50 protein-coding genes and 4 pseudogenes (1 of these 54 running past the window's edge) are annotated in these 57,671 nt (G+C 69.3%); 44 read left to right on the forward strand and 10 right to left on the reverse strand.

All coding sequences use genetic code 11. The annotated features are described in order from the left end of the window. The 7 genes and pseudogenes from ACF06X_RS33850 to ACF06X_RS33880 all read left to right on the forward strand — a co-directional run. On the forward strand, positions 1 to 424 hold a 424-nt coding region (locus tag ACF06X_RS33850), incomplete at its 5' end, for a helicase associated domain-containing protein (protein ID WP_392291166.1). A gap of 74 nt (positions 425 to 498) precedes the next feature. Continuing rightward, positions 499 to 1,305, forward strand: a complete 807-nt coding sequence (locus ACF06X_RS33855) for a hypothetical protein (RefSeq protein WP_392291167.1) — start codon at positions 499 to 501, stop codon at positions 1,303 to 1,305. A 422-nt stretch (positions 1,306 to 1,727) separates the two neighbouring features. After that, positions 1,728 to 3,125, forward strand: a complete 1,398-nt coding sequence (locus ACF06X_RS33860) for a DNA-binding protein (protein ID WP_392291168.1) — start codon at positions 1,728 to 1,730, stop codon at positions 3,123 to 3,125. Between the two features lie 201 nt (positions 3,126 to 3,326). Beyond that, a complete protein-coding gene (locus ACF06X_RS33865; RefSeq protein WP_392291243.1) occupies positions 3,327 to 4,136 on the forward strand; it encodes a TnsA-like heteromeric transposase endonuclease subunit in 810 nt (269 codons plus the stop codon). After that, positions 4,133 to 6,265 carry a Mu transposase C-terminal domain-containing protein gene (locus tag ACF06X_RS33870; RefSeq protein WP_392291169.1) on the forward strand — a complete coding sequence of 711 codons (2,133 nt, stop codon included), beginning with the start codon at positions 4,133 to 4,135 and terminating at the stop codon, positions 6,263 to 6,265. The genes ACF06X_RS33865 and ACF06X_RS33870 overlap by 4 nt, the downstream gene beginning before the upstream one ends. A 71-nt stretch (positions 6,266 to 6,336) precedes the next feature. Further along, positions 6,337 to 7,353, forward strand: a complete 1,017-nt coding sequence (locus ACF06X_RS33875; protein WP_392291170.1) for a TniB family NTP-binding protein — start codon at positions 6,337 to 6,339, stop codon at positions 7,351 to 7,353. Positions 7,354 to 7,859: 506 nt separating this feature from the next. Continuing rightward, a pseudogene (locus ACF06X_RS33880) lies at positions 7,860 to 8,353 on the forward strand (transposase). A 253-nt stretch (positions 8,354 to 8,606) separates the two neighbouring features. On the opposite strand, the gene ACF06X_RS33885 reads toward ACF06X_RS33880, so the two are convergent. Then, complete coding sequence (locus ACF06X_RS33885) at positions 8,607 to 9,515, reverse strand: ABC transporter permease (RefSeq protein ID WP_392291171.1); 909 nt, start codon at positions 9,513 to 9,515, stop codon at positions 8,607 to 8,609. Beyond that, a complete protein-coding gene (locus tag ACF06X_RS33890) occupies positions 9,512 to 10,120 on the reverse strand; it encodes an ABC transporter ATP-binding protein (RefSeq protein ID WP_392291172.1) in 609 nt (202 codons plus the stop codon). Before ACF06X_RS33890 ends, ACF06X_RS33885 begins: the two co-directional genes overlap by 4 nt. A 155-nt stretch (positions 10,121 to 10,275) precedes the next feature. Between ACF06X_RS33890 and ACF06X_RS33895 the strand changes: the two genes are divergently transcribed. Then, complete coding sequence (locus ACF06X_RS33895; protein WP_392291173.1) at positions 10,276 to 12,570, forward strand: polyprenyl synthetase family protein; 2,295 nt, start codon at positions 10,276 to 10,278, stop codon at positions 12,568 to 12,570. A 9-nt stretch (positions 12,571 to 12,579) separates the two neighbouring features. On the opposite strand, the pseudogene ACF06X_RS33900 reads toward ACF06X_RS33895, so the two are convergent. After that, a pseudogene (locus ACF06X_RS33900) lies at positions 12,580 to 13,157 on the reverse strand (IS5 family transposase); the annotation flags it as partial. 169 nt (positions 13,158 to 13,326) lie between these two features. Between ACF06X_RS33900 and ACF06X_RS33905 the strand changes: the two are divergent. From ACF06X_RS33905 to ACF06X_RS33915, 3 genes are all read left to right on the forward strand, one after another. Continuing rightward, positions 13,327 to 14,019: a hypothetical protein gene (locus ACF06X_RS33905; protein WP_392291174.1), complete on the forward strand. Its 693-nt coding sequence runs from the start codon at positions 13,327 to 13,329 to the stop codon at positions 14,017 to 14,019. Between the two features lie 567 nt (positions 14,020 to 14,586). Then, a complete protein-coding gene (locus ACF06X_RS33910) occupies positions 14,587 to 15,192 on the forward strand; it encodes a dihydrofolate reductase family protein (protein WP_392291175.1) in 606 nt (201 codons plus the stop codon). A 269-nt stretch (positions 15,193 to 15,461) separates the two neighbouring features. Next, positions 15,462 to 15,914, forward strand: a complete 453-nt coding sequence (locus ACF06X_RS33915; protein ID WP_392291246.1) for a hypothetical protein — start codon at positions 15,462 to 15,464, stop codon at positions 15,912 to 15,914. Here the strand turns inward: ACF06X_RS33915 and ACF06X_RS33920 are convergent. Next, positions 15,844 to 16,075, reverse strand: a pseudogene (locus ACF06X_RS33920) (ATP-binding protein); the annotation flags it as partial. The gene ACF06X_RS33915 and the pseudogene ACF06X_RS33920 sit on opposite strands and share 71 nt — an antisense overlap. Positions 16,076 to 16,302: 227 nt before the next feature. Here ACF06X_RS33920 and ACF06X_RS33925 point away from each other — a divergent pair. The 12 genes from ACF06X_RS33925 to ACF06X_RS33980 all read left to right on the forward strand — a co-directional run bounded on the left by ACF06X_RS33925 (position 16,303) and on the right by ACF06X_RS33980 (position 31,349). After that, positions 16,303 to 17,076 carry a restriction endonuclease gene (locus ACF06X_RS33925; RefSeq protein ID WP_392291244.1) on the forward strand — a complete coding sequence of 258 codons (774 nt, stop codon included), beginning with the start codon at positions 16,303 to 16,305 and terminating at the stop codon, positions 17,074 to 17,076. 9 nt (positions 17,077 to 17,085) lie between these two features. Then, positions 17,086 to 18,234 carry a ParA family protein gene (locus ACF06X_RS33930; protein WP_392291176.1) on the forward strand — a complete coding sequence of 383 codons (1,149 nt, stop codon included), beginning with the start codon at positions 17,086 to 17,088 and terminating at the stop codon, positions 18,232 to 18,234. Further along, the gene (locus ACF06X_RS33935; protein WP_392291177.1) at positions 18,231 to 19,559 is read left to right on the forward strand and encodes a ParB/RepB/Spo0J family partition protein; all 1,329 of its coding nucleotides are present in this window, start codon (positions 18,231 to 18,233) and stop codon (positions 19,557 to 19,559) included. The genes ACF06X_RS33930 and ACF06X_RS33935 overlap by 4 nt, the downstream gene beginning before the upstream one ends. A 322-nt stretch (positions 19,560 to 19,881) precedes the next feature. Then, positions 19,882 to 21,531, forward strand: coding sequence for a DUF2637 domain-containing protein (locus ACF06X_RS33940; protein WP_392291178.1), 1,650 nt, complete (start codon positions 19,882 to 19,884; stop codon positions 21,529 to 21,531). 514 nt (positions 21,532 to 22,045) lie between these two features. Next, the gene (locus ACF06X_RS33945; protein ID WP_392291179.1) at positions 22,046 to 22,939 is read left to right on the forward strand and encodes a hypothetical protein; all 894 of its coding nucleotides are present in this window, start codon (positions 22,046 to 22,048) and stop codon (positions 22,937 to 22,939) included. A 50-nt stretch (positions 22,940 to 22,989) separates the two neighbouring features. Then, complete coding sequence (locus ACF06X_RS33950) at positions 22,990 to 23,259, forward strand: hypothetical protein (protein WP_392291180.1); 270 nt, start codon at positions 22,990 to 22,992, stop codon at positions 23,257 to 23,259. Next, a complete protein-coding gene (locus ACF06X_RS33955; protein WP_392291181.1) occupies positions 23,256 to 24,356 on the forward strand; it encodes a conjugal transfer protein in 1,101 nt (366 codons plus the stop codon). Before ACF06X_RS33950 ends, ACF06X_RS33955 begins: the two co-directional genes overlap by 4 nt. A 13-nt stretch (positions 24,357 to 24,369) precedes the next feature. Further along, positions 24,370 to 24,654 carry a hypothetical protein gene (locus ACF06X_RS33960; protein WP_392291182.1) on the forward strand — a complete coding sequence of 95 codons (285 nt, stop codon included), beginning with the start codon at positions 24,370 to 24,372 and terminating at the stop codon, positions 24,652 to 24,654. Then, positions 24,651 to 25,277, forward strand: a complete 627-nt coding sequence (locus ACF06X_RS33965; protein WP_392291183.1) for a hypothetical protein — start codon at positions 24,651 to 24,653, stop codon at positions 25,275 to 25,277. The genes ACF06X_RS33960 and ACF06X_RS33965 overlap by 4 nt, the downstream gene beginning before the upstream one ends. Positions 25,278 to 25,291: 14 nt before the next feature. After that, on the forward strand, positions 25,292 to 27,835 hold the full coding sequence (locus ACF06X_RS33970) for an ATP-binding protein (RefSeq protein WP_392291184.1): 2,544 nt from the start codon (positions 25,292 to 25,294) through the stop codon (positions 27,833 to 27,835). After that, positions 27,832 to 30,192 carry a hypothetical protein gene (locus ACF06X_RS33975; protein ID WP_392291185.1) on the forward strand — a complete coding sequence of 787 codons (2,361 nt, stop codon included), beginning with the start codon at positions 27,832 to 27,834 and terminating at the stop codon, positions 30,190 to 30,192. The genes ACF06X_RS33970 and ACF06X_RS33975 overlap by 4 nt, the downstream gene beginning before the upstream one ends. Then, the gene (locus ACF06X_RS33980) at positions 30,189 to 31,349 is read left to right on the forward strand and encodes a C40 family peptidase (RefSeq protein ID WP_392291186.1); all 1,161 of its coding nucleotides are present in this window, start codon (positions 30,189 to 30,191) and stop codon (positions 31,347 to 31,349) included. The genes ACF06X_RS33975 and ACF06X_RS33980 overlap by 4 nt, the downstream gene beginning before the upstream one ends. A gap of 53 nt (positions 31,350 to 31,402) precedes the next feature. On the opposite strand, the gene ACF06X_RS33985 is transcribed toward ACF06X_RS33980, so the two are convergent. Then, positions 31,403 to 31,675, reverse strand: a complete 273-nt coding sequence (locus tag ACF06X_RS33985) for a hypothetical protein (RefSeq protein ID WP_392291187.1) — start codon at positions 31,673 to 31,675, stop codon at positions 31,403 to 31,405. Positions 31,676 to 31,914: 239 nt separating this feature from the next. On the opposite strand from ACF06X_RS33985, the gene ACF06X_RS33990 reads away from it, so the two are divergent. The 7 genes from ACF06X_RS33990 to ACF06X_RS34020 all read left to right on the forward strand — a co-directional run bounded on the left by ACF06X_RS33990 (position 31,915) and on the right by ACF06X_RS34020 (position 39,666). Next, the gene (locus ACF06X_RS33990) at positions 31,915 to 32,376 is read left to right on the forward strand and encodes a hypothetical protein (RefSeq protein ID WP_392291188.1); all 462 of its coding nucleotides are present in this window, start codon (positions 31,915 to 31,917) and stop codon (positions 32,374 to 32,376) included. Next, positions 32,373 to 34,547 (forward strand): ATP/GTP-binding protein, encoded by a 2,175-nt coding sequence (locus ACF06X_RS33995; RefSeq protein WP_392291189.1) that lies wholly within the window; start codon positions 32,373 to 32,375, stop codon positions 34,545 to 34,547. The genes ACF06X_RS33990 and ACF06X_RS33995 overlap by 4 nt, the downstream gene beginning before the upstream one ends. Before the next feature lie 17 nt (positions 34,548 to 34,564). Continuing rightward, a complete protein-coding gene (locus ACF06X_RS34000; protein ID WP_392291190.1) occupies positions 34,565 to 35,503 on the forward strand; it encodes a replication-relaxation family protein in 939 nt (312 codons plus the stop codon). A gap of 796 nt (positions 35,504 to 36,299) precedes the next feature. Continuing rightward, positions 36,300 to 37,409, forward strand: a complete 1,110-nt coding sequence (locus ACF06X_RS34005; protein WP_392291191.1) for a bifunctional DNA primase/polymerase — start codon at positions 36,300 to 36,302, stop codon at positions 37,407 to 37,409. Further along, entirely contained in the window at positions 37,406 to 38,929 is a 1,524-nt protein-coding gene (locus ACF06X_RS34010) for a phage/plasmid primase, P4 family (RefSeq protein ID WP_392291192.1), read from the forward strand. Before ACF06X_RS34005 ends, ACF06X_RS34010 begins: the two co-directional genes overlap by 4 nt. After that, on the forward strand, positions 38,926 to 39,327 hold the full coding sequence (locus tag ACF06X_RS34015; RefSeq protein ID WP_392291193.1) for a DUF6009 family protein: 402 nt from the start codon (positions 38,926 to 38,928) through the stop codon (positions 39,325 to 39,327). Before ACF06X_RS34010 ends, ACF06X_RS34015 begins: the two co-directional genes overlap by 4 nt. 132 nt (positions 39,328 to 39,459) lie before the next feature. Continuing rightward, positions 39,460 to 39,666 (forward strand): hypothetical protein, encoded by a 207-nt coding sequence (locus tag ACF06X_RS34020; RefSeq protein ID WP_392291194.1) that lies wholly within the window; start codon positions 39,460 to 39,462, stop codon positions 39,664 to 39,666. A gap of 152 nt (positions 39,667 to 39,818) precedes the next feature. On the opposite strand, the gene ACF06X_RS34025 is transcribed toward ACF06X_RS34020, so the two are convergent. Beyond that, the gene (locus tag ACF06X_RS34025; protein ID WP_392291195.1) at positions 39,819 to 40,451 is read right to left on the reverse strand and encodes a hypothetical protein; all 633 of its coding nucleotides are present in this window, start codon (positions 40,449 to 40,451) and stop codon (positions 39,819 to 39,821) included. 607 nt (positions 40,452 to 41,058) lie between these two features. After that, positions 41,059 to 41,295 carry a hypothetical protein gene (locus ACF06X_RS34030; RefSeq protein ID WP_392291196.1) on the reverse strand — a complete coding sequence of 79 codons (237 nt, stop codon included), beginning with the start codon at positions 41,293 to 41,295 and terminating at the stop codon, positions 41,059 to 41,061. A gap of 366 nt (positions 41,296 to 41,661) precedes the next feature. Here ACF06X_RS34030 and ACF06X_RS34035 point away from each other — a divergent pair, with 366 nt between their 5' ends. The 4 genes from ACF06X_RS34035 (at position 41,662) to ACF06X_RS34050 (ending at position 47,236) form a co-directional block, all read left to right on the forward strand. Beyond that, positions 41,662 to 43,122, forward strand: coding sequence for a hypothetical protein (locus tag ACF06X_RS34035; RefSeq protein WP_392291197.1), 1,461 nt, complete (start codon positions 41,662 to 41,664; stop codon positions 43,120 to 43,122). A 425-nt stretch (positions 43,123 to 43,547) separates the two neighbouring features. After that, positions 43,548 to 44,087, forward strand: coding sequence for a hypothetical protein (locus ACF06X_RS34040; RefSeq protein ID WP_392291198.1), 540 nt, complete (start codon positions 43,548 to 43,550; stop codon positions 44,085 to 44,087). Positions 44,088 to 44,251: 164 nt separating this feature from the next. Continuing rightward, entirely contained in the window at positions 44,252 to 46,411 is a 2,160-nt protein-coding gene (gene fxsT, locus ACF06X_RS34045; RefSeq protein ID WP_392291199.1) for an FxSxx-COOH system tetratricopeptide repeat protein, read from the forward strand. Between the two features lie 135 nt (positions 46,412 to 46,546). Next, positions 46,547 to 47,236, forward strand: a complete 690-nt coding sequence (locus tag ACF06X_RS34050; RefSeq protein ID WP_392291200.1) for a recombinase family protein — start codon at positions 46,547 to 46,549, stop codon at positions 47,234 to 47,236. Positions 47,237 to 47,416: 180 nt separating this feature from the next. On the opposite strand, the pseudogene ACF06X_RS34055 reads toward ACF06X_RS34050, so the two are convergent. The 3 genes and pseudogenes from ACF06X_RS34055 to ACF06X_RS34065 all read right to left on the reverse strand — a co-directional run bounded on the left by ACF06X_RS34055 (position 47,417) and on the right by ACF06X_RS34065 (position 49,212). Next, positions 47,417 to 47,957, reverse strand: a pseudogene (locus ACF06X_RS34055) (GNAT family N-acetyltransferase). Then, a complete protein-coding gene (locus ACF06X_RS34060; protein WP_392291201.1) occupies positions 47,942 to 48,550 on the reverse strand; it encodes a hypothetical protein in 609 nt (202 codons plus the stop codon). The pseudogene ACF06X_RS34055 and the gene ACF06X_RS34060 overlap by 16 nt, the downstream one beginning before the upstream one ends. Further along, positions 48,550 to 49,212: a hypothetical protein gene (locus ACF06X_RS34065; protein WP_392291202.1), complete on the reverse strand. Its 663-nt coding sequence runs from the start codon at positions 49,210 to 49,212 to the stop codon at positions 48,550 to 48,552. The genes ACF06X_RS34060 and ACF06X_RS34065 overlap by 1 nt, the downstream gene beginning before the upstream one ends. A gap of 161 nt (positions 49,213 to 49,373) precedes the next feature. Between ACF06X_RS34065 and ACF06X_RS34070 the strand changes: the two genes are divergently transcribed. The 10 genes from ACF06X_RS34070 to ACF06X_RS34115 all read left to right on the forward strand — a co-directional run. After that, on the forward strand, positions 49,374 to 49,772 hold the full coding sequence (locus ACF06X_RS34070) for a hypothetical protein (protein ID WP_392291203.1): 399 nt from the start codon (positions 49,374 to 49,376) through the stop codon (positions 49,770 to 49,772). Beyond that, positions 49,769 to 50,191 carry a DUF6415 family natural product biosynthesis protein gene (locus tag ACF06X_RS34075; RefSeq protein WP_392291204.1) on the forward strand — a complete coding sequence of 141 codons (423 nt, stop codon included), beginning with the start codon at positions 49,769 to 49,771 and terminating at the stop codon, positions 50,189 to 50,191. The genes ACF06X_RS34070 and ACF06X_RS34075 overlap by 4 nt, the downstream gene beginning before the upstream one ends. A gap of 429 nt (positions 50,192 to 50,620) precedes the next feature. Next, positions 50,621 to 50,863 carry a hypothetical protein gene (locus ACF06X_RS34080; protein WP_392291205.1) on the forward strand — a complete coding sequence of 81 codons (243 nt, stop codon included), beginning with the start codon at positions 50,621 to 50,623 and terminating at the stop codon, positions 50,861 to 50,863. A 149-nt stretch (positions 50,864 to 51,012) separates the two neighbouring features. Further along, entirely contained in the window at positions 51,013 to 51,549 is a 537-nt protein-coding gene (locus ACF06X_RS34085) for an SMI1/KNR4 family protein (protein WP_392291206.1), read from the forward strand. Positions 51,550 to 51,908: 359 nt separating this feature from the next. Next, the gene (locus ACF06X_RS34090; protein WP_392291207.1) at positions 51,909 to 52,589 is read left to right on the forward strand and encodes an HNH endonuclease family protein; all 681 of its coding nucleotides are present in this window, start codon (positions 51,909 to 51,911) and stop codon (positions 52,587 to 52,589) included. 1,187 nt (positions 52,590 to 53,776) lie between these two features. Continuing rightward, positions 53,777 to 54,373 (forward strand): hypothetical protein, encoded by a 597-nt coding sequence (locus tag ACF06X_RS34095; RefSeq protein ID WP_392291208.1) that lies wholly within the window; start codon positions 53,777 to 53,779, stop codon positions 54,371 to 54,373. A gap of 584 nt (positions 54,374 to 54,957) precedes the next feature. Continuing rightward, positions 54,958 to 55,215, forward strand: coding sequence for a hypothetical protein (locus ACF06X_RS34100; RefSeq protein WP_392291209.1), 258 nt, complete (start codon positions 54,958 to 54,960; stop codon positions 55,213 to 55,215). A gap of 35 nt (positions 55,216 to 55,250) precedes the next feature. Beyond that, a complete protein-coding gene (locus ACF06X_RS34105) occupies positions 55,251 to 55,943 on the forward strand; it encodes an SAF domain-containing protein (RefSeq protein ID WP_392291210.1) in 693 nt (230 codons plus the stop codon). Then, entirely contained in the window at positions 55,943 to 56,812 is an 870-nt protein-coding gene (locus ACF06X_RS34110) for a MinD/ParA family protein (RefSeq protein WP_392291211.1), read from the forward strand. Before ACF06X_RS34105 ends, ACF06X_RS34110 begins: the two co-directional genes overlap by 1 nt. Next, on the forward strand, positions 56,805 to 57,671 hold the 5' portion of the coding sequence (locus tag ACF06X_RS34115; RefSeq protein WP_392291212.1) for a CpaF family protein. The gene runs 705 nt beyond the window's last position; only the first 867 of its 1,572 coding nucleotides appear in the window; it begins with the start codon at positions 56,805 to 56,807; the stop codon falls past the right edge of the window. Before ACF06X_RS34110 ends, ACF06X_RS34115 begins: the two co-directional genes overlap by 8 nt.

Raw genomic sequence — 57,671 nt, forward strand, 5'->3', positions numbered from 1 at the left:
TGCCGGCCATCGAAGTGGGGTGCTGTTTGAGGGCGATGACATCGGACGATGGCTCCAGCAGCAGCGGAAACCGGGCACCTGGGCGCAGCTCTCCGCCGAACAGCAGGAACGGCTGACCAGACTGGGCGTGCAGCCCACTGAGGCCCCGTCTCCTGCCCCGGCGGCAACGCCAACGGCGAAGGGGCAGGGCAAAGCGCAGCAGGCGTTCCAACGCGGCCTGGCGGCCCTCACCCAGTGGGTAGAGCGGGAGGGTGCTCACCGGCCGGTGCCCCGTAGCCACGCTGAGGAGATCGCGGTTGACGGCGAGACGGAGCCGGTGGTCGTCAAGCTAGGCGTATGGGTATCGAACACCCGCGCGAGGCGGGACAAGCTCACCCCCGACCAGCGGGTCACGCTGAAGGAGCTGGGGGTGGAGTGGGCGTGACACCACCGGTCTCTAGACCACAGCTGACACTTGCTTGTACGGGCCGTTGTCAGTGGCGACGGGACAATAGGGTCATGAACAGACGACAGCGCGGACTTTTGGCCGAGATTGAGCAGGAGGCTCTCGACGAGTCGAAGCCGCTCTCCTCAGTCCTGCGCAAATGCGTGGTCCTCGGCGGTCACAGCAGCTCCGCAGAGCTGCGGGAGTGGGCGACACGTGAACTGCGTGGCTACGACGGCATTCCCACCGACGCTCTGCCTGGGTACAGAAGGATCCCAGCACCGATCCAGGTGAATGCGCTGCTTGGCCCCAACTCGGTGCGCGGCCAACGGATCAGCCCCTCGCAGTTGCCCGAATTCGCCCGGGCCGAGGTGAAGGAGGAAGTTGCCCTGCGCAATGGCATCAGTGAGGTGGAGGCCCTGGCGCAAAGATGCGAGGTCAGTGGGGAACACGCCCACCTGAGCATTCCCGGCGGCCTGGACCTGACCCGGCTCATGGACGCGGCGTCCGGGAACTCGTTCCAGCACATCACGGACATCTACTGGTCCGTGTCTCCCGCATCCTTGCGAGGCCTGGCGGACCAAGTGCGCACGACAGTGGTCGAACTGGTTGCGGAACTACGCGCAGCCATGCCCGACGACCAGCAGATACCCACGCCCGATCAAATGGAGCACGCCCTCCACGTCGTGGTACACGGAGACCGGGCCCGGGTGAACGTCACGGCTGCGCAGACATCGGGCAGCGGCAGTAGCAGTGTCGGCCAGCAGCCGGCGGACGAGGGCCCGTTTTGGACTCAAGGCAGGCGCATCGGCGCAGCCGTCGTGGGACTCGCCACGCTGGTAGGCACCGGAGCGGCCCTTTGGCCGTTGCTGGGAAAGTAGCTGCCCCGGCGAGGCTGACCGTCTGGGCGTGACGCCGTCGCTGGACGACGTTTCCGGCTCGACCCGCTGAGTGAGGGCCGCAAGTCCTCGTTGGAATGCCTGCTGGCCTTCGACGGGCCCGTGACCTTCGTCGCCGGACTAGCTGCCCTGCCGAAACGGGCTGCTGGCGCTTCCGCAGAACAGTTGGAAGCGCTGCGGAAGCTCGGCGTCGAATGGTGTAACAACGCAGCCGGCAGATTGTTGAAGCGGCCGGGCCCGAGGCGCTGTAGGGCCAGGAGCATTGCATGGGGTCCGTGCCGAGTGCGGTGGCGGGGATCTCCCTTACGACGTCGGTCAGCCCTCCTCGGCCCGGTGTGATTGATCCGCTGGGCATCCGTTGCGAAAGTGCCCGTGCGGGGCGGCGAACACGGCACTGTGGTGGAGTGATCCAACATCCCGGCCTATTACGCACCGCTCCCCTGCAGAGAGAAACGGCCTCGTCACTGATCTGCCGCATCGCGAGCCGCTACGGAATGGAAGCTGCGGCGTTGCGGTCGTGCTGGCACTGGCGAAACCACCAGCCTAAGCACGAAGGCGGCGCCTGCCGGGCTGACGCCGAAGTGCTGCTGAACGCAGCCGGACGGCAGCTCCTGGCGGGCCTGTGCGGCATCGAGGAAGACGTGCTGGCGCGGGCGTTGCCGTCCTGGGCGCGGCAGGACGCCAAGCTACCGGCCGAGGAGGACAGAGTGCCGACGGCGGTGTGGCGGATCGGCGGCGTGGTCGCCGGGCCGGTGGCATTCGGCTGCCGCCTGTGTACCGCCCGCCGTACCGGGACAGCGGTGCGGGCGGTGCGATACGCGCCTCGGTGGGATCGGGTGTGCGTGCGGCACGGGCGGTGGCTCCTGGACGCGGACCCCGACCAGCCTCTTGAGTACCTGGGCGTGCGGCATCTGCCGGAGGTGGCCGCGGCGCAGCGGCGGTGGGCGGGGGTGGTGCGGCGGGCCGTGCGGGCCGGGGCCGAGCCGGAGCGGGTGTTCGCGCTGGCGCAGGCGGTGGTCGCCCGGTGGTGGGAGCAGGCCTATGGCTGGGAGCGGGAGACGATCTGGCCGCGGCGCCTGCATCTGGTTGCGGGCGGTGACGCTGGGGGTGATCTGGAGTGGTGGCGGATCGTGGGGCGGGACGCGGTCGCCTTTCCCGAGGTGGTGGCGGTCGCCGAGGTACTGCTGGATCCGGGCATGGCCGAGCTGGTGTGGGTGGACAGTGGTGCGGGGCGGCCGCGGGCGCTGCCCGCCGACGGGATGTTCTGCCGCCGGCTCGGGGAGAGGGTCGGTCGACCGTGGCTGGGGCCACTGGCGGCGGCGGATCACGGCGGTCCGCTGATCGCCTGGATGGGCGGCGTCATCCGTCGGCGCCGCACTGCCGGGGGCTCACCGGGGTGGGGGGATGATCCGTGGTGGGTGCGCCGGGAGCATCAGCCGGTGACCATGGCCGGGCAGTTGCGGGTGCTGGGCAAGGAGAAACGGGCGCCGGGCTCGGGGACGATGTGGCGGGCTGCGGTGCCCGCTGAACAGCGCGCCCAGATCAGTAGCCTCGTCGACGGCGCTCAGGAGCAGCTCATCCAGCTGCGCGGGGCGCAGGCCGGTTCGAGTGCGGACGTGGCCCAGCATCTGCTGCGCATCCTCAGTCACAGCGCCGCCCTGATCGACAAGGCCCTGCAGCACACTGTTGTGGCGGCCGTGAATGCCGGGGTGCCGCCGCAGGATGTGGCTCGGTGGGCGAAGCTGCCCCCCGGTCCTTTGGCCGACGCGCTCAAGGCGTGCCAGGAGGCGGGTGAAGGATAGGTGCTGGCTCGCTGGGAAATGGGCGGCCCGCGCCAGGTCTTTTGGGCGCGCTGGCTTGTGGCCCGCTGCTTACCGCATCACGTGGCGCCACGTGATCGAAATGCGCAAATGGCTCCGGCGGGCAGCCGGGCCGGTTTGGCTGGGCGGGTGAGCGGCAAAAATGCGGCGGTCGGGCCTGGCGGCAGGCCGGGACCGGTGGACGTGAACATCGGGGCCGGGTTCGAAGCAGTCTTCCTCGACCCCGTCGGGCAGGCGGTGCAGCAGCGGTGGGCGGATGCCGCTCTCGCGGTCGCGTTCGAAGACCTTGATCCGGTGTCGGCGTTCCCGGTGGTCCCGGGACGACGGTGGGGGCCGGGTCTGTGGTGGTCGGCCACGACCGGGCGGCACGTGGCGGCCGGATCGAACGCGATGCGTATCCAGCTGATGGTCCTGGACCGGGCCCCGGACGTGACGGGTCTGGCGGGGCGGCCGGTGCGGCTGTTGTGGCGCAACTCCCGTGGGCTGGTGCGGTCCTGGGTGCCGCAGCTCTTCGCCCGGTACCGCGACGGCACTGCCTTGCTGGCCGACTGTCCCAGCCGCCCCGATGCCGGCGGTGAACGCGCCCTGGCTGCCGCCGAAGCGGTGGGCACGGCGTGTGAGGAGATCGGCTGGGGCTACCGGCGCCTGGCGCCGCTGGACGAGGTGCCGGCAGCGAATCTGAAATGGCTGGCCGGCTACCGACACCCGCGGCATCGGGGAAGAACGGGGCTGCTGGAGGCGGTGGTGGACGTATTCGAGCGGCCGCGGCCGCTCGTTGAGGGGGTGGCAGCGGTCGGTGATCCGATCGAGGTGCTGCCCGTCGCTTTCCACGCCCTGTGGGCGGGATTGCTGGTGGCGGCGATCGATGTGCCGCTGCACGAACGCGTCCTGGTCCAGGCCCCTGCGTCCGGGGGCGGACTCGGATTGCCGGGCGCAGGGGACAGCAGCGGAGACGGCCGCAGGGCTGGTGCGGGCATCCGGGAGGCTGGGTGAGCGGGGTGCGGCGCCGTGGACGGCCGGTGGTGGAGGTCGGGGCGCATGTTCGTTTCGGCGGAGTGCGGTGGCAGGTCGTGGCCCTTTCCCGGCAGGGCTTCCACCTGGTCGATGAGGGCGGAGCGGACCAGGTGGTGCTTGCCGGGCACCTGTTCGCCGACCCGGGCTTCGCGGTCCTGGGTGCGGAGCCGGTGCAGGCGGTGCCGCAGTGGGGGCTGTTCGAGACCGCCCCGGTGGCGGCGCGGGAGAAAGCGATGGCATGGCTGCGGCACATCAGGGAGGTCGAGTGCGGCTTGCCTGGCGGGCCGGACAGCGGCGGGGTGATGCGGGCCGAGTACGACCCGCAGAGGTGGACGCTGGCCGAGCGTGAACGCGCCAAAGCCGCTGAGCTGACGGCGCTGGGCTTTGGGCGGGTGTCGGACAGGACGGTGCAGAAGATGCGGCTGGCGTACCGCAAGCAGGGGCTGTGGGGGCTGGTGGACCACCGCTCCACACGGGGACGAAGCGGTGGCGGACGCCAGGACGAGCGGGTCGTGGCCGCGGTCAGGGAAGTACTGCGCGGGCAGCGGGGGCGCTCCAAGGGCACCGTCAAAGGGCTCATGCCGCTGGTCGCACGGCTCCTGGACGACCGGTACAAGGGTGCCGTGGCGATGCCGTCGCGGGCCACGTTCTACCGCCTCGTCCATGAGATCGCCCATCCGGCGGACCATCCGGCCACCCGGGTACGGACGGTGCCGGTCACCGACGACGGGCGCGGATTCACTCCGACTGTGGCCCTGCGGCCCGGGGAGCAGGTACAGATCGACACCACCCGCCTGGATGTCCTCGCACGGTTCGACGACGGCAGCGTGGGCCGGCCGGAGCTCACGATCGCTGTAGATGTCGCCTCGAGGGCGATCCTGGCGGGGGTGCTGTGCCCGGCCGGAACGCAGGCGGTTGATGCCGCTCTGCTGCTGGCGGAGATGGCGGTGCCGCATCCTGCGCGGCCGGCCTGGGCCGATGCCCTGCGCTTCGCGCACAGCGCGGTCCTGCCGGCCGAGCGTCTGCTTTCTTTGGACGAACGTCTTCGCGGGGCAGCTGCCCGGCCGGTGGTGGTGCCCGAGACCGTGGTGGTGGACCGCGGGAAGGTGTTCCTGTCGAAGGCGTTCACGGGCGCCTGCGAAGCACTCGGGATCAGCGTGCAGGCCGCCCCGCCGTTCGCCCCGACGGCCAAAGGCATCGTGGAGCGGACCTTCGGGTCGATCAACACCCTGTTCTGCCAGCACCTGCCCGGCTACACCGGCTCCGACGTCACCCGCCGCGGCAAGGACGCGGCACGCGAAGCCTGTTACAGCGTCGCCGAGCTGCAGGAGTTGCTGGATGAGTGGCTCGTGCACTATCACCACCGCCCGCACCAGGGCCTGCGGCATCCCATGCTGCCGAAGATCGCGCTGTCCCCGAACCAGATGTGGGCGGCCCTGGTCGCGGTCGCCGGATACGTGCCTGTGCCGCTGACCGGCAATGACTACCTGGAGCTGTTGCCTGTGCGGTGGCAGGCCATCACCGAGCAGGGCATCCGCCTGCACCACCGCACCTACGACCACGACCTGCTCGGCCCGCACCGCGGGCAGCTCTCCACCGTGGCGGGCCGCGGCGGGAGGTGGGAGATCCACTACAACCCCCACGATGTCCGCCAAATCTGGATCCGCCTCCCCGGACTCGGGCTCACCGAGATCCCGTGGATCCACCGGGACCACACCCACCAGCCGTTCAACGACCGCATCTGGCAATACCTGCGCACCATCACCGGTCAGCGGCCCGGCCAGGACGCCGAACAGGCCGAAGCCACTCTCGCCGAAGCCCTCGACGCTCTGATGCGCCGTGCCCGGGCAGGACAGGCCACCGCCGAGGAGCAGCACCTCCTCAACCGCACCACCACCGTCCGCACTCCCCCACCACGCCGCTCCGGGAGCCGGTACCAGGCACCCCAGCCGGAGCCGGGGGCCACGTGTGCGGGAGAGGACAGCCTCGACGGCCTCGACCAAGGCCAGGAAACAGAAGGCCTCGCGCAGGACGAGACCATGGAGGGCCCGGCGGCGGTGAGCGGGTACGGGCTCTACGACGCCGAGGAAGAAGCCCTCAAGTGGTGACCGGCCCCCGCCCGGGACCAGGAAGCAGTCCTTTCACAGCGCACGGAAAGGACGCCCGAGCAGGGCACGGCATGAGCGCCCCAGACGGCGACGGGCCAACCGGCGCGGCATGGCCGGTGACGACCTGGCAGGGCTGGCAGCACTTCGCCACCACCCCTCCCCCACAACCACCCGCACCCGGAGAACCAGAACGAGGCACGGAAGAACGCCTCGCCTACCACTCCGCGTTCGTCACGGTACGCACCCCGGCCATCGACACCCTCACCACGAACGTGCGCACTCTGATGATCCTGGGACAGCACCAGCAGACCACCGCACGGCCCTCGTTGATCGTCACCGGGCCGGCAGCGGCCGGAAAGACCACCGCCCTCCTGCATACCGGGCGCACCTGCCACCTCGCCCACACCCGACAGCACCCGCCATCGGACCACAGCGTGCACACATCGGTGCCCGTGGCGTATGTACTGGTCCCACCCGCAGCGAGTGCGAAAGCCCTCGCGACCGAGTTCGCCCGCTACCTCGGCATTCCCGTGACCGGCCGGATGACGCAGGCCCAGATCACCGACGCCGTCTGCCACACCTACAACCAGACCGGCGTGCGCCTGATCCTCATCGACGAGATCCACCGGCTCAACCCCCGCACCACCACCGGCGCCCAAACCGCCGATCTCCTCAAAGACCTCACCGAACGCATCCGCGCGACCTTCGTGTACGCGGGCATCGACGTCACCACCACCGCCCTGTTCTCCGGGGTACGCGGAGCACAACTCGCCGGGCGGGCCTCCCTGGTGGAATGCGGAGCATTCCCCGCACGCCTCGGGAAACACCAACCCTTCCGCGAACTCATCACAGGCGTGGAAGCAGCACTCGATCTACGGGCACACCAGCCGGGCACCCTCCCCCGCCACGCCGCCTACCTCCACCAACGGACCGCAGGACGCATCGGGAGCCTGACCCGCCTCATCCGCCAAGCAGCCATCACCGCCATCCACGACGGCACCGAACGCATCACCAAGCAAAGCCTCGAAGCGATCCGCCTGGACCACCTCGCCGAAACCCACCACCAACCCCACCCCCGACGCCGCTAACCCCACCCGCCACGCAGGCAGAACGCCCCTGACCAGGCAAAACACGCACTGGCCATTAGAGGTGGCCGCTAACGGGGGAACACCGAGGAAATCTCAACAACAACGAGACATTGCCAGGCCAGCAGACCCCACGAACCCACGAACCCGCGCACCCACAATCTCAACCAGTCCCGGATACCCCAGCACCCGCCGCCCTCCGCACCTCAACCACACCCCCACGAAACGACACCTACGCGACGAACTCAAGCCGCTGGAGCGCGAGCTGGCCCATCTCCAGGCCAAGGTCGGCAAGCTGAGCGAGCGCCGGGGGCCGAGAAGATCCGGCAGCTCGGCGGGTACGAGAAGGCCAGCTCGGACCGACTTGCGACACGTCCGCCGGTCTCGTCGTGATCGATATCGTGGCCCTGGCACCCTCTCCGGTCCTACGGGCGCCCCTTACTGATCGTTTCAGAATGAGTTGAGCTGTGGGTCTTGCGCTTGCCGATCTTGGTCGGCAGGGTGTCCGGGTGCGTGCTGATCTTGTTCCTGACGACCTGGGGGAGCGGGTGGCCCCGCTGCTGCCGCGCCTGCACGCCGCCCTGCTGGCCGAACTGCGCCGCGCGGACTCGTTGGACCTGGACGACTGCGCCGTGGACGGCTCCCACGTCCGTGCCCTCAAAGGGGAGATCACGTCGGCCCCTCGCCCGTCGACCGAGCCCGTCCCGGCTCCAAGCACCACCTGATCGTCGACCGGCGCGGAACCCCGCTCGCCGTCACGCTCACCGGCGGCAACCGGCACGACGTCACCCAGCTCCTGCCCCTGCTCGACGCCGTCCCGCCGATCCGGGGCCTGCGTGGACGCCCCCGCCGCAAGCGCTGGGTCGTCGAGCGCGCCTTCGCCTGGCTGCACCAGTGCAAACGCCTCCGCACCCGCTACGAACGACGTGCCGACCTCCACCAGGGCCTGCTCGAACTGGCCTGCAGCCACATATGCCTCCGCCGCCTCCGAACCTCATCCTGAAACGATCAGTAAGCCGGCCGTCCAGCAGCCCGAGAGACGGCCACGGTTGACGTATCCCATGACGCACCAACAGGCCGACAGTACGGAGGGCCGAACTCCTCGGTCAGGGAGGCGGCGACCGGGCTTCCCCTGGATGGGCCCTTGCGAAGGCAGACTGGCGGGCCTGACCGAGACGGCCCGCCAGTCCCTGTCACGCGCCGTCCGCCAGGCCGCCGCGCTCGCCACTGGCGACACCGTATGCCCCGGTGACGCGTCACCTCTTGGCTTGTTTCGCGTCCGGAGGCTGCTCGGCTCGGTGGGACGGGGACGTCTCGATCGGGGAAGCGTCGGATTGAGGAGGGACATCAGCAGGGAGTGGCGTGACGGCATGCGGGCGGGACTTCTTGTTGAGGCTGTTGTGGGTTCGGAAGTGGAAGGCGAGGAGACCGGTGAGGGCGGCGAGGGCGAACCATGTGGCTTGGATGGCCAGGTACTTCATCAAGGTGGCTGTGGAAAAGCCGGCGCCGGTGGCGGCCTGCATGGCCCCGTAGGAGGGCAGGTAGCGCACGATGGAGCTGTCGGAGCTGGCGCTGTAGAGCGGATTTTGGAGGGCGAGGTCGATGACGCTGGTCATCGCGATGGCGAACATGCCCTCCACTTCGCGTCGCAGCAACGAGCCGAAGGCGACGCCCAGCGCACCGTAGGTAATGCCGGAGCTGAATAGGGCTGCCGCGAGTAGACCGGGCTGTTCGGGTCGCCAGAAGGCGCAGGAGAGCGCTGTCGCGTAGAGGGACACGGTTGCAGAGGCCAATGTGAGGGCGCTGAGTTTGGCGAGGATGAGATGGGTGCGGGGGTAGCCGGCCAGGGCCAGTCGGCGGTCGAAGTGGCCTCCGGAGAAGGAGGCCGCGAACATCATGAAGCCGATGATCAGGGTGACGGCGTTGAGGGCGCCGGTGATCTCGGTGAGCTCGTTGCCGGCGGGGGTGAAGACGTCTCCGGTGGCGCGCAGTTTGAAGCGGGTGGGGGTGGAGGGGACGGACCAGAAGGCCAGGGCGGTCCACACCGGCATGAACAGAGCCATGAGCACGATGGCGAAGCGGTTGCGTAGGTGCTCGACCAGCGTGTAGCGGACAGCGGTCGCCAGGAATGTGCAGTGGCGGCGTACGGGTGGGCGGGGTGTCATGCGGCGCGCTCCGTGGTCTGCTCGTGCAGGACGCCGCCGTCCAGGCGCCACAGCACGTCCAGGCGTTCGGCGTCGTAGGCGAGGTGGGACACGACCAGGACCGAGCGACCGTCGGCGCGCAGCCAGGTGGCCAGCTCCCAGAACCGCTGGTAGGTCTCCCAGTCGAAGCCCTGGTAGGGCTCGTCCAGCAGCAGGACGCGCGGGTCATGCATGAGGGCGAGGGTGAGGTTCAGTTTCTGCCGGGTGCCGCCGCTGAGGACTCCGGCTCTCTCGTCGGCGTACTGGCTGAACTGGAGCGCCTCCATGACCTCTTCGGCTCGCGAGAGGTCGGTCAGTCCGTAGGCGACCTTGAAGTAGTTCAGGTGCTGACGGACGGTGAGTGCGTCGTTGAGGACGGCGGCCTGCGGGCAGTACCCGAACCCGCCGTGATGGAGCACCGAGCCCCGGTCGGCCGCCAGTTCGCCGGAAAGGATCTTCAGGAGGGTCGACTTGCCCGCACCGTTCTCCCCGACGATCCCGGCCAGGACGCCCGGCTGCAGTCGTAGGTCAACACCGCGTAGCACCTCGCGCCGCCCGTAGGCGTGGTGTACGCCGGTTACCTCCATCTCGGGCCTCCCCTCCTCGGCGTTCCCCTTCCAACGAGCCGGGAGTGGCGACGACACGGCGGCACCCCTATGGTCCGACCTCGCGTTCATCCGATGTGCTGAGACGCTGGGCAACGGCCGCTCACAGGGGACGAGGGATGCCTATGTTCCTAGGAATGACCCCCTCCCCCTCGCCCCCGGTAGCGCAGATCCCCTCGCAGGCGCCACTTTCCGCCGTCGGCACAGCACCCTTCGGCGCTCCTCATCCCTCGGCAGGTAGTGAGGTCTGGAACCTCAACGGGCATCTACGCGACGAGGACGGGGCCGAGTACACCTGGATGATCGGTTTCCAGCGCCACCTCGACACGCTGGATCCTGCAGCCCGCCCCGGCTACGGTCTGGTCTACACACGTTCCGGCCCAGCGGGTCTCTCCCACCGCGCCTGGGTTTCGCCCGCCATGCTGGACATGATCCGAAAGGGGATGGACCGCGACAGGGCGATGGATCCCCGGGTACGCACGGCCCTGGCAGACGCCCTGGCCGAGGGCCCACTGCTGCCCGACCGGCTCCTGAGTGAGACGGTCGCGGAATCGACTGAAACCCTCGACCTCGCCCTCGGCGATCTGGCCACGTTGCGCCTGGAGGACGACGGCGGCTACCGCCTGGTCCTCCGCGACGGTGAGGGGTTCGACCTTCTCCTCACGCCCGCCAAACCGGTAGCCCCTCAGTTCGACCCCCAAGGGCGGTTCCCTGGACGGCTCCCCACCGACGAGGACGCGATCACCTCATACTTCCTGCCCCGGCTGGAGGTTCGCGGCACCCTTCACACCCAGGACGGCGCGCACAAGCGGGTGGAGGGCCGCGCCTGGTTCGAGCAGGACTGGGGCACCCCCCGCTACGTCGAGCGGGCCGTCGGCACGCCAGACCACTCCTGGGAGTGGACGGGCGTCCAGCTCGACAACGGCTGGGAGATCAGCTGCATCCACGCGCGCAACACCGATCCCGTCACCGGCGCCACCACCCTGGAGCTCACCCGCGCCTCCGCCGTCGCGCCCGACGGCAGCATCAGCTATCACGACCTCACCTGGCGGCCCACCCGCCACTGGACCTCCATGTCCACGCTCAACACCTACCCCACCGCGGTACACGTGAGCGTCCCGGCGCTCGGCCTGGACATCGAGGTCACCGCCCCCGCTTCCGGGCGGGAACTTCACACCATGACGGTGGGCCGCGCCTTCTGGCAGAGCCCGGCCACCGTGCGCGGCACCATGGGAGCGACACCCGTGGCCGGAACGGCCTTCGTGCAGACACTCCCGACCAACACCATCGGCGATCTTGAGCACTACATGCGCCGCAGCCACGACATCGCCCGCGCCGAGGCCGCCGCGCTCTACCCCGCCAATCCCGCCGACGCCACCGCGCTCGGCCTCCTCACGGGCACCGGCGACGGAACAGACCTGGACGCCGCCGCCCGCGCCCGCCTCCACCAGGCAGTCGCCGCACCCGTGCTGCACCTGCTCGACAACCCAGGACGCTCGTGGCGCCCCTACGTCGCCTCGGCCGTCCTATGCCTCCTGGGCACCGACCCCGAGCCCTACCGGCCCCTGGCCGCGGTCCCCGAACTCCTCCACGTCTCAGCCCTGATCATCGACGACATCCAGGACAACTCCCCCACCCGCCGCGGCCGCCCCAGCGTCCACGAAGTCTTCGGCACCGCCCCCGCCATCACCGCCGGCACCCTCGGCTACTACACCTTCGACGCCCTCATGCAGCGCGTCCCGCAGCCCGACCCCAGCACCATGCTGCGCATCTACCGGCTCTACCTGCGCAACCTGCGCGCCGCCCACGCCGGCCAGGCCCTCGACATCGCCGGACACCACACCACCTTCGACGAAGCCGTCAAAACCGGCAACGCCCACCTCCTCCTCGACCAGGTCCGAACCGCCCACCGCCTCAAGACGGGCATGCTCGTCCGCAGCACCGCAGAGATCGCCGGGATCTTCGGCGGCGCCGATGAGCAGCAACTCGAAGCGATCTGCCGGTACTTCGAAGCCGTCGGCATCGCCTACCAGATCACCGACGACGTAGCCGACCTCTACGGACTGGTCACCGCCGAGGAACACCGGCAGGGCATCACCACCCGGTCCCCCGCCGAAGACCTCCTCAACGGCGAGGTCACCTACCCCGTCGCCCACGCCGTCGGCCTCCTCCACGCGGCCGACCGCCAACGACTGCGCGACGCACTCCGCCAGCACTCCGACACCGGCGCACACCAAGCATCCGATCTTTTGCGGCGCAGCGGAGCACTCGAAGCGTGCATGAACGAAGCCCGCAACCTCGTCGACGAAGCGTGGAACACCCTGCAACCCCTGCTCCCACCCACCCCGCACAAGGCCATGGTCCGCGCGTTGGGCTGGTACGCCGCCCAACGCGAAACCGACCACATCCTCACGGAACCGGGGCCTCTCTAACTGATCGTTTCAGGATGAGGTTCGGAGGCGGCGGAGGCATATGTGGCTGCAGGCCAGTTCGAGCAGGCCCTGGTGGAGGTCGGCACGTCGTTCGTAGCGGGTGCGGAGGCGTTTGAACTGGTGCAGCCAGGCGAAGGCGCGCTCGACGACACAGCGCACCTTGCCCAGTCCGGAGCCGTGGGCGACGCCGCGTCGGGCGATCAGCGGTTTGATGCCGCGCTTCCACAGCAGGCGGCGGTACTTGTCGAAGTCGTAGCCCCGGTCGGCGTACAAGCGTCGGGGCTTGCGGCGGGGGCGTCCACGCAGGCCCCGGATCGGCGGGACGGCGTCGAGCAGGGGCAGGAGCTGGGTGACGTCGTGCCGGTTGCCGCCGGTGAGCGTGACGGCGAGCGGGGTTCCGCGCCGGTCGACGATCAGGTGGTGCTTGGAGCCGGGACGGGCTCGGTCGACGGGCGAGGGGCCGACGTGATCTCCCCTTTGAGGGCACGGACGTGGGAGCCGTCCACGGCGCAGTCGTCCAGGTCCAACGAGTCCGCGCGGCGCAGTTCGGCCAGCAGGGCGGCGTGCAGGCGCGGCAGCAGCGGGGCCACCCGCTCCCCCAGGTCGTCAGGAACAAGAGCCGCGGGGGTCGGCGGCCCAGACGGAACGAGACCGGGGCCAGCGACGGCACGAGTGCGACAGGGAGTGGTCCGCTCCGGTCCCGATGCCCCACCACCGGGCGCTCCGCGCCCTGGTTGCGTAGAGAAGGTCGCCATCGTGACGGTCAGCACCGGCGAATCGTCGCTGTTCTCCGCTGCTACCACCTACGGCATCGACCTCACCGCGCGCCGTGTCCTGTGGACCAAGGACCGGTTCGAGGCGACCGCCGTAACCGGGAGCATCGTGGCAGGCGAGCTAGAAACGACCGACGGCACCTACGAATCTGCACGCGGCTATGACCTGCTCACTGGCGCCGAGCGCTGGCGCGGAGAGGATCGTCTCAACCTCGACGTCAAGCCCGCCGGGCCCCACCTCCTCCTCGTCCAGGCGCAGAACAAGAGCGACTACCGCGTACATATCAAGCAGTTCCTCGATCCTGCGACCGGCACGGTGAAGCACGAGGCCCCGGATGACTTCGTCGGCTCCCGCTGTGACCATGATGGGCAGAACACCGTCGTCTGCTCCTGGGACCAGGGAAACCTCCACAAGGTCTGGGCCTTCAACGACCGCACCGTCTCCCTGCTGTGGCAGCTGCCGGATCAGGCTGCCAACCGCATTGCTCCCCGGGTAACAGCCGTCTGGAACGGACGGATCTATGGTCAGACCGACGACGGCCCCCTCGCTCTCGAGTCACGGACTGGAGCCGACCTGCCGACCCGCCCGGGTGCCGCCCCCTTCCTCGTCAACGGATACACCGGAATCGCCCTGCCCCCTGAAGATGATCTGACCGCGTACCCGGTCACTGGGTAACCGGGATGCTGCCCGGTCGGACAACCCCGCTGGGGTAGCTGTCGCCGTGCAGCGCCAGGCATCGAAGCGGACCTGACGGCAAGACCGCACTCCGTGCCCGCTGCTCCGCCTTTGCCGAAGTTCTCTGGACTCCCCAATTGGGGAGTCCACCAGCAAGTTGACCTCACTCCGGCCTCCAATCCGGCAATTCGCCATTCGGCGGCGAAAAGCGACGCCAAGAATGGGCCCTTCAGTCGACGAACTCGGCACGCCTGGTATGGATGGACCTGCGATCGGCTGAGAGGCCCGCACGTGGCCTCTCAGGGCGTTTTGAGCTCTCGGGTAGGTCGGCGGTTACGGGAAACGGGTGTTTTTCGCGCGGCTGAGAGTGAGCGTTCTCAGTTGGCCCCTGAGCGTTTTACTTGGCCCGGCTGAGCGTGACGGCTGGCCCGGCGCCGTTCGCTGGTGGCGCTCCGCCGACCTGATCTGCTGCAGCGTCATGGGTTTCTCGTTACTCCACAGCGCGGCCGATGAGTTTGCGGCTCCCGGCCGGTCCAAGCTCGTGACACCCCAGGAAAGGACACCGCCATGTCGGAGCTTCTCATCGACTTCATCACATCCCTCGACGGCCACGCATCCGGAGAGGGATGGCCCGGGTTCTGGGGCCTCGAGGGCCCGGAGTACCTCGCATGGCTCGGCGAGCAGCCCGAGGCCACCTACCTGATGGGAGCGAACACCTACCGCCTGATGTCGGGCTTCGCCGCAGGAGAAGTCCCCAATGGCCAAGACGAGTTCAGGCCCGAAGAAGAGGCGTCCGTCGACCAGCTCACGCAAGCGTCCAAGGTGGTGTTCTCCTCCTCACTCGAGGAACCACTGAGGTGGGCCAACTCCACGCTCGTCCGCGACGACGCCGTCGAGGCGGTCCGCGCCATGAAGTCGAGTGGCTCGGGGCTCCTCAGCACGATCGGCAGCCTCAGCCTGTGCCGGTCCCTGCTACGAGCCGGACTCGTCGACCGCTTCCGGGTCGTGATGTTCCCGGTGATCACCGGGGCCACGGGCGAAGAACGCATCTACGACGGCTATCCGGACGTTGCCCTCAAGATGATCGACCACCGCACCTTCGACGGCCGCATCCAGCTGGTCGAGTACAAGCCCCGCGTGCTCGAGCACCCGCCACTCGGCGTCACTGCGTGATGTCGCCCCGCCCGCCGGCCTGGACGGCCGCCAGGCCGGCGCCGACGGGCGCGGAGCAAGGCCTAGGGGCCGAACGGCCAACGTCAGGATGCCGGGCCCACCTGGCCCCGAACCGTCGCAGGTCAGCCTGGCTATGACGACTTCTTGGGGAGTCGTTTGTCGTGGAGTTCGGGAGGCGTGCATCCCGGGGTGCAGTGATCAACATCGATAAGTTTTGATGTCGATAGCATGTGCGATCGAGGTTGCGCGGTCTGCTTCATAATCCAGCTGTGGACACATCCGATGAGGGACAGCCGCTCGATCTCGTGTGGCTTGAGATCTCCAACAATGTGTGTGGTGGCCTGGCAGGGTCTCCGAGTGCTTCGTTGGTGGCCGAGCGGTTCATCGGGGCTGGCTGGAGTTCCAGATCGGGCTCGTCATGGGAGTCGTATGAGGTCGAGACCAGCTGGTGCCGCATCGAGGTCGACCCGACCGACGGGGACACGCTCCTGAACGGAGTTGTCGATCCTCGACGGTTCGAGGAGCTCGCAGCGCTGCTGACCCGGTTCGACCTGGGGTTCACGCTTGAGCTCTATGACGATGACGGGGAACTGCTGCGGGAGATCGCAGCTGGAACCCCGTCAGCGCCTCACGACGCAGCTCCTCAGTCTCTCAGACAGCTGCTCGCTCCGCTTGGGCTTTGGTTGCGGCGAGGCGGTAGGACTCGGTTCTGGTCTGAATGATGCTGCCGCCGAAAGTGAGCCGGTCGACGATGGCCGCGCAGAGCGGGGTCTGTGAAGGTCTTCGTCCAGCCTCCGAACGATTCGTTCGAGGCGATAGCCACGCTGTTCTTCTCCTCGCGTTCGGTCAGCACCTGGAAGAGGAGTTCGGCGCCACGGCGGTCGGAAGTGGCCGCAGTGGCGCGGGCTGCGCACATCGATGCGGGCATGTGGACCCGGACCCCTCCGGGTGGGCAAGCCTCCGCCTTCGCCTCTTCGGGCGCTGGGCAAGCCTTCGGGCAAGCCGCCCTGAGGAGGGTGAGTGGAGATTCCCACCACCCGGTGGGGCGCGGCCGCCCACCCGCCAGCTCTTCGGGCCGGTGGCCAGGACCTGCTTCAGGAAGGCCCGTCCATGCCCGGACGTCGAAACCCGACCCGCTCCCCTGCTCGAGGACGGTCAGGACGAGGACGCCGACCCGTGCGCCGTCGCAGAGGAGTGCCCGGCCTTGATGCCGTTGGCCTCCTAGTGGCCGCCGCGCTCGCGTCCCTCCTTGTTCCGCAGGCCCGGAAGTGGCTTCAGCTCCACGGCTCCGACATCGCCGCCGTCGCCGTCGTGGTCCTGGCCGCCGGAGCGCTGATGCTGGTACTTGTGAAGACCGCGCGGCGTGGCGTCTCCGCGTGGACCACCCGGCGGCGGCGGCCGGAGGGCTGGGACATTCGCTTTCTGGACGGCCTTCATCACAGTCAGTTCGAGGAAGCTGTACGGGACCTGATGCGCCGCGACGGCGCCCACGACGCCGTCCGCGTGGGCGGCGCGGGCGACAACGGCGCCGACGTCAAGGGGACCGACCCCGTAGGCCGTCGCTGGGTCATTCAGTGCAAGCATCGGCGCGACGGCGCAGCCGGCGCCGCGGTCGGTACTCCGGACCTTCACGTACTCAACGGGACTGGCCGCCCCGTCCATGGTGGCGATGTCGTAGTCCTCGTCACCAATGGGCGGTTCACTCGTCCGGCGCGAGAGTTTGCCCGTAGTCAGCGGTTGCACTTGGTGGACCGAGCCGTGCTGACCGAATGGGCCAGTGGCACCTCTCCCCTGTGGGGCCTCCTCCCCCACTTGCCGACGCCTTCGAGAAAGCGTCAGTGGAATCCGCGCGTGCTGACCGATCCAACACGCGAGCGGTACTAAGGTAGCGCCATGACTGCTCCCTACAGCCCCGATGATCGGGAAAAGGTAGTTGCCAAGCTGCCGACCGATCTGCGGCGCGAACTCAAGGTGCGCGCTGCGGAATTGAGTGAAGACATTCAGGACGCCGTGACCGCCGGCGTCACCTCCTGGATCAAGCTGAAGAGTCACCCCACAGTCGACACCAGTGGCGGGGCCTCCTTCTCCACGTACCTCCCGGCTGGGCTGTACGAGAAGCTGAAGTCCGCCAGCTCGTCGCGCAACATCTCCTACAACCAGGGCATGGCCCAGTCGATCCGCCACTGGCTGGACACCCATCCCTCGTCCCATCCGGCGCCCCGCACCACAGGAGCCCGACGGCTCGTCTTCGGCAATCAGAAGGGCGGGGTTGGCAAGACCTCCGTGTCCGCCGGCGTCGCCCAGGCCCTGGCCGAGATGGGCGCGAGGGTCCTGCTGATCGACTTCGACCCTCAGGGCCATCTGACGAAGCAGCTCGGTTACACGATGCTGGAGATTGACGCCCCCAGCCTTGCCAAGCACATGCTCGGCGACGTCGAAGGTGACCTGAGGGAGCTCTTCGTCCCGATAAAGGGTGGGGACTTCGAGGAGCAGCTGTGGCTACTCCCGTCCTGCAAGGACGCCTTCCTGCTGGACGCCAAGCTGGCCACCACCCGCGCCGTGCGTATCAAAGAGATCGCGCTGGAACGTGTCCTGAACCAGGTCGAGGAGGACTTCGACTTCATCCTCCTCGACTGTCCTCCGAGCCTCGGGTACACCATGGACACGGCCTTGTACTACGGCCGGACCCGCGAAGGTGAAGAGGCCGGCCAGTCCGGTCTCATTGTCCCGGTCCAGGCCGAGGACACCTCCGGCGACGCCTACGACATGCTCGCCGACCAGGTGGACGACCTCTGCGAAGACCTGAAGGTGGAAATTGACGTCATCGGGTTTGTCGTCAACCTCTACGACGCACGAAACGGATTCATCGCCACCTCCTCCCTTGAGTCCTGGCAGAACATGGACGAGCCCGTCCTCGGCATCGTGCCGGAACTGAAGGAACAGCGCGAAGCGGTGCGCCGCAAGGAGCCCTTGCTCGCCTACGAGCCGAACTGCGAGCAGGCCCAGGTCATGCGCAAGATCGCAAGGAGGATCAAGGGATGAGTATCGCCGACAAGGTCGGGCAGAGCTCCTCGTTCGGACGCTCCCGGCGCAGCGACCGCGGACGGGCCAAGGCGATCACCGAGGGCACGATTCCCTCCTACGAACTGCTTCGGCTCGACCTGGCCAAGGTCTCCCCCACCCCGTTGAACCCGCGCCGGAACTTCGGCACGAAGGAGGAGATGACCCGGTTCGGCGAAGAGCTGCGCCAGGTGCAGCTCGCCGCCTGTGTCGTTGTGAGCCGCGACGCCTACTTGAGGCTGTGGCCCTCGCACGAGGACACAATCGGCGCCGACTGCGAGCATGTGCTGCTCAACGGAGAACGCCGCTACCGCAGTGCTCTGCACGTGGGTATCGAGCAGCTCGACTTCGTTGTCCGCGACGACCTGGCCTCCTCGAGGGAGGAGTTCGTCAACCATCTGCTCGCGGAGAACCTTGACCGCGAGGACTTCGACGTGATCGAACGGGCCCGCGGCGTTCAACAACTGGTCGATGTGTGCGTGGAGAACGAGGGCGAGCGAGGAGCCCGCAGCCGGGCCGCAGAGCGGCTGGGCAAGGACCGTTCCTGGGTGACCAACCAGCTGGCTCTGCTGACGCTACCGGTCCCTCTTCAGGACCAGCTCAGCTCGGGGGCAGTGTCCGAACGGGATGGCCGCTTCCTGGCCCGGCACCTCAGTAAGAACCCGGGGCTGGACACTGCGGCTCTGCTGGAGCACCTCGCGTCCGCCAAGGAGGCGGCGAGCCAGCAGCGAGAAGATCAGCAACGACTGATCGATGCCGGTCGTCAGGTCCTGGAGCGGAACAGTGCCGAGAGTTTGTTGTCCGCGGACAACAAGCCCACCCCCACCGTTAACTCTCCGGCCGGTACAGCAGGGGGCGGGACGGCCAAGGGCACGTTGTTGTCCGCGGACAACAACCTCCCCCTCTCCCCTGCTCCCCTCGCCGCGCCGGCAGAGAACGGGGCAGCTGCCGGACCCTTGTTGTCCACGGACAACGAACCGGCAGCGCCGCCGTCTCTTGACGTGACGGGCCAGACGCCCGCAGGCAACGTCCGGCCGGAGCTTTCCGTGCCTTCGCAAGCTACGGGTCAGAACAACGCCGAGTCTGGCGACCTCTCTCCGGCCAAAGCCAGGGACGCAGCCCTGATGGCGCTCGAAAGGCACGCGCAAGACGCGGCCGAGTTCACCGCGCGCCTGCAGAACATCACCGCCCTTCATCGCGAGGCCGCTGAAGTGGATCGCGAGGTAGCCGACAAGCTGCTCACCGCTGTTCGCGAGCAGATCGAAAAGGCCCTGGGTCAGTTCCCCTCCGACGTGGCGGGACTCTGAGGACCCTGCTGCCGCGAAGCCTGCACGCCGCCATCGACGGTTGTTGTCCGCGGACAACAACCGTCCTGCGGACGATGAACGCTTCCGCAGGGCGCCAAGGGAACATCCCCCGGGCCCGGCAAGTGCAAAGGACAGCCTGTGCCGACGAAGTCGCGCCGGTCGGCACAGGCCATCCCCTGCCCCCGGGCACATAGGCCGAGCTTCCCACCCCATCCAGTGAGCAAGAGCTTGACGAACCACGGCGTACTTCGTCGAACCAGTTGCCCGGATAACTGATCGTGAGAGTGTGAACCAAGTTGCTGCAGATACAGGAGAGGCGGGCATGACGACACGCACCTCACCAATCCTGCTGACCCGCACGCACAGGATCCTCATCGGGGTCATCATCGCGGGTGCCGTGGTGATCGCCGGTATTGGATTCGCAGGGTCATACACCGCCGTTCGCGAGCTCGCGGAGAAGAAGGGGTTCGGCACCTTCTCCCTGGTCTTCCCCATCGGTGTTGACGCGGGTATCTGCGTGCTCCTGGCCCTGGATCTGCTGCTGACGTGGCTGCGTATCCCCTTCCCGCTGCTGCGCCAGACCGCGTGGCTGCTGACCGCGGCGACAATCGCCTTCAACGGGGCGGCCGCGTGGCCCGACCCGCTCGGCGTTGGCATGCACGCGGTCATCCCAGTCCTGTTCGTTGTCACGGTGGAGGCGGCCCGGCACGCGGTCGGCCGGATCGCGGACATCACCGCCGACCGGCACATGGAGGGCGTCCGCCTCACGCGCTGGCTGCTCTCCCCGATCCCGACGTTCAAGTTGTGGCGCCGGATGAAGCTGTGGGAGCTGCGTTCGTACGAGCAGGTCATCAAGCTGGAGCAGGACCGGCTGATCTACCAGGCCCGGCTCCAGGCCCGGTACGGGCGGGCGTGGCGCCGCAAGGCCCCGGTAGAGGCCCTGATGCCGCTGCGCCTGGCGCGATACGGGGTACCGCTCGCACAGACCGCCTCCGCAGGACTGACCGCAGCCGGCCTGAGCCCGGTCCTGCTCGCCCGCCCTGTGCCTGTCCCCGTACCTGAGCCGGAGCTCGCCGCCTCGGCCGATGTTCCCGCACTGCTCCCGGCCGACGAGCCTCCGGCTGGGGACGCCGCTGCCCGAGAAGCGGAATCGCCGGCCGAGCCCGCGGCTGCACCTCCCGACGCTCGGGACGGGATGCCCGAGCCCGTCATCGTCGACCTGGCGCAGGCTGCGCGGGACTTCATCGCGCAGTACGGCTCGGTCCCGTCCGCGGAGCAGTTCGCGGCGTACCTCGCGCGGGACTACGGCCTGACCGACCAGGAGACCGGCGGCCTCCTTCCTGATGCACTGCTGGAGCCGGTGCTCGGCGAGTTCCAGGCGGCGGAGCTCGAAGCGGCCGCGCACGAGGCCTCCATCCTGGCGGTCGAGGAGCCGGTGACCGACGCGCTGGCTACCCCGGTGCCCGCGTACGCGGAGCAGTCGGCAAGCGCGGGGGAGCCGCACCCCTTCTTCGGGGAACAGGGCGCCCTGCGCAGCCTGTCGGAACCGTCTGCCGAGCCGGCACGACTGCCCGCCGGAGCGGTACCCGCGCCGACCGCCTCCGTGACCGATGCCGGCCCCGCGGGCCGTTCCTTCGAGCAGCCCGTCCTCGCGGCGCCGACCGGTGCGGACGGTCAGGACTGGGTGGCCGAGGTGACCGCGTCCGGTGAGGCAACCGCGCGGGTGCCGCGGCAGCAGACCGACGAGGAGCTGGCCGAGGCGGACCCGATCCAGCGCGAGATCGAGCAGGTGGCCTCCTGGCTCACTGAGGCCACTGACACCGGCAAGCGGCTTTCGGGAGCTGAGGTCGCCCGGCGGCTGGGGGTCTCACCGAAGACCGGCCAGCGCCGCGTGCTCGATGCACAGAAGTACCTGGAGGAGCAGCGTCGGCAGCAGGGCCGGGCGCACCTCCGCTCCGTCGGCAGCAGCTGACCGACGTTCCGGTTAGGGCTCGGTGGCCGGTTGCCAGCCACCGTCACTGACCGGCCCGGGCAGCCGCCCGGCCGTGACCGATCGGCGCGTGACCGATCCCGTGACCGATGATCGGACCCGCCCGCTGCCGGGCCCGTGACCGATGACCGAACCGGCCCGTGATCGATGCCGGGCGCGGTGACCGGTGACCGATCCAGGCCCCACCGGTCACCGGTCATGACCGGTCCGCGGCCATCGGTCACCCATCCGCCACACCCTCGCGCCCGCCTCCTGGGCAAGCCTTGGCGCCGAAGTCCCGAGGCTTGCCCACCCCCCAGGGAGGCTTGCCCAGAGTTGCATGGACCGGTCACGAGGGGGCTTGCCCAACCCCCCACCAGGCTTGCCCAATCGGTCACGGGAGGCTTGCCCGCCACATGGGCAAGCTCATCACCTGCTCTCTTAGGGCGCTGGGCAAGCCTTCGGGCAAGCCCAGCTGAGGAGTGTGTACGGCACGAGATCCGAAAGGAGACGTGCCGTGCACGACGCTTCGCACCCCGCCGCCAGCGGCGGGTACTTCGACCGGCTGGACGCCGACTGGGTCGCGCTGTGCGCGGACCCCGCCCTCCACCACGCGGTGACCGACTGGGTGACCGATAGCCACCTGACCGACGACATCGCGGCCGTGACCGATTCCTGGGCCGGCTCCCTGACGCCCGACCAGCTCCTCACCACGCTCCGCCCGACGACCAACGGCGTGACCGATGAACTGACCGACGTCGTCCTGCGAGCCCTCCTCCAGCGCGCCGCCGGCCGTGACCGATCGGCCGTCCTCGCCGGCCACGTCATCGTCCAGGCGATGCTCCCCGCCGTCTTCCGCATCACCCGCGGACAGGTCCGTACGACCGGCGGCCGCACCCGCGACGCCGTCGGTCACGTGACCGTTACCGCCCTCTACGAAGTGGCCCGCTCCGGCCGCATCCATGGCCGTCCCGGCCGGCCCGCCGCCAACCTGACGCTCGACACCCTGCGCCGGGTCCTGGCCGAGCTCGCCGCCGAGCAGGGCCCGGCGGGGGAGGAGCTCGCGGCCGCGGAGCAGATCGCCGACCGGGCGCCGGGCCCGTACGAGATCGCCCGCGCCCGCACCGTGCGTGCGGCCGCAGCCGAAGCCGGCCTCCACGCGGGCCCGGCCGACGACGCCGCGACCGCCCCGGCCCGGCTGGAGCTCCTGGAGCTCCTCCTGGACGCGGTGCGCGAAGGCGCGCTGTCGACCGTGGACGCGCAGGCGCTGGCCTGGCATCACATCAGCGGCGGCATCCCGGACGCCGAGGCCGCCGCCCGCGGCGGGACCACGGCCGGCGCCTGGCAGCGCCGGCGCTCGCGGGCCCTGGCCCGCCTCACAGCATCCCTCCAGCCCGAGGCCGCGGCGTGAACCGGACCACCGCCCCGGCCACCGTCCGCTCCCCCCTTTGGAGATGCGTCTTGACCACACCCGCCGCGCCGACGTCGCTGGACGCGGACGAGGAGCGCGTCACCCGCGCCCAGCGTCTGCTCATCCACCTCGGCGCCGCCCTCGTCGCCCGTCCCTTCGACCCCGGAACCCACGAGAAGCTCCGCGCCTTTCTTGACGAGGACGCCGAGCTCGTCCTCGCCTCGCTCGCCGTGCTGAGCCGCCGCCCGGAAGCGGAGCTCCGCAGCCGGATCGCGGAGCTGGCCGGCCACACCCTGCGCTCGGCGGGAGGCACGGCATGAGCCCCGTCCTCACCGGCCGCCGGAAGCCGGCCGCACCGGCCGACCCGCAGACGCCGACCGTCCAGGAGACCGGGGTCGAGCCGGAGGCCGGATGGGTCGCTGGCTGGTCGACCGGCGCCCAGGCCAACTGGGCTGCCCTGATCCGCTGGCTCGTCTGGGTCCTGATCGCGCTCGGCCCGCTGCTGGGTGCGCTCGCCTACCTCTCGATGCCCACCACGTCCGCGGCCCCTGCGCCGAAGACCGCCCCGTCCGCACCGTCCGCGAGCGGCGGCCAAGGCGCTGCCGGCTTCGCGACGCTCTTCGTCGCCGCCTACCTGTCCGCCGGGCGCGGCGACGAGCCCAAGCTCGCCGCCTACTACCCGCCAGCCGCCAGCATGCAGCTCGACGGCGTCTCCGGCCAGCAACGTGGCGAGCAGCTGACCGTCGTCCGGCTCCGCCAGACCGACACCGGCGTCTGGGCGGTCACAGTCGCGGCCCGCGTCACCGGCGCGCAGCCGTCGCCAGCGCCGCCCACACAGCCGGGCGCCTCCCCGTCTCAGTCGGCCGACGCGGTGCGCTACTTCCAGGTGCCCGTCGCCACGGCGCCCGGCGGCGGGGGAGCGACCGCGTACACCGCGCTCGCGCTGCCGGCCGAGGTCGCCGCGCCTGAGCGGGCCAAGACCCCGGAGCTGGTCTACGGCGCGATGCGCCCGGCGCTTCCCACCGACCCGCGCACCCAGGCGGTCACCAGCTTCCTGACCGCCTACCTCACCAAGGCCGGCGCCGAGCTCGACCGCTACCTCGCCCCCGGCACCCGCCTGGCCGCGCCGTCCCCTGCTCCCTACACCGGGATCGCGGTGGACCAGCTCGCCGTGGAGGGCGAGACCGGCGGCGAGCCTGTCGTCTCCGTCCCCGGCGACGGCACCACACTGCGCCTGCTCGTCACCCTCCGGGCTACCGGCCATGACGGGGTGCGGCTCCCGCTCACCTACGCCCTCACCCTCAAGGCCCGCGCCGGCCGCTGGGAGATCGCCAGCCTCGACGGCGCCCCCGCCCTCACCGCACCGGCCCGGGCCGCCTCCGGCGCCCCGGGTCCGGCACCCACCCCCACCGCATAAGAGGAGCACCGTCATGCACGACACCATCACGCTGGCCGCGGGCTGGATCCAGACCGGCACCGGCCTCGGCACCGACATCAAGGGCCTCATCTTCGACGTGGCCATCCCGGCACTGTGCGGGATCTTCGTCGTGGTCGTGGGCTGGAAGACCAAGGCACCCGGCCCGACGATCATGGCCGTCATCTTCGCGGCGATCGTCTGGGGCCTGTCCGCCAACATGGGCGCCCTCAAGAACAAGACCACCGAAGACATCGTCCAGTACCAGGGCGGCCCTACGGCGCCCCGGGGTGACCAGTGACCGACGCTGCTGGCGGCGGCGAGCTGGACTTCGAGCTGATCGGCCGCTGCTACACCAAGGCCCGCCGCGCGCCCTTGGTCCACGGGGTGATCCGGGACGTCAACGGCGGTCGGGGGATCCGGCTGCCCGGCGGCCCCTTCACCTTGACCCAGCTCGCCGGGATCGTCTCCACCGTCGCCGCCCTGATCCTGACCCGGCCCCTGTGGGGCGGCCACGGCTGGCTCGACGTCGCCGTCCTCCTGGTCCTGCCCGCCGTGGTCGCGTTCGTGCTCCGCCACCTGCACATCGACGGCCGCAACCCTGCGGCCGCCCTGTTGAGCATCGCCCTGTTGCTGGCCGCGCCCCGTCGGGGCCAGCTCCGCGGCCGCACTTACCGGCCGCCCCGGCCCACCCGCGGCGACACCCGCATTCACCTGCCCGCCGACGGACAGGCCGCCGAAGCCACCGCCCCGGCGATTGCTGCTGTCTCCGTACCGGAGCCCCGGCCAAAGCGGCCCCGGCCCCGGCCTTCGGTACCTGCCGCCACGCCGATAGCACACGCCGGGCCTTCGGTGCCCGACGCGCCGGTGGCCTCGGGGGTGCAGGCCCTGCTTGCCCGACGGGCCCCCACCACTCGTAACTGACTGGAGAACTGACGATGCGCCTGCCGATCCGGCACGTCCAGCAGAACCTGATCTTCACCACCCACGGCACCGTGTGGGCGGTGTGGCGCGTTGCTGCGACCAACTACTCCCACGCCCCGGCCGTGGTGAAGAAGCGCCGTCTCAAGGCTCTGGAGGGCCTGTTCAAGGCGATGACCGGCGAGCCGATGCTTCTGTCGCTGTGCCCGCAGATCGACCCGACCGCTGTGGTGCGCGCCATGGTCGACGACATTGACCTGGAGCGCGCACCACGCTACGAAAGCCTCGGGCATGCGGTCCTGGACCAGCTCGAGATGATGGAGCTGACCGGCCGTACCGACTGGCTCGCGCTCCCGCTGCCCCCGCTGTCGCAGAAGGACGCGGTCTTGTCCGCGTTCCGGGCGGCGAAGGCGGAAGTCTCCGTGCAGCTTGGCCTGATGCCCGCGGTCGTCACCGATGTGGAGGTGCAGCGGCGCCTGGAGCAGGCCCAGCGGATCCAGGCCCAGTGGCCCACCGGTGTGTCGATGCGGCCGGCTTCCGAGGCGGAGATCCTGTGGATCTACGGCCATTCCGCGCGCCGCGGGCTCGCCGAACCGTTCCTCCCTGACGGAACCGAGACCCCGGTCCGCGGCCGCGGCCGCAACGTCGCGGCGCTGGGGGAGATCCTCGTCGGCGAGGGCGGCGCCGACTTCACCTCCGGCCCCGTCCTGCCGGCCAATCCGTTCACCCGGCGTTTCCTCCAGGTCTCCAGCGAGTGGGGTGACTCTTACCAGGCTCTCCTGGCATTGAGCGAGATGCCCGAGGCGTTTGCGCTGCCTGGGGCGGCCTACCTTCAGCAGCTCGACGACCTGGCCTACCCAGTTGACTGGACAGCCCGCCTGGTCATTGTGCCCGGCTCGAAGGCCGAGCCGAAGGTCCGCAAGCGCGCCCGGCATTTGAAGGCGCAGGCCGCCGAGTACGAGGGCGACCCGGCCGGCCCGCCCGCTGCCGTCGCCCGCAACCAGGCCGACAACGCGGAGTACCACGAGCGGCTCACCGCGAACCGGCGCGAGGTGGAGATCCGCGCCATGGTCACCCTCGCCGTGTGGGGCAACAGCCCTGACGACGCCATGGACCGCGCCGCCGCCCTCGCGTCCGACTTCGGGTCCACCGACTACACCTTCTCCCGGCCCGCCGGCGAGCAGACCAGCCTGTGGCAGGCGATGCTGCCCGGCTGCCGTACTCCCCGCGTCATGGCCGGTTACGCGCAGATCCTTCTCGCCCGGGACTTCGCGATGGCCATGCCCTGGTGCGGCTCCCAGCTCGGCGACGAGCGCGGCGGCCTCTACGGCCTCCAGGTTGCCTCCGGCGGCGCCCGCCCCGTGCTGATCGACCCCGCCCGCGGCCCGCGCGAGAACGCGAGCGCGTCAATGGCTTGGCTCGGCGAGCTCGGCGCCGGTAAGTCCGTCGGCATGAAGGGCGCCGTCTACAACGTCCTCGCCCGGGGCCACCAGCTCGGCCGCCCGGGCTCCCGCGGCCGCGCCGTGATCGTCGACCGCACGACCGACCAGGAATGGGCCCGCTTCGCGACGGCCTGTCCCGGCACCACCCAGCTGATCCGCATCGACCACACCGCCGAGGTCTCCCTCGACCCGCTGCGCCTCTACAAGGAGAACAGCCCCCAGGTCGCAGCCCGCTTCACCGAGTCCTTCCTCACCCTCCTGCTCGGCGTACGGCCGATGGACCTTGAAGGCGTCGCCCTGTCGGAGGCTGTCCAGGCGGTCTTGGCCCGGCCGGAGCCGTCGATGCGCGCTCTGATGGAGGAGCTCACGGCGCGCGGCGCCGGGGACGCGGCCGCCCAGGGCCTGGCCCGCAAGCTCGCCTCGGTCGCCCGCAAGGACTTGGCCAGGGTGGTGTTCGACGAGACGCTGCCGGTCGTTGACACCCAGCGCGCCGACAGCGTCGTCTTCCTCGTCAGTGCGTTGCAGCTGCCGAAGAAGTCCGAACTCGCCTCCGAGCATCGGATCCAGCGCCTGGAGTTCGAGAAGGTTTTGGGCCGGGCGCTGATGTATCTGATCGCCGCCGTCTCCCGCGAGACCGCGATGCGCAGCCGGGACGAGTTCGCGGTCACCGTCTTTGACGAGTGCTGGTGGCTCACCTCCAGCGACGAGGGCCTGGAGCTGCTTCTGGAGTTGCTGCGCGACGGCCGCAAGCGCAACGCCGCCGCGTACGTCGGCAGCCACGACGCCGAGGACATCGGCCCGGCCGACAGTGAGAAGGGCGTCATCGTCCGCGGGCTTATCCCGCACCGATTCGTCTTCCGCCAGACCAGCCGCCCCCTGGCCGCCCGCAGCCTCGAATTCCTCGGCGTGGACTCCACCGACACCGAGCTGCTGGACCTGGTGACCGGCGGCCTCTCGCCGCTCGGCCTGCCCGAGGATCAGCGCCGGGCCCGCGCGGGGGAGTGCCTCTACCGCGACCTGGCCGGCCGCATCGGCCTCATGCGGGTCCTCATCCCCCGCGACCGGGCCATCGAGCGCGTCATCCACACCACCCCGACCAGCTACCAGGCGGCGGCATGAGGACCCCTCGCGCCCCGTTCAAGCGGCTGCGCCTGCTCGGAACAGGCCGCCTGCGCCTCGCCCTGCTTGTGGCAGCGCTCGCCGCCACCGCCTTCACCATGCTCACCTCGCTGCCGGCCCTCGCCGAGCCGAACCCGACCCCGATGCCCACCAGCCCGCCGGTAGCCAATCCGCTCGGGCCCCCGACACCCGGCACGCGTACGCCCACCCCGGAGGAACTCGCCGAGATCGAGAAAATCATCGCCGACCTCAACAAGCGGCTCTCCGACAACATGCAGGAGGCCCACCTCAAGGCCGAGGAGGAGCGCCTGCGCGAGCTCCTGCCCGACGAGGGAGGCGTCCTCGCCGTCTTCAACGTCACCGACGAGCGGAACCTCCCGATCTCGGCGTACACCGTGAAGTCGGACACCGGCGGCCTGACCGACTGGGACCTCGGGATCCAGAACCTGATCACCGAGCTGTGCTTCATGATCACCAAGTGGGTCATCGCGTTCTGCTGCTGGCTTATCGTCTGGGCGCTGGGCTTCGGCCTCGCCAAGCTCCTCCTGGCGCCGGTCCTGTCCGTCGCCAACTCCCTGCACACCCAGGTCATCTTGCAGATGGGGCTGCCGTCCCTGTTCCTGTCGGTGTGCGCGCTGATCACCGTCGTCCGGATCTTCTTCGGGGATCGGGCTAAGGGGTGGGGCGATGCGGCCCTGTCCCTCCTGATCGCCGCGCTCACCGCCACGCTGCTGTCCTCGCCCCCGCAGCTCCTGCTGGGAGAGCAGGACGGTGCCGTAGCGGCCGCCCGCGGCCTGGCCCTCGAAGTCGCCGACATCATCCTCGACGCCAACCCCGGCCAGAAGGAGAAGGCCCCCGACGAGGAGGACTCCGCCAGCACTCTGGCGCTCTCCCGCCCGCTGACCGACACGCTGACCGACGCCTTCATCGTCAAGCCCGCGATGCTGCTCCAGTACGGCCGGGTCTTCGAGGGCGAGTGCGCGAAGAAGTACTCCGACACGAAGATCACGCAGCTCGCCTACGAGCGGGCGATGAACCAGCAGATGGAGCGGTTGAAGAAGTTCCACAGCTACCGGGCATGGATCGACCCCAGCGGCGCGCAAATCACCGACTGGACCATGCCGCTGGCCAAGCAGTGGGCCCTGGACCACTTCGGCAACCCGCCGATGGAGCGGTTCGAGAAGGACTGCGTCAAGGGCGACGTACAGGCCGCGAAGCGGGCGTCGATGGACAAGGTCGGCGGCGCGATCTTCCTCCTCGTCGCCGCGCTGATCGTCACCGTCCTGATCGCCGGCCTCACCGGCAGCTTCCTCGTCGCACAGTGCCGCATCGCCTGGGACGCCGTACGGGCCGAACCCGCCCTCGTGGCCGGCCTGATGCCCGGCGCCGGCCGCGGCTACCTGTGGGACTGGGCTGCATCCGTCCTGCACTCCCTCGGGCAACTCCTCGCCTCCATCATCGGGCTCGCCGTCCTCATCCTCATCGTCCAGGCCGTCCTCGACACCGCGCAGCAGGACTGGGGCAACGAACTCACCCTGCGCTTCCTCGCCGTGGACATCGTGTGCATCGGCGCGATCAAGAAGCGCAAGGCCCTCACAGTCAAGTCCAAGCAGGCCGCAGCCAACTTCCGCGCCAAGATGTCCTCCGCCCGGATCGGCGGTACCAACGGCTCCGTCTTCACCCCCTCGTCCACCCCGGTGGCGAAGAACCAGTCGATCGCCCGCAAGGTCACCCGCGGCACGGTCCGCACCACGATGGTCGGCGTCACTCTCGCCTCGGGAAATCCCATCGCCGCCCTCGGCTACGCCACGAGCTCCAGCGTCAGCACCGTCGCGCTGATGAACCGCATCCAGTCCAGGGTCAACGGCGGCGGCCGCCCGGCCAGACCTGGGAGCCAGCCCCAGCGCCAGCCGGGCAACCCGGGCCAGACACCGCCCGTACCGCCGCAGAACCCGCCCGCGCAGCCGCCCAACCCGCCCGCTACCCCGACGAACCAGCTCCCCGGAGGCCCGCCGCACGACCTCGCCACCAGCAGCAGCCAGGCCGTCACCGTCCCGACCCGGCTCCCGGGAGGCCCGGCAACCCTCTTGGCCAACGGCAACAGCCAGGCGACCACCACACCGAACCAGCCCAACCCCCCGGCCACGCAGGCGACAAGGCGGCACCAGGTCCCGACTCAGCCGGCCGCCTCGCCGCGCCAGCAGCAGCTCCGGCAGCGCCTAGACCGCGGCACCCCAAGACAGCCCGGCACACGCCGCGTCCCGACCGCGACCCCGCGGCGGCCCAGCGACGCGACCCTGAGCCGTAACGAGGAGCGTGAGCTGAACATCCGTCGCCGTCGGCAGCGCCGCTCATGAAGAAGAAGTTCAAGGCGTGGCTGGCCGGCGTCGCAGGCCTGCTCGGCCTGGCCCTCGTTCTGCTGGCCGCTGTCGGAGCCCACGTGGCCGGCCTCGGCCAGAGCGAGGCCGAGGCCGCTGCAGCCCGCTGCCCAGCCGGCGGCCAGCCCGGCCTCGACCCGGACACCGCCGAGATAGCCCGCAACGTCAAGGAGATGCTCGCCGGGAGCGGCGACGTGAACGTCCCCGGCCTCTCCGAGCCCAAGAAGCAGATCCCCAACGCCAAGGTCATCGTCGCGACCGGCATCCAGAAGCGGGTGCCGGCCCGCGGCCAGGTCATCGCCCTGGCCACCGCCCTCCAGGAGTCCACCCTGATCAACCTCGACCACGGCGACCGCGATTCACTCGGTCTGTTCCAGCAGCGGCCCTCCCAGGGCTGGGGAACCCGCGAGCAGATCATGGACCCCGTCTACTCCTCCGGGAAGTTCTACGACGGGCTCGTGAAGATAAAGGACTGGGAGCAGATGCCCGTCACGGTGGCCGCGCAGAAGGTCCAGCGCTCCGGCTTCCCCGACGCGTATGCCAAGCACGAGCCCCTCGCGACCGGCCTGCAGCAGGCCATCGCCCCCACCCTCGGCGCCGCTCCCGTCGGCCCGATGCCGGGACAGCCCGGTCTCGGCGGCGGCTTCGGCCCGGGAGGGTGCGCCGGACAGGGCGTCGGCAACGTGGACTTCGGGGAGATCCCGCCCGGCTCGCTGCCGGAGGGCTACCAGATCCCGGCCACCGCGCCGATGGAGGTTAAGACCGCGATCCGCTGGGCCCTCGGCCAGCTCGGCACCATGTACCAGTGGGGCGGCAGCTGCACGAACCCCCACGGCAGCGACCCGTCCCAGAGGTGCGACTGCTCCTCCCTGACCCAGCGCGCGTACGGTGTGGCTGGCAAGGAGCTCACCCGCACCACGTACACGCAGATACACGACGGCAGAGGCGTCCCCACCAGTCAGGTGCAGCCGGGAGACCTGCTGTTCTCCCGTGGCACGGCGGCCGCCCCGGAGCATGTGTCCATGGCGATCGGCTACGGCTACGTGGTCCACGCGCCGAAACCAGGCCGGGTCGTCGAGGTGACCAAGCAGGCGAACATGGGCGAGATCCTCGTCGTCCGGCGCATCGTCAGCTGAACGCCACCGTGCCCGCCCGCCCGAACGACCGGGGGGCGGGCACGGACAGGTGTTCAGCGCTGAATAGTGACGCGGGGGCGTTCGCTGCGGTGATCGAACCTGGAGCAGATGCGGTCTCCGTGCCGCAACGACTTGCCCACCGGCCACTTCGCGATCTCGAACATGTGCTCGCTGTACTCCACCGACTCGGTCGCCTTCCACCACCCCACCGTCTGGACCCGCTTGCCGCCCTGCAGCACGAACACCTCGGCGCGAGCGCCCGGGTGACACCCCTTCAGGAGGGCTCGCGCCTCCTTCACCTTCAACCCCTCGCCGATCACGCCCACGCTCAAGGGCCCTTGTCGGCCCCGCCGCTCGCGTATGCCGGCGCCGTGGCAGCCAGCAGCAGTGCGGCTGCTGTCTCAACGGCCAACCCCCGATCGCAAAGGGAGGGTAAAGGATTCGGGCGCGGTGTCTGGATCGGCCTCGGATTCGTACTTGGTCCAGGTTGAAGGGCTTCTTCCCACCGACCTGGAGACACCGTGCACCACACCGCCCCGTCCCGGCCGACCTCGGTCCGGCCGACATGAGCATCCCGGACCTGCCGGTCGACGAGCTCCTGGCCCAGCTCCAGGCCGTTCTGAGCGCGGCCGCGCCGTACCTCGTCGCCCTCGGCGTCCTTGGGGCGGCGGTCTGGGTGTGGTGGACGATCCGGCGGGCGGTACTCGTCCGGCAGGCGCTCGCCGGCCGGGTCCAGGTCGAGGCGATCCCCACAGCCACTTTCGACCCCGGTGAAGGCGAAGTCGGCCGCTGGGCCCGCCAGCTCGGGCGCATGCACTACGCCGCCAGCGGTGTCCCGGCCCGCGGATCTGCGGTGCGCCTGCGGTACACGGCCGTGGCGGGGACGATGCGCTGCTACATCGAAGGCCCGGCGGCCGCGGCCGCGATCCTGAACATGCCCGGCTTCGCGGAGGTCGAAGTCCGTACCCAGCACGGCCAGGCCGACATCGGGCCCGTCCGCTTCAACGGGCCGGGAGGAACGCCGTGACCGCCGTCATCTCCCTCGACAAGCCGGCGCAGGCGCCCACCGCCCAGGCGAACGGGCGCCGGTACGTGCAGCGCGCCGAGCTCGCCCTGGGCCTGCCCGACTACAAGGCCCTCGCCTCCCTCGGCCTGAGCCCCGACCCGCTCCAGCAGCTGGCCGCGGCCATGGCCTCCGTGCGCACCGAAGACGGGGAGAAGGCGGAGGCGGTCTTCGACCTGGTCCCGGTCTCCGAGCGGCGCCTGGCCCGCCGCCGACGCCGCCTGATGGCCCGGGCCGCGCGACGGGGCCCGTCCGCGTACGGCGAGCGACTCACCGGCGGCCTCGGCGGAGGCGGCTTCTGGGGCTCGATGACGTCCGCTTGGTCCGGCGGCGCCGGCGCCTCCAACCGCTCCGAGCGGATCCCGCGGCAGACCGACCTGCGCGACGGAGTCGGCAAGCTCGAACCCGCAACCGGGGCTGTGTTCGCGGTGCAGATTCTGCTGCGCACCGAGGCCGCCCACCCGCAGCTGGCCCTCGCCCGGATGCACCAACTGATTGCTGCGCTGTCGATGACCTCGGGGGAGAACTACCTCAAGGTCCATCGGCCCCGACGGTGGGCGATCGGCCGGTTCGAGCGCCGGTTCGCAAGCGGGGAGTTCGCGCCGCGCCGCCGGCAGTGGCTGACCGTGCCCGAGCTCGCGGGCTGGTTGAAGCCGCCGACGGTGAAGTGCACGGCCTCCAGCGTGGTCCGCTCCGGCGGCCTGGTCCCGCCGGCTCCGGCCGACCTCCCCGTCTACACCGGGCAGCGCGACGTCATCCCGCTCGGCGCCGTGGTCTACCCGGACGGCCGCGAGCGGATCGCAGGCGCCCGGGTGCAGGACCTCCTCTTCGGCCTCCAGCTCGGCAAGGCCGGCCACGGCAAGACCGAGGAAGCCTTGGTCCAGTGCATTGCGATGGCGCACTCCGGCTACGGCTGCTGGTTCCTCGACCCGCACGGCGAGGGCTGGGCCCGGGCAAAGCCCTACCTCGCGCACCCGGAGATCGCAGACCGGCTCTGGGAGATCAACCTCGCCAAGGCCGACCCGGACCAGCCGGTCGTCTCCTGGAACCCCCTGTCGATGGAGGGCCGCACCCTCTCCGACGTCCAGGACATCGTCCGCTCCGTCACCGAGGGCATCGCCGCGGCGCAGGACTGGGGCGACAACGCCCCCCGCGCCCGGACCATCCTGGCCCGCGCCTCCCAGGCCCTGGCCCTGCTCAACCTCCAGGCCGCCCAGGCCGGGCACCCCGAGGCGCAGTGCACGCTCTTCCAGCTGCGCACCTGGCTCACCGACGAGGACTGGCGCGAGCAGCTGCTGCCCAAGCTCCCGGACCGGGTCCGCACGTACTGGGAGACCACGTTCCCCAAACTCGGCCCGGACGCGGTACCGACCGTCACCTACGCCATCGACCGCCTCGACACCTCGCAGTCCCTCCAGGGCTTCTTCGGCAGCCCGCGCTCCGCGTACGACGTCCGCCACGCCATGGACACCAACAAGGTCGTCTTCGTCTGCCCCTCCGGCAGCGAGAGCGACGCTTTGGTCAGCTGCCTGCTCATCCACGACCTGCACCGCGCCGGCATGTCCCGGCAGGACACCCCGCGCGAGCAGCGGAAGACGTTCTGGGCCTGGGGCGACGAGCTCACCGCGCTCGACAGCAGCAGCAAGGGCTTCCTCGCCGCCATCGCCGAGCAGCTGCGGAAGTACGAGGTGAGGTTCATCGGCATGACCCAGATGGCGCTCCGGCTCTCCGCCATCACCCGCCAGGCCCTCCTGCAGAACCAGAGCTGGCTGAGCACCTGCGCCGCGGACTACGACGAGGCCGCCTTCGTCGCCAAGAGGTGGAACGGCCACGTCAGTCCGGAGACGATCACCGAGCTCCCGAAGTACCACTACGTGATGTCCGTGAACCTCAACGGGGCCCGGACCACGCCCTTCCGGGTTCGCGGCCTGCCCGTGGACGAGGTCTTCGCGCACTACGACAACCCGGCCGGCATCCCCGCCCTCGACCAGGCGATCGACAGCAACCTCAACCGCCGCCCCCTCGGCGACATCCTGGCCGACCTGGAAGAGCTCGACGCCGTCGTCCTCGCCCACCACACCGGCCGGCGCCCCGGCGGCCCGAGCGCCGACGACCCCACCAGCGTCATCGACTAGCAGAAGGGGAGCACCCCATGCCCTACCCGCACTCCGCACCCACAGGGCTGGGCCAGGTCGCCCAGCAGGCCGCCCAGGTTCTCTACCAGCACCGCCTGGTCTCAACGATGCAGCTTCACAGGCTCGTAACCCCTCACCACACCCGCTCCGAGTTCCTCCGCCGGCAGCTTCACACCCTCCGCCAGGCCGGCTTCGCCGAGGCCGTAGGGCGGCGCAGCGCCGGCCAGACCCAACTGCTGTGGTGGCTGACGGAGAAGGGGGCCCAGTCCGTCGAAGCCGTCGGCCTGCTCCAGCCCCGCGCGTACCGGATGAGCCAGGAGGCCGCGCTCGGCCCGCTCCAGGAGCACACCCTCGCGGTCGTCGAAACCGGAGCCGCCTTCGTCGAACACGCCCGCCGCCTGGGCCACGAGTGCGGCCCCCTCGACTGGTCGCCCGAGATCGCCCACTACTACCGCGACGAAGCCCGGCCGGGGGAGGAGCTGTGCCTCGTCCCGGACGCCGTCCTCAACTACGTCCACACCGCGGGCAAGCAGCGGACCTTGCTGACCTTCTTCGTGGAGGTCGACCGGACCCAGATGACGATCGCCCGCCTCGCCCAGAAACTGCATGCCTACGCCGCCTACTACGAGTACGCGCCCCAGCCCCAGACGACCAAGGGCACCCGCGGGCCTCGGCGCCAGGCCGCGATGCCGGCCTGGCGCTACCGGTACCCGGCGTTTCCCCGGCTCCTGCTCGTGCTGACGGGAGCCTCCGAGGACCGCCTCGCCCGCCGGATCGCCGACCTGCGCAGTCTCGCCGCCAGTGACCCCGCACTCGCCTCCACCCCTCTGCGGGCCGGCGTTACTACGCTCGACCAGCTCCGCGATCGCGGCCCCTTCGCCCGCATCTTCACCCCCGTCCTCGGCCTCGCCCATCCCTCAGACGCCTGGCTCCGCCCCCAGCCTGAAGCGGCCTGAACCCTCACGGGAGGAACCCCGTGCTCCTCGCCAAGATCCGGAGCCGGTCAGCGAAGCCGTCCCCTGTCGCACCGGCGAGACCCGCCGAGTACCGAGCCTGCGACGACGCCAACGCCATCACCCGGCCGTTCTCACCACTCATCAGCGAAATGCTCGCTATGTACTGCCACACCCGCCCGGTCGGAGCGCTCTCCCGGAACGAGACCTACCCGGACGAATACCGCATGACGGCCCGGCAGATCATCCACCCCCTACTCGAGGGCTCGACGAAACCAGACCGGCGATCAAGGTGTCATCGAGGACCTGCTGCTCGAACCTCGTCACAGCTGAACGGTAAGCATTTCGACAGGCTATGTCGGTGACTCGGTCGCTTGAGTCGCTTCGGTCGCTATCGAGGGCCTGCTGGGGGGCAGGGAGGAGCGACTGAACCTCAGCGACCGAAGAACCCTTCAGTCGCTGAAGAAAACCCCAGGTCAGAGCGCTTCTGCTTGTGGAACAGCGACTGAAGCGACTCAAGTTCGGGTATATGAGCTCTTCCTGTGTGCGCGTGTGGGCGTGATAAATAAGGAGCTTGAGTCGCTTCAGTCGCTGCTAGTCGGCCGAGAGTGCCTCTGACCTGGGGTTTTCTTCAGCGACTGAACCTCAGCGACTCAAGCATCCGAGTCGCTCGGCACGGCTTCAGTCGCTGGTCCCAGCCACCACGCCACGCCCGGGCGACACGTGCCCCCCACGGTCTCCACTTTTCGCTAGGCTGTCTCCGTTGTTGAGTCGCTTCAGTCGCTGATGGGGGAAGAGAATGCCTGCTGACCTGCGGGTTTCCCCTAGCGACGCAACGACCGCGCACCGCCCTGCCTCAGTCGCTGGGTCCCTTGCCATCGCCAAGTGGTGCGCCAGCCATGGCTGGCCAGTCCACCCCCTCGCTCCGGGCAAGAAAACCCCCGCGGCCAACTGCCCCGAATGCCGGCAGCAGGGTCACGACCGCCGGACCTGCCTGTGCCGGGCCGCTGGCCGTTGGTGCCATGGCTTCCACGCAGCAACCCTCGACACCAACCGGATCCAGCACTGGTGGAGCCAGAGCCCCCAGATGGGCGTCGCGATCGCCTGCGGGCCAGCGAACCTCGTCGTCATCGACATCGACGCCCACCCCACGCCCGCGCCCCCCAGGGACAGACTCCTCCCAGGCATCGCCATCGCTGACGACATCGACGTGTCAGCGATGACCACCGGCTTCCACACGCTCGCCGTCCTGGCAGCCCTCCGCAACCAGCAGGACCCCGCCACCGACGCCAACACCCTGCGCGTGCGCACCCCCTCGGGAGGCATGCACATCTGGTACCGCGCCACCGACGCCCGCCGCTGGCAGTGTTCCACCGGCTCCAGCACCGGCCGAGCCCTCGCCTGGCAGGTCGACGTCCGCGCCGAAGGCGGCTACATCATCGCCCCCGGCACCACCACGACAGCCGGCACCTACACCCCCGTCGGGCCCACACGCACCCCAGCACCGCTCCCGCAATGGCTCGCCCAGGAGCTGGAGCGAACCAACCATCTCCCGGCCGCCCACATCCCGGCTCCCCGCCCCGTTCCCGCCCGTGCCCGGCTGGCTGTCGTCGCAGCCGGCGGTGGCGCCGCCCATGCAACCAGGGCACTGTCGACAGTCCTTGCCGAGGTGACCGCCTGCGCAGCAGTCACGGAAGGGGCGGGATTCTCAGAGAAGCTCAACCGCGCCGCCTACACGGCCGGCGGACTAGCAGCCGCCGGTCACATCTCCCACGAGGCAGCCGAGCAAATCCTTCAGGAGACCGCAGACTACGCCCGCCCCGGGCAGGAGCGCCGCTCCACGCAGATCATCCGCAGCGGCATGGCCGCGGGATCCCGCAAGCCCCTCCGTACCGGGAGCCGCCTGTGACCAGCCCCATCGGCGGCAGCGAGGGCGTCCTCTTCGACTTCGATCCAGCGGCCATTGCCGAACAGATCATCGCGAAGAACACGGCCCCCGTTCCAGCTCAAGGCTCGGCGAAGCCCGCCCTGGTCGACGGCCCCGCCACCGCCCACGGTCTCCTGCCGGACAGCCTCAGCGACCGAGGAAACGCCAAGCTCTTCGCGCAGATCTACGCCTCCGACTTCCGCTACGTCCCCGGCCTGAGCTGGTACCGCTGGGACACCACCCGCTGGCAGATGGACGAGGACGACACAGTCCTGTGGGCGGCAGGCGAGATCGGCGAGGAGATCGCCACCACCGACCCCCGCGGCATCCACACCATGGAAGCCCTCAGGAAACACCGGAAACGCTCACTGAGCACCTCCGGTATCAACGCCATGCTCGCCCAGGCCAAGTCAGCCCCCGGCATGGTCCTCAAAGCCGAACTCCTGGACGCTGACCCGTACGCCCTCTGCACCCCTGCAGGCGTGGTCGACCTGCGCACCGGCCTGCTGCGCACGCCGGACCCGAATAAGGACTTCAACTCCCGCTCCACCACCACCGGCCCCACCGCGATGCCCACCCCGCGGTTCATCCGCTTCCTCACCGACACCTTCGGCGACGGACCTGAAGGCGCCGAGATGATCGGATACCTCCAGCTGCTTCTGGGCTACTCGATCACCGGAGACGTCGGAGCCCAGGTGATGCCCTTCCTCTTCGGAGCGGGAAAGAACGGCAAGTCCGTCCTCCTCGACCTCTTCATGAAACTCATGGGCGACTACGCGGACGCTGCCCCGCCCGGCTTCCTGATGGCCCGCCCCTACGAAGGTCACCCCACCGACCTCGCCGAGCTCCACGGCCGGCGCATCATCGTCTGCTCCGAGGTCAAGCCTGGCGACAAGTTCGACGAAGCCCGCGTCAAGCTCCTCACCGGAGGTGACCGGATCAAGGCCCGCCGCATGAGGCAGGACTTCTTCAGCTTCGAGCCCACCCACAAGCTCTGGCTCCTGGGCAACCACCGTCCCGAGGTCGGAACCGGTGGATTCGCCTTCTGGCGCCGTATGCGCCTCATTCCCTTCGAGCGCACGGTCCCCGACGACCGGAAGATCGACAACCTCGCCGACATCCTGGTCGCCGAAGAAGGCCCCGGGATCCTGAACTGGCTCATCGAAGGCGCCCGGCGCTACCTCGCCGGCGACAAGGACCTCACCGGCCCCGACAAGGTCCGCATCGCAACCACCGCGTACGCAGAGACCGAGGACCACACCGGACGCTTCTACGACGAGGCCTGCGTCCTCAGCCCGGATGCCCGCACCGAACAGAAGACGCTCTACGACGCCTACAGGGCCTGGTGCTCGAGCGAAGGCTCCCCGCCGGCCACGAGCCGCGCGTTCGCGCAGCGGACTCGCGAGCTTGTCGGTCTGTCGTCCCCGAAAGAGATGATCTTGTCGAACTCGAGGAAGTATTACCCTGGCATCGGATTGCTCGCCGACGAGGAGATGGCATGAGTGCCCTGATCAGCGACGACGAGATCAAGCACGAGACCGAACTGGTCTGGCTTGAGGACATTGAGCAGCTCGACTACGTCCGCCAGAGCCTCGACCGCCTGCCCACCCGCAGCGGCCGACCCGCGTACTTCCGCGACGGCCGCATGGTCGGCTACGCCATCCTGGGCCCCGACTCCAAGGCCTCCCGGGCCTCAGGAACCTTCCGTCGGCGGGTCTTCTGGCTCCTGCCGCACGACCGCGACACCGTCCCTGAAGGGCTGTACCGTGCGTCAGGCCCCTCGGAAGGCATCGACCCCCGGACTCTCGCTCCCGGTATCAAGGGCCGAAAGACTGAACGCTCCGAAGGCGGCCCGCCCTCGACCGCGATGCAGGAGCTCGGAATAACGCTTCCGCTATAGCGGGACCGGTGTTGGTGGTGCTGGGGGACCGGGCGGCCGCGGCGGAGGGCCGTGGCGGGTCGGCGGTTCCAGCGCCAGGAGGTCCTGCTTCGGTTCTAGTGGTCGTTGCAACACCCCAGCTCAAGGGGTGCGATGGACTTCGAGATCCGTAAGGTCCGTACGGCTCAGGGGCCTGTGAAGCTCGAGCGTGAGCGGGAGGAATACTTCCGGCTCGTGCAGATGGGGCTGACCAACCGAGAGGCAAGCCGACGCGTCGGCGTTCATGAGCGGACAGGTCGGGAATGGCGCAACGGCCGGACCGACCCGAAGCGGCGGCGGGCTCCTGCTCTGGCGGAGTAGGAGCCCGTGCCCTCGTCCACGAGGTACCTGCGTGAGGACGAGCGCATTCACATAGCCGACCACGCAAGACGCTCGGCTGGGAAACCCCAGCCGAGCGCCTCGCCGAGTTGCTGACAGCCTGACCAGGGCCTATCGCTCCTGGTGCGGTGTGCTCAGTTGACGAGCTTGTCCAGGCAGTTGCGGTAGGCGTCGCGCGCCGGGCGCACCGCCTTGGCCGCCTTCGTCATCTCGGTCCGTGCGGCGTCGAGGTCGGCCTGCCGGGCCTCGACGTTCGGCGCCTCGGTGGCGGAACGCGCCTCCTCGGCGCGGGAACGCAGCGTCTTGATGACATCCGCTGCAGCCTCTCCGCCAACAGTGTCCTGCGCCCCGTCAGCCTTGATCTCCTTCTCCGTTGCGTCGGCCAACTTCACCGCGGCATCCGCACTGGCAACCGGGTCATGCTTCCCGACGGCCTTACCGAGCTCGATCAGCTCATCAGCGACGACGGCGTCGAGGGGCCGCTTCTCCCTGAGGCCGTCACCCAGCTTCAACACCTGGTACAGCCGGTCGCCGGATTCGCCGAGGCGGTCAACCTTCGCCCGGTCGGCCCGGGCCCGGTCGAGCGCCTGTTCCGCTGCCGTGACCTTGGCCTCGGCGTCCTCGTGATCGTTCTGCGCGTCGAGGTAGGCGATGTTCTTCTTCGTGCACGGCGGGGCCTGGGGAGCGGCGAACGCCTGGGACGGAGCGAGCGCGGCCAGGGCAGAGGCCGCCACCAGGACGGAGACGGCTGTGGTGCGGATCTTCATGGAGTAGCCCTCTTGATCGACTGGGCGGTTTGCATCGTGATCAACGGCGCCGCCGCCTCTTGGAAACGGGCCCCGACCACGAAGAAACGTTCCAGGAGCGACGGTTCCCCTAGACGGCTGCCATGCCAGACCCCGCCGCACTGTCTAGACTGCCCGCGCAAGATCACACCGACTCTGTGTTGCGACGACCCCTGGAATCCGCCCTGGAACCCGGGGCCTTGGGGTCTGCCGGGTCATGGGCCTGTCCGGGTGGTGGATGATCCACTTGTCTCCTCGAAGTGGGAGGACAGGGCCCGTCCGAGGACGGTGGCATCGAAGGGACCGCTGGACTCGAAGACGCCCAGGGAGATGGGCCTGCCGAGTTCCTCCTCCCACTTCTTTGCCCATGCCGTCAGCGCCGGAAGGGTGCCGTCGGGTGGGCGCCTCTCCAGTGCCCGCGTGCCGCCCGGACGATCGCGGTGGAGTTGATGCCCGGCCGCCGCCGAGGACTACAAGGCGGCCTACGAGGCGCGGGCCGGCGTCTCGGCCGTGCAGATCGTCCCCGTGACCCTCGATCTCGCGCGACGCGGCCCCTCAGCGGCTTCCTGAGGGCTGGGTATAGCGTGATCTACCGGGCCGCGGCACGCCCGAAGCGCTGCCGGGCTGCCTTGGCTAGTCGGGCCAGGAACCGGATGTGGGTCCAGGCTAGGGCTGCCGTCACGAGGCACCACAGGATCATCGAGACGGTTTCCTGGAGGTTCCGGTTGTGCAGATCGTCGGCAGTGAGCCACGTTGCGCCCAGCCATACGGCCCACCCGCTGCCGAGCTCTTTGGCGTCCTTCTTCAGGCTTCCCGTGCGTTCCACCCGCTGATCGTAGAAGCCTGCCCGCTACGCGCCGGACGGGGGTGGGATCACAGTCCTGACGGCCGCCGGCGGGCAGGGCTACCTGAGGCTGCTGGAGACGCTGGACGTGACCCCCCGCGGCCGGGCGGCCGGCCAGCTCGCCGCGGACCTGGCGCGGCGGATTCCGGCGGAGTAGCAGCTCAGCCCCGTGAGGGCGCCGGGGTCCCGCTCCCTCCTCGCCGCCGAGCAGGTCTACGTCACGGTCTCGGGACGGCGCAGGGGAGGTGAGGGTCGTCGCCCGGACCTCTGATTCAGTCGAACGCAGCAGCTCCGCGTGCGCATGGCGGGTGGGACGCCGAGCCTGGTCCCATGGGCATACGACCATGGGTGGTCGTCGAGCCACCTGACCGGCGCGGTCTGCGCCGGATCACCATCCACGGCAAGATGGTGGGCACTGCCTGGTCCCTCCGCGAGTTGCGGAAGATGCTCCGCCGCCTCGGCTACCCAGACGACATGGACCTCGACGATCGCTCGCGCGTCTACTGGCGCGGCGGTGACAGCAGCGTCTGGCCCGACGACAGGGGCTGGAGACGGCGTCTGGTCATCGTCCTGATGCTCGTGGGGCTGCTCGGCTCGCTGGCTCTGCACGCTGTCATCGGTTGGGCGGACGCCCTGGGAGCACTGACCTTCGCGCAACGTCTGGTCGGTGTTCTGTTCCTGTTGGCAGGCGCAGTTCAGGGCATCGCGTTGCCTGCGGTCGTCGACCACTGGGGCCGTCGGCAGGTCCGGCTGTCCGGAGCACTGGTCCTTCTCGGCGTGCTCATGGCGCTGGCCACCACGACCCTTCTCCTCTTCCTGTGGCTGCAGGAACGAGAATTCATAGCCACTGTCCTGCTCTTTTTTGCCTTGTGGCTTTGGTCACTCTGGGCCCTCAGTACCCTCATCCACGAAAAGGTGTGGAGAGGGATACCGCACCCCAGGAAGTTCGCGGCAGGGGTTACCGTCACGGCGCTCTTGACAGCTATCAGCCTCGGTTATTCGATTCTCTATCAACCCATTGCCGCCCCTCGGCACTTCGTCCTGAAAGCGGAATTTGGGGCACCGCAGACAGACGCGGATTCACCCTATATTCACGTCCCCCTTAAACTCTACGCGAAGAACACCGGAGGAATTCCGGTCTACATCGTCACCGACGACTACACGGTCTGGGGGCGCTTGGCCGAGTTCTCCGAGTCAGGCGAGGGGATGAAGGAATGGAAAGGCGATGAGGAGGGCGGGTGGTGGACCCCGGAGGCAGAGGTCTTCGAGACTAAAGTCGAAGATGAGATAATTGCATCCGGGCAGTTCCAGGGCCCTGGGTCGACACTGGACTCCGGGGAAGAGTTCAAGATGGAGAAGGTGATCACGCTCCCCAAGGGTACCAAGTACGAGACGCTGGACGCCGTTCTTCAATTCTCCTTCCTGAGGCAGGACAGCGGGAAGCTCGACGATGAATTCTTTTACGAAAAACTCTCCTGGTTTGAGTCGGAAGGGAGATATTACTGCCCACCTGACGACTGTGGTGAGCACGTCATACATCACGGCAGGGTGCGCTACAACAACAACTTGATCAACGTGACACGTAAGCCGCGGTATGTGGCGGCTTTCTGGTCGCCGGAAGAGGGGCTAAATGCCCACATCTCCTCGTTCAACTTCAAGAAAGAGAGGAAGGGGCAATCGATCTACGACATATATGAAGGCCTGGACGAGGACGAAATGGAGAGAGAGGCCGAGAGATACGGCCTCGGCTTCGTCTCCGTCAACTCGGAAGTGTCCGTCAAGGGACTGCTGAAGCAGGCGCAGCCCTGAACGCCCAGTGTCCGATATGGAAGATTTCTCCCCTGGCGGTTTGTTCTGACGCTGCGACCGTTAGAACCCGCACAAGGTGGGGTGCCGGTAAGAACGCTGTCACCAGCCGCAAACGGCGGTGATCTTGCGAGGGTGTCACCCGAGTGGGTGAGTCCGGGGGCGTGCAGCTGCGCGGGGTGAGGCCCCGGGAACACCCTGATGCTCCAGGACGTCCTCGGCGAACCGGAGTGGGCGACCTCCTCGCACCCGCCGACCGGCGCGGCCTGACCCCGCTGTTCTGGTCTCACGTCCGCCCGTACGGGGAGGTGAACCTCGACATGGACGCCCGGCTGAATCTCACCCCAGGTACGGTGCCCGGTCCCCGCGCCACGGCCGCTCTCTTGACGGAACTAGGGACAACGGCGGCACGTGTCTGATGGAGTGACGTGGTGAAGGCACTGGTGTGGTGTGTGCTCCAGTTCCGGGCTGATTTTTCAGGGGGAAGGGCGAGGATGCTGTCGGAGGCAATGGCTGCGCTGGCTGCGGCGGGAGGCACTGCGGTGGTGCAGGCCGCAGGCACAGACGCATGGACAGGGGTACGCCAGCAGGTGGCCCGTTGGTTCGGCCGGGGAAATCCGCAGCGCGAGCACGCCGAGCTGGAGCGCCTCGATCAGACTGCGGGCGAGTTGGAGGCGGCTCGGCCGGCCGAGGTGGAGCGGGTGCGTATCCGTCAGGAAGCGGCGTGGCAGGGTCGGGTCGAGGCTCTGCTGGAAAGTCTTGAGGACGTCGAGCGGGCCCGGGTCGCGGACGAGCTGCGCAACCTGCTGGCCCAACAGACCACCCAAGGCAGCGTGTCGGTCGGCCACAGCGGTCTGGCCGTGGGCGGAGACGTGAACGTCCGGGCCGAGCACGGGTCCGCTGCGGCTGTGAGCATGGGGAATGTGACGCTGGGAAACCCTTCCTGGCCGGGTCCGCACCAGGACTGAGCGCACCCGGTACCGCCTCGGCCGCGCCGACTCACACCGTCAGCGGCATCTTCGCCGACCACGGCAGCATCGCCGTCGGCTACGCCGAGCAAGTCCACCACCACGCCCCGCCCCGCACACCGGCCGCCTGGCCGCACCAAGTCGGCGTGCTCCCACTCCGCGCCTTGTCCTTCCAGCACCGGGCCGAGGTCGACCAGCTGCGGACGGCGGTCGACAGCGGGGGTACCGCGGTGCTCAGCCAGGTACTGACCGGGACCGGCGGGGTCGGCAAGACCCAGCTGGCTGCCGACTACGCCCGCACCGCCTGGGACAGCGGCGGGGTCGACGTACTGGTGTGGATCAGCGCCAGCAGCCGCTCGGCAATCACGGCAGGCTACGCGCAGGCCGGCGTAGAGGTCCTGGCCGCCGACCCCAGCGACCCTGAACAGTCCGCACGGGCGTTCGTGGCCTGGCTGGAGCCCAAAGCCGGCCAGAAGCCGTGCCGGTGGCTGGTCGTACTGGACGACGTCGCGGATCCTGCCGATATGCGCGGCTGGTGGCCGCCCACCAGCCCGCACGGCCGGACCCTGGTCACCACCCGCCGCCGCGACGCCGCCCTGACCGGTGATGGCCGCCGCCTGGTCGAGGTCGGCCTGTTCACCGCAGACGAAGCCGTCGCCTACCTCACCGCGTCCCTGGCCGTGCGCGGCCGAGCCGAGCCCGTCGACCAGCTCACTGCGCTGGCCGCCGATCTCGGCTACCTGGCCCTAGCCCTAGCGCAGGCCGCCGCCTACATCATTGACTCCGGTGAGACTGCTGCCGCCTACCGCGACCTGCTGACCGACCGCGCCACCAAACTCACCGACCTCGCCCCCGACGCACTGCCCGACGAGCAGGCCGTTGCCCTCGCCGCCGCCTGGTCCCTGACCATCGCCCGCGCCGACACGCTGCGCCCCGTCGGCCTGGCCCGCCCCATGCTCCACCTGGCCGCCGTGCTCGACGCCAACGGCATTCCCCAGGACGTGCTGACCGGCGAGGTGGCCCGCGCTCACCTCGCCGCACACCGCACCACAACCGGCCCCAGCCCCACCGCGGAACCGGCCCCCGTCTCCCGCCTAGACGCGGTACGCGCCCTGCGCGCCCTGGACCGACTCAGCCTCATCGATCACAGACCGGGCACCCCCCACCAGGCCGTCCGTGTCCACCAGCTCATCCAGCGGGCTACCCGCGACACCCTCACCCCCGACCAGCGAGACCAGTACGCCCGCACCGCCGCCGATGCCCTCATGGCCGCCTGGCCCGAGACCGAACGCGACACCGCTCTCGCCCAGGCCTTGCGAACCAATGCCGACGCTCTCATACGCAACTCGCGCGACGCAGTCCTGTGGCAACCGGACGGCCACCGGGTGCTCCAGCGCTCCGGGATAAGTCTGGGCGACAGCGGCCAAGTCGCCGCCGCTGTTGAGTACTTCGAGTATCTGGTAGACGCCACCAGCGAACACCTCGGACCGGACCATTCCGACACCTTGATCGCCAGACGCGATCTTGCCTGCTGGCGGCAGGAGGCGGGCGACGTGGCCGGCGCGGTCACCGCCTACACCGAACTGATAGAGCACATGCAGCGGGTCCTGGGCCCGGATCACCCCGCAGTCCTCACTGCCCGAGGAGGTCTTGCTCACGCGAGGGGAGAGGCTGGGGAGGCGGCCGCCGCTGCCACCGTCTACGCCGAGTTGCTGGCTGATCGAGAGCGGGTGCAGGGCCTAGATGCCTCCCCCACCCTTGCCACCCGGAAGAGCCTCGCCTGGTGGCAAGGGCAAGCGGGGGACATGGCTGGCGCGGTCACCACTCTCACCAAACTGCTGGAGCACGTGCTGCGGCTTCTGGGACCGGACCACCACTTTGCCCTGACCGTCCGGTGCGATCTTGCCTACTGTCAAGGGGAGGCAGGGGACAAAGAAGGTGCAGTCACCGCCTACACCGAGCTATTCCAGCACGCGTTGCAGGTCCTGGGACCGGACCACCGCGACACCCTGACGATTCGGCACCAGCTTGCCGTCGCGCAGCTGGAGACGGGGGACGTGGCCGGCGCAGTCACCGCCCTCACTGAGCTCCTGGAGCACGCACTGAACAGGATGAACCTAGACCACCCCGCAGTTCTGGCCGTACGGCATGATCTTGCCTACTCGCAGGAGACGGCAGGGGACGTGGCCAGTGCTGTCGCTGCCTACATCAAGTTGCTGGCCGACAGAGAGCGGGTGCTGGGCCCGAACCATCCCGAGACCCTCCTAACGCGGAGCAATCTCGTCCGCTGTCGTGGCAAGGCAGGAAACGCGACCGCTCATTAATCGACCAATTGATGAGCAAGATCAATTAGCTGGGGTTCGCGGCCCAACCGGCGCCGGATCGTGCTCGTAAAACGGTGTCAGAAAGTCGGCGTGCTCAAGAACTGGAACCCCACCGTTTTCTGTACGATCTCGCGGGTGCAGACACGTTCCGCCGACGACACCGCCGATCTCCTCGCCCCGGTTCCCGCCGGACGGACTGGCGCCCTCGTGGGGTACGCCCGCGTATCGACGAAGGGACGGTTGCTCGACCGGCAGATCCACGCACTCACCGAAGCGGGCTGCATCCGGATCTTCGCCGACAAGAAGTCCGGCAAGAACGCCGAGCGCGAGGAGCTATGGAAGGCGCTCGACTACCTCCGCGAAGGAGACGCCCTCGTCGTCCCCTCCCTGGACCGGCTCGGCCGCTCCATCCAGGACCTCATCGCGATCGTCTCCGGCCTGCGCAAGCGCGGCGTCGGCTTCACCTCGCTGCACGAGGCGCTCGACACCACCACACCGGGCGGGCGTCTGGTGTTCCACGTGTTCGCCGCGCTCGCGGAGTTCATCCGGGAACTCATCGTGCAGGGAACCAACGAGGGTCTGGACGCCGCCCGCGCCCGCGGCGCCCGGCTGGGCCGTCCGCCGGCCATGACCGAGGAACAGGTACGTCACGCCCGGGACCTGCTCACCCGCCCGGGGAACACCGTCACGTCCATCGCGAAGCTCCTGGGCGTCAGCAGGAACACGATCTACAAGTACGTGCCCGAGCTGAAGGGCGGGCGGGTCGCGCTCGCCGAGGCGACGGCCGCAGCCGAACTGCCCCGACCTGCGAAGTCGTCGGAGTAGACCAGCCGTTCGCGGCTGGTGACAGCGTTCTTACCGGCACCCCAAGGTGGTTGAAACCCTTGGCGAATCGGTTCTGGGCATCGCGAGCGCGCTCGGTTGGGGAGGTGGAAGTTCCGCCCGATCGTGGGCCGGCGCGGGCCACGTGCTGACGTCATGCGGCCTGGACGGGAGGAGAGAGTGTTACGCCTCGGCCAGGCCGCGGAGCATCACCGCGTATACGGGGGAGTCGGCGAAGGGCTGGCGTTCGCCGATCTTGCGGTAGCCCCAGCTCTCGTAGAGGGGCCTGGACGCGGGGGTGGGTGATGTCGACGAGGAGGACGGCCAGGGGTTCGGGGCGGTGGTCGACGAGCTCAGTGTGCAGCTGGGCGGACAGGCCGGTCGCGCGCCACTTCGGGCGGACCATCAGTTCGGACAGGGAGAACGTCGCGGTGTCTGCGGGGGCGGGGGAAAGGTAGTCGCGCCACCATTCCCGTCCGTCGACGGCGGGGGCGCCGTAGGCGTAGCCGGCGGGCTCCTCGCCGTCGTAGGCGATGACGCAGTCGAAGCCGGGCAGGCCGCTCCAGTGGTCGACGAACCAGGCGAACCGCTTCTGGTCGTGGAAGTCGTCGGTCTCGGTGGCGTAGGCGTCGGCGTGGACGTCGAGGAGTATCTGGCGGATCTCGGCTGCCTGGTCCAGTCCGTAGCGGCGGAAGGTGTAGGCGGGGGTCACGGGCGGCTCCATTCGTTGCGGTAGCGATCGGCCCATTGCAGCGTGATAGCTGAGCCGGGGGCGAGGGTGATCAGGCCACGGTGGAAGTCGCCGAGCAGCGAGCGCATGCGACCGGGCAGCGGGGCTCCACACATCTCGTCGAAGACCCGCCCGGTGGTGGCGGTGGCATGCTCGATGTCGCCCTGGTGGAGCTGGGCAAGCGCCAGTCGAGTGGTGGCCAGGGCCCGGTTGCGGCGGAAGGTGTCGGGCAGCACGGCCAGGGCCCGGAAGGAGGCGGCCTCTGCCTCGGCTGCGTCGCCGAGACGGTCGCGGACGACGGCGGTGAGCGCGAAGAGTTCGGCTGCCCCGTAGAACGCGATCCAGCTCGGCCGGGGCAGGTTCAGGTCTGCCCTGGCGAGTGAGGCGGCGGCGAGGTCGAGCGCGCGCAGGGCGCTGCGGCCTTCGTTCAGGTGCGCGTGGGCGATCGAGGTACGGGCGTGCGCGAGGCTCGCGTGCAGCGGATCTCGCCGGGTAGCCGCCGTGGCCTTGGCGGCCTGGCCCGCGGCGAGCGCCTCGGCGTGGTCGCCCTGTTGGTGGGCGAGCATCGACACGGAGTTCCACACCATCAGGGTGAGGGCCGGGTCCTGCGCGAGACCGGCCAGGTACAGAGCCCGGTCCAGGTGCTGGCGGGCCCGAGAGCGCTCACGGGCATCAACACACGACCAGGCCGCGGTGGCGGTGAAGTCGGCGGCGAGCGCGAACAGCCTCTGCCTGGTGCGCTGGGTGGCTGCCCGCCCCTGAAGAGCGATGGCCTCCTGCGCGCCGGCGAGCGCGGCCTTCTCGACCGGTCGTGGCCGCCGCGCTGATCGTCGAGAGCGTTGACTGTGTCGAGCTGCTGCCTCAGGCGCAGGACATCGCCACTGCCGACGGACGGAGCGGCGCCGGACAGGACGACCGCGCCGGCGGCGGACGCGACGGTGAAGAAGGTACGGCGGCGCAATGGGTCCTCCGGGGCAGCACGGCTCTTGCGGCGGTCGGGCGGAACGAACCCTAAGTCCGCTGCCGAGCGCCCGCTGACCTGCTCCAGAGCCATCCTCGCCTTGGCCTGCGGCCACGTCGTCTCGCCCGAGCGCCACTTACGCACCGTCACCTCGGACAGCTCACCGCGCACCGAGGTCTTCTGCGTGACATCGCGGATGACCGCGTTCAGCGCCTTGGCGAGTTCGAGCGCCGTCCAGTCATTCCTCGCCATCCAGGCGATGAACACCTCATTCCGCACATGGGCCATCCCCTCACGGTAGAGGGGAGCGGCACCGCCGCGAAGGTCAAGGAAGAGTCAATTCGCTACGTAACTCGCGAGCAGTGGAGTCCACTTCGATATGCACCTTGCAAGCCGGGAGGCGGTTGTCTGGACGTGACGCCGACACACCGCTATCGGGAGGCGAACCCGTGCCCGACATCGATCCGAACCCGCCCGGCTTTGCACGCCGCGACACCGCCACGCAGGTCGCCCTGTACGCGTGCGATCCCGACCCTGACGTTGCGCGGGGGATGCTCGCGGCCGCGGCCGCCCTCGCCGCCGGCCACGGCTGGACGATCGTGGACGACGGCGTGATCGCTGACGACTGTCTGCTGACGCAGGCGCCGCAGTCCCGCCAGGGCTGGGACCGCCTCCGGCAGATTGCCGAGCGGGGCCAGATCCGCGTCGTCATCGTCCCGGCGCTGGGGCACATCGGATTCACCTGGTCGGTATGGCAGGCCGAACAGCGCTTCCTGCGCCGCCACGGGGTGTCTGTCGCCACCGTCGAGCCGATGCTCGACGCCGTCCTGACGGAAGTGAACGGATGACGTATGGCAGCGCCGTCCACGACGCCACCGGTTCCTGGGATGACGGCCTTCCGCTCGACCGTAAGCTCAACGAGCAACTTGCCGCCACCGTGCTTGGCTGGGGGCGGTGCGATGGCACCGTTCCGCCCCCGGGCGACATCGAACAGGCTGCCCTCCAGCTTTCCGGCTACGCCGAGCTCCTGGTCCGCGAGCTCCGAGCGACCCTGGGGCGCCTGCCGAGGGACCCGGAGTTGCCTACGGCCGTACACACGCGGGCCGGGATCACGATCGCCGAGGCTGTCCGGCGGCTTCAGGCGCCCGCGATCCGCTTGGGCGACGCGCTGAAGCAGGCGCAGTCCCGGGCCCGGCTCGTGCAGGCACTGCACAGGGCACTCGACCGTACCCTCGCCGCCCTGGCCTACCCCGTATCGGGTCCCTGAGACCGCTGCCTGCCCGCTCCGCCCATACGGGGCCGGCGCGCAGCATCCGGGGCCCGCCTGCTGTCTGTCCCCGAAAGGCGGATCCGCTGCTCTTAACGGTACGGCCGCCGCCGGTCGACTCTCCGGGCACACCAACGGCGGATCAGCTCGGGCGAACAGCACCCGTTCCTCGTACCGTCGATGGCGGCACCTTGACAGGACGGTGCGCCCCGTGGGCCGGTCCGCGTTCCTTCGCACGTACGCGGGCCGGCCGTGCCACACTTCGAGCAGGGCCCGTGTGTCTCCCCCGTCGCACCGGCTCATCCGGCTCCACCGGGTCACGTTTCCCGGTGGAGCCGTCGTGGGCCAGAGCCGTGTTAAACCTGGTCGGGCCGCACGCGATGTTGGTCCTGATCCACTGCTCGATCCGAGGCCATCCGGGCCACCCGGTTGCCCTCCTACCTCCTCATCGGCACCGGCGGTGGAGGAAAGACCAAGACGAGCAGCGGTACGACCGAGGCCGGCGACGAGGGCGAGGAGGGTGAGGAGGCACCGCCCCGCCCGGAGAAAGAGGACCGCAACTACGCCAAGGCGGTCTGCCAGTGCGAGACGCCGACCGTGATCCGGGTCTCCGTGCAGCGACGCAAGATCATGTGTGGCGAGTGCATGGCCAGCTTCGCCCTGGCCGATTGACCCAGCAGCCGCGCCGTAACCATCGAGGTTCGCCCCTAGTGCTGTGACCGGGAAGGTTCGCCGGGTTGAGGACGCTGGGCTCCTCTGCATTGTCAGAGTGAGGCCTGATGATATTCCCGGCCAGTCACATATCGGGGACGAGGGAAGACATGCCATCGCCATTGGAACGCCTGCAGGCACTGCTCGGTGAGCCGGAGGAGGCGTGGGGCTGGCCGCGGGGAGAGGTCTGGGAGGCCTCCGAACAGCACCTCGGTGTCACGCTGCCCTCGGACTACAAGACCTTCATGGATGTGTACGGGCCCGGAACCCTCGGCGGGTACCTACACCTCGACCGGCCGACTGGTCTCATGACCCCTGCCGAACTCGAGGACTTCTGGTCCCTGGAGGGCTGGCGCGATGCACGGAGAGGGTCGGAGGATCTCTACCCCTTCCCCTTCCACCCCGACCCTGGTGGGCTCATCCGCTGGGGGTATGACGAGCACAGCAGCGAGTACTACTTCCTGGCCGGCGACCCGGATCCGGGCAACTGGGAGATCATTGTCGGCAGCGAGTGCGCGGAGTGGTACCGCACCAGCGGCACCTTCACCGACTACCTGATGCGCTGCTTCGACGGCCTCGACCGGGCGCCGTTCATGGACCGCGCCTGGCCCGGAGGCGACGCCCGCTACGCACCCTTCGACATGTAGCTGTGCCCGGCAAGGTTTGCCAGGTCTGGTGGTCAGGCTGCTGTTCGCAGTGCTCTGCCGCCCTAACGGACACGTCGTCCGCTGCGGATGTGGACCCGTTCGCAACATGATTGGCAGCGCTGGATGAGTCCTGGAGGCGCTCGCTTCCGAGGTGGAACTCTTCGAGGCGTCCTGAGTTGAGACCCGGGGGCCGCGTTGATGGCAAGGGATGTCCCATGAAGGATCACCGGCGACCGTCTCCGGGTCGCGGTCCTCTGCGGGCAGCGGACCGTTTCTCCGGTGAACTTCCTCGCCCACCCGGCTGAGCTGCGGGCGACACCCCGAGCTGACTGCACGCCGTGGCGTGTATCCCTGCGGTTGTGATTAAGAACTTTGCTCGCGGTCTCGCCGCGCTCTCCCTCGCCCTGACCTCGCTCGCTCTGCCCGCCTCCGCTCAGGCCACCCCGGCGGCTGCGGCCGCGCAGACGTTCCCGCTCAGCTACGCGATCGGCCAGATCCCTGTCGCTGACGAGAGCAGGGCGGGCTACACCCGCGACAAGTTCCGCCACTGGAACACCGGCCTCGATCCCGCCGACGGCTGCAACACCCGCGCCGAGGTCCTCCTCGCCGAGGCGACCGAGGCGCCGGGCGTCGCGGCAGGCTGCAAGCTCTCCGAGGGCGAGTGGTTGTCGTACTACGACGAGCAGGAGGTCTCCGACCCGGCGAAGTTGGACATCGACCACATGGTCCCGCTCGCCGAGGCCTGGGACTCCGGAGCCTCCGCCTGGACGGCGAAGCGGCGTGAGGCGTACGCGAATGACCAGGACGCGGCCGCCAGCCTCGTCGCGGTGACCGCGCGGACCAACCGTCAGAAAGCCGACCAAGACCCGGCGACGTGGATGCCGCCGGCCCCGGGCGCCACCTGCCGTTACCTCGCCGAGTGGACCGCTACCAAGCTCCGCTGGGGCCTGACCGCCGACCAGGCCGAAATCGACGCCATCAACGTCTACGCCGGCGGCCCGTGCGAAAAGCAGGTCGTCCACTACACCCCGGCCCCATAGGCCGAGGCTGCGGCCTAGTGTGCCCGTGTAGTACCGGCAGGGGTACGAGGCCTCGGAGCAGGCTCCGCAGTTCGCGGCCTCGGGACGGAAAACGCCGAGCTCGCGCTGCGGCCAGTCCTGGGGCAGCTCTCGTACGTGCAGGACGGGGGCGGTCGCGACCGCGGGCTGGTGCTCGACCAGCCGACGCCACAGGTTCTCGGCGATCAGCACGGGGCCGTCGAAGAGGTTCACGGGGCCGCCCCCTTGCCGGTTCGGGGGGATCAGCGACGTCGGTGCTCCCTGGTCGTTTACGTACGCCTCCCGGCGGGCGGCCGTCCAACCGGACGTCCCAGCTGGGAGGAAGCGTCATTCGAGATGAGCGGTATTCCCCGAGCATCGACGCCCACTGCTGCGGCTCCGTACCTGTCGTGGGACGGGCGTCGTGGTTGGTTCTGCCGGAGGTGTCAGTGCTGTCCGGCATAGTGCCGGGAATGATCAACGACTTGGAGAGTATCGACTGGGCGCATGGGGCACCGGGCGCGGCCCGGAGCTCTTCGGCCGAGCGCGGCGCGCTCCGGCACGGGGCCGGACGGTGTCCAGGGTGGAGGCGGCGCGGCTCCCCCGTCGCACCGGCCCATCCGGCTTCACCGGGCACGCTTCCCAGTGGAGCCGTCGTGCAACCACGCGCCGTCCGCAACTGACCTGGAAGACGCTTTTTTAATGGGCAGTCGTAGGGGCGGCCGGGGGAGAACGGCCGACTGACGGCGGATCGGTGGACAGCGATACCAGGGAGGGCAGTGGCGGCGAGGAGGTACTGGTCCGCCCGGAGAAGGGAGACCGCAACTACGCCAAGGCCGTCTGCGGGGGCGAGTCGCCCACGGTCATCTGGGTTTCGCCCCGGACGCTGAACCGCCGCTCGATCATCTGTGGGGAGATCTCTCATGGCAGGAATCGGGCGAGTGCATGGTCTCCCTACATGACAAAGTGGTCTTCAGGTACGAGCCAGCGTGCTCAATTGTGCGGATATGGTGATCCAGTTTGGCGAGGAACTACCGTAACCAGCTGTGTAGTTCAGCGTTCTTTGCGTAACGTATGCGGCCAGACCGGTCACTCCTGGGGCGCGACGCGACACCGATGGCGACGCTCCATGCAGGTGAGACCGCGTTACTGCATATGCACGGGGAGGCGCAGTGAGGACTGGCGGACGCATGAAACACATCTCGGTTTACACCCGAAATCCCTACCGCTCGCCCTCCGTCATCCTCGCAGTGGCTGTTCTCCTCGCAGTAGCCGGGTGCAGCAGTGCAGAGGACACGAATAAGAACCCCAGCTCCTCAGCCACGGCAACTTCACCGACCACACCGTCCACTCCCTCGCCCGATCCGACGGAGCAGACCAAGGCGGACGTCGTGGGTCTCTACGCGGAATACTGGGAGGAGATGGAGAAGGCCTACGCAAGGGGTTCGGTCAAGGAAACCGACCTGTCGAAGTACGCCGCTGGACTCGCCCTTGTGAAGGCTGAGAAGAACGTCACCAGCCACAGCAAAGCCGGCCGGTCCACCACGGGAAACGTGCGAGTCGCCAACTCGACCGTCACGAAGATCGACCTTTCCCTCAAGGTGCCCAGTGCCACCGTGACGAGCTGCCTCGACATCTCCAAGTGGGACTTGATCGACCGAAAGACGAAGAAGAAGGTCGCCCTGCCTGAGGGACGACGCACCCAGTACGTCATTGTGAGCACGTTCGAGCGGTGGCCGCAGGGTTGGCGAGTCATCACGGATGAGCCTCAGGACCAGGCATGCTGACTAGAACGGGGCACCTCGCTGGAGCGCTGGCACTCGGCATCCTCGCGAGCCCCGGAGTCGCGGCCGCCGACGGGAATCCGAGCGCGGGAAATTGCGACGACTTTTTCTGCGTTGGCGTTGAAGTGCCGGGCAAGGGCGGCCACAGCGGGAATGGCGGTTCAGCTGGGGGAACCGAGGCAACCCCCGCGGAGAGTCCCTCCACGCCCCCGCCTTGTACGTACGCGCTCGCCACCCCGCAGCCGCCAGCCGGAAGCGCGTTCTGGGAGGGCCACGATCCCTCCGAAGGCGGAGCGGTCTACGAACGTACTTGCGGACCGCTCACGAGCTTCGTGTACGGCGGCTCTGGAGGGCCGCCTGCGGCCGTCGATCCCGCCGTCCTTACCCAGCAGGCCCTTGACAAGATGCTGCTGCGTGGACCGGAGATCGGGATCACGCCGAAACCGAGCGGCCGAGGCGTTGTTGGGATGCCGGTGTACATGTGGACCGAGCGCGGGCCGGAAACCTACGGCCCGAACACGGCATCCGCGTCCGCTGGTGGAGTCACCGTGACGGCGACGGCGAAGGTGTCGAAAATAGTGTGGTCCATGGGCGATGGGCAGACGGTGACCTGCACGACGGCCGGCACGCCGTACAAGGCGGAGTACGGCAAGAAGCCGTCTCCGGACTGCGGCCATCGCTACAACGCCCCCTCCTCGACCACCTCCTCGGGCAAGTTCCACGTGACCGCGACCTCCACTTGGACGATCGACTGGCAGGCGACGACCGGTCAGTCGGGCCAGCTCACCGAGATCCGCAGCAGCGCCGTGGACATCACCGTCGCCGAGGTCCAGGTCCTCAACTAGAACTCCCTCTGCACAAGTCGAGAGGCATTCCCCGCATGGAACCCCCCGTCGCCGCCCCGGCGGTGCCGCGCCCTGCCGCCCCGGCACGCCCCGAGATCCCGATCACCACCAGCGCGCCGGTTAAGCGGGAGCGCCGGTGGTCGGTTGCCGCCCTGTGCATCGTGCTGGCCGTTCTGGCCGGTCTCGGTGCCGCCGCGGCCGTCACCTCTGCAAGCGACCGGATCAAGGTACTGGCCATCGCCCGCGACGTCCCCGCCGGCCAGGCCCTCACCGCTGCCGACCTGATCGTGGCCGAAGTGAGTGCGGATGCCGCACTCACCCCGGTTCCGGCCACTCAGAAGGCGTCGGTGGTCGGCAAGCGGCCGGCCGTCGACCTGCGCAAGGGCGGCCTGCTCACTACCTCCCAGCTCGCCCCCGGTACAGGTCTGGGGGACGACAAACAACAGGTCGGAGTCCAGGTGAAGCGCGGCCAGGCCCCGGCCGGCACACTCGCCCCCGGGGACAAGGTCCTCGCCGTGACCACCCCCGGCCAGGGAGACCAGCCCACCGGCAAGGACGCCGAAGCACCACCGTCGACCATCAAGGCCGTCGTCGTGACCCTCTCCCGGCCGGACGCCTCCGGGAACGTGGTGGTCAACCTCGCGGTTGCCTCCACCGACGGGCCGCTGCTCGCCACCCGCGCAGCACAGGGCCGCATCGCCCTCGTGCGCGAACCGCGGAGCAGCTGATGCCCGTCACCGCCCTCGTCTCCGCGAAGTCATGCGGCGTCACCACGTCCGCACTCGCCCTCACCCTCGCCTCGAAGCGCCCGAGCCTGCTCGCCGAGTGCGATCCGGCAGGCGGCACGATAAGGGCCGGCTTCCTTCAGGGTGAAGTCGGCGCCGGCTGCGGCCTTTACCACTTGGCGGCCGCCGAGCGCACCGGGCCCGATGCGCTCGCGCAGGCCTTCGCGTCCCACCTATGGCCGATGGACGACGCCGGACACCGCAAGCTCCTGCCCGGCCTGACCGACCCCGGTCAGGCAGCTGCGCTGGGCCGGACCTGGCCCGCTCTTTCGGAGGTCATGCATGTCCTGGCCGAAGAGGCCGGATACGACGTCTTCGTCGACGCCGGCCGCCTCGCGCTCGAGTCCGGCCGTCTCCACCCCACGCTCACGCCCGCCCCGCTGCTGCACAAGGCCGATCTGGTCCTTCTCGTCGTGCGGGGAACCGAGCAGTCCCTCACTCTGGCCCGTCACGTCATCGACCCGCTGCGCGCGGAACTCGCCGAGCACGGCAGCGGGCCGGACGCGCTGGGTCTGCTACTCATTGAGGACGGGCCTTACCGCGCCCACCAGGTCACCGAGGCGTTGAAGGCACCGGTCCTGGCCGGCCTGCCGTACGACCCGGCCACGGCCGCGTACTTCTCGGTCGGCGGCCGTCCGCCCCGCGGCTACGGACGCAGCCCCCTGCTGCGTCATGCCCGCACCGCGACCGAGCAGTTCGAGGCCGCCGCCTCCCGCCGGTCGATTCAGCAGCAGTACCCGCCCCGCTCAGCGAACGCGCAGCTGACCGGTGTTCTGCAGCGCCTGAGTGAGAGAGGTGCGGGGCGTGGCTGACACCCACCAGCGTCCCGGCGTCAACGGCCACCCCGCGCCGATGGGTCGCGAGGACATCGCCGGCCTGCTCGCCGGCCGGATCGGCCAGAACCGCCCACACACGCCCGCAGCCGCCGCGCAGTCATCAGCGGTTGCCGTTCCCATCCCTGCGACTCCGACGGGTTCCGCCGGGCCGGCGGCGATGCCCCGACTGGCCGGTATGCCCGGTGAGATCCCCGTCGGCTGGGAGGTGATCGAGGACCTGCAGGCCCAGGTATCGAAGCAGCTCAGCGCGGAGGACCCCGACAAACTCCTCGAGGAGATCGACCGGCGGGCACTCGCCAAGAAACTAGTCCGCAACGCGGTCGCGGACTGGGCCACGAAATACGCCCAGGGCAACACCCCACTCACCGCGGAGCAGGAAACCGCGATCGGCACCGCGGTCTTCGACTCCATGTACCGAGGCGGTCGGCTGCAGTCGCTCCTGGACCAGGAGGGCGTCGAGGACGTCATGGTCGACGGTCTGCGCGCCCATGTCGAATATCACGACCGTCCCCGCCAGACGATCGACAAAGTCGCCGACTCACACGAAGAACTGATCACCTGGGTCAACAGGATGGCCCGCCTGTCCGGACACGGCGAACGATCCCTCACGCAGGCCACCCCCATGGTGGGCTTCCGCATGCCCGACGGCAGCCGCGTCACGGCGAGCCTGCTCACCACCCGGCCCTCGGTGGTCATCCGCCGGCACAGGATCCGGCAGCTCGGCATCGCCGAGCTGGTGCAGTGGGGCTCCATCAACCCGATCCTGGAGCGGTTCCTGACCGCGTGCGTCCACGCCAAGATGAACATCCTGGTCGTCGGCGACATGGGCGCCGGC

The organism is Streptomyces sp. NPDC015346 (genome assembly GCF_043078785.1).
Lineage (GTDB): Bacteria > Actinomycetota > Actinomycetes > Streptomycetales > Streptomycetaceae > Streptomyces.

Coding starts and splice junctions, on each gene's coding strand:
- ACF06X_RS33970 (WP_392291184.1), top strand. CDS start 25,292: ATGCGCCTGCCGATCCGGCACGTCCAGCAGAACCTGATCTTCACCACC.
- ACF06X_RS33910 (WP_392291175.1), top strand. CDS start 14,587: ATGTCGGAGCTTCTCATCGACTTCATCACATCCCTCGACGGCCACGCA.
- ACF06X_RS33975 (WP_392291185.1), top strand. CDS start 27,832: ATGAGGACCCCTCGCGCCCCGTTCAAGCGGCTGCGCCTGCTCGGAACA.
- ACF06X_RS34065 (WP_392291202.1), bottom strand. CDS start 49,212: ATGGCCCATGTGCGGAATGAGGTGTTCATCGCCTGGATGGCGAGGAAT.
- ACF06X_RS34085 (WP_392291206.1), top strand. CDS start 51,013: ATGCCATCGCCATTGGAACGCCTGCAGGCACTGCTCGGTGAGCCGGAG.
- ACF06X_RS33855 (WP_392291167.1), top strand. CDS start 499: ATGAACAGACGACAGCGCGGACTTTTGGCCGAGATTGAGCAGGAGGCT.
- ACF06X_RS33990 (WP_392291188.1), top strand. CDS start 31,915: ATGAGCATCCCGGACCTGCCGGTCGACGAGCTCCTGGCCCAGCTCCAG.
- ACF06X_RS33955 (WP_392291181.1), top strand. CDS start 23,256: ATGAGCCCCGTCCTCACCGGCCGCCGGAAGCCGGCCGCACCGGCCGAC.
- ACF06X_RS34100 (WP_392291209.1), top strand. CDS start 54,958: ATGGGCGATGGGCAGACGGTGACCTGCACGACGGCCGGCACGCCGTAC.
- ACF06X_RS33925 (WP_392291244.1), top strand. CDS start 16,303: ATGCCCGGACGTCGAAACCCGACCCGCTCCCCTGCTCGAGGACGGTCA.
- ACF06X_RS33940 (WP_392291178.1), top strand. CDS start 19,882: ATGACGACACGCACCTCACCAATCCTGCTGACCCGCACGCACAGGATC.
- ACF06X_RS33890 (WP_392291172.1), bottom strand. CDS start 10,120: ATGGAGGTAACCGGCGTACACCACGCCTACGGGCGGCGCGAGGTGCTA.
- ACF06X_RS34110 (WP_392291211.1), top strand. CDS start 55,943: ATGCCCGTCACCGCCCTCGTCTCCGCGAAGTCATGCGGCGTCACCACG.
- ACF06X_RS34015 (WP_392291193.1), top strand. CDS start 38,926: ATGAGTGCCCTGATCAGCGACGACGAGATCAAGCACGAGACCGAACTG.
- ACF06X_RS34060 (WP_392291201.1), bottom strand. CDS start 48,550: ATGGTGTGGAACTCCGTGTCGATGCTCGCCCACCAACAGGGCGACCAC.
- ACF06X_RS33875 (WP_392291170.1), top strand. CDS start 6,337: ATGAGCGCCCCAGACGGCGACGGGCCAACCGGCGCGGCATGGCCGGTG.
- ACF06X_RS33895 (WP_392291173.1), top strand. CDS start 10,276: ATGACCCCCTCCCCCTCGCCCCCGGTAGCGCAGATCCCCTCGCAGGCG.
- ACF06X_RS34105 (WP_392291210.1), top strand. CDS start 55,251: ATGGAACCCCCCGTCGCCGCCCCGGCGGTGCCGCGCCCTGCCGCCCCG.
- ACF06X_RS34075 (WP_392291204.1), top strand. CDS start 49,769: ATGACGTATGGCAGCGCCGTCCACGACGCCACCGGTTCCTGGGATGAC.
- ACF06X_RS33930 (WP_392291176.1), top strand. CDS start 17,086: ATGACTGCTCCCTACAGCCCCGATGATCGGGAAAAGGTAGTTGCCAAG.
- ACF06X_RS34020 (WP_392291194.1), top strand. CDS start 39,460: ATGGACTTCGAGATCCGTAAGGTCCGTACGGCTCAGGGGCCTGTGAAG.
- ACF06X_RS33885 (WP_392291171.1), bottom strand. CDS start 9,515: ATGACACCCCGCCCACCCGTACGCCGCCACTGCACATTCCTGGCGACC.
- ACF06X_RS33980 (WP_392291186.1), top strand. CDS start 30,189: ATGAAGAAGAAGTTCAAGGCGTGGCTGGCCGGCGTCGCAGGCCTGCTC.
- ACF06X_RS33935 (WP_392291177.1), top strand. CDS start 18,231: ATGAGTATCGCCGACAAGGTCGGGCAGAGCTCCTCGTTCGGACGCTCC.
- ACF06X_RS34025 (WP_392291195.1), bottom strand. CDS start 40,451: ATGAAGATCCGCACCACAGCCGTCTCCGTCCTGGTGGCGGCCTCTGCC.
- ACF06X_RS34095 (WP_392291208.1), top strand. CDS start 53,777: ATGAAACACATCTCGGTTTACACCCGAAATCCCTACCGCTCGCCCTCC.
- ACF06X_RS34000 (WP_392291190.1), top strand. CDS start 34,565: ATGCCCTACCCGCACTCCGCACCCACAGGGCTGGGCCAGGTCGCCCAG.
- ACF06X_RS33960 (WP_392291182.1), top strand. CDS start 24,370: ATGCACGACACCATCACGCTGGCCGCGGGCTGGATCCAGACCGGCACC.
- ACF06X_RS34005 (WP_392291191.1), top strand. CDS start 36,300: ATGCCTGCTGACCTGCGGGTTTCCCCTAGCGACGCAACGACCGCGCAC.